The 57,671-nt window shown below is 56.4% G+C and carries 50 protein-coding genes and 2 pseudogenes (1 of these 52 running past the window's edge); 34 read left to right on the forward strand and 18 right to left on the reverse strand.

Annotated elements, in window-relative coordinates; genetic code table 11:
- From ACQZ51_RS22145 to ACQZ51_RS22155, 3 genes are all read right to left on the reverse strand, one after another.
- Nucleotides 1–251 (reverse strand): hypothetical protein (locus tag ACQZ51_RS22145; protein WP_448780631.1); only part of this gene is annotated, 251 nt, incomplete at its 3' end.
- Nucleotides 252–594: 343 nt separating this feature from the next.
- On the reverse strand, nt 595–2,082 hold the full coding sequence (locus tag ACQZ51_RS22150) for an alkaline phosphatase family protein (protein ID WP_045232275.1): 1,488 nt from the start codon (nt 2,080–2,082) through the stop codon (nt 595–597).
- Nucleotides 2,072–2,863: a DeoR/GlpR family DNA-binding transcription regulator gene (locus ACQZ51_RS22155; RefSeq protein WP_448780633.1), complete on the reverse strand. Its 792-nt coding sequence runs from the start codon at nt 2,861–2,863 to the stop codon at nt 2,072–2,074. Before ACQZ51_RS22155 ends, ACQZ51_RS22150 begins: the two co-directional genes overlap by 11 nt.
- A gap of 352 nt (nt 2,864–3,215) precedes the next feature.
- Between ACQZ51_RS22155 and ACQZ51_RS22160 the strand changes: the two genes are divergently transcribed.
- The 3 genes from ACQZ51_RS22160 (at nt 3,216) to ACQZ51_RS22170 (ending at nt 6,029) form a co-directional block, all read left to right on the forward strand.
- On the forward strand, nt 3,216–4,307 hold the full coding sequence (locus tag ACQZ51_RS22160) for an ABC transporter substrate-binding protein (protein ID WP_045232274.1): 1,092 nt from the start codon (nt 3,216–3,218) through the stop codon (nt 4,305–4,307).
- Between the two features lie 148 nt (nt 4,308–4,455).
- Nucleotides 4,456–5,244, forward strand: coding sequence for an ABC transporter permease (locus ACQZ51_RS22165; RefSeq protein WP_108722706.1), 789 nt, complete (start codon nt 4,456–4,458; stop codon nt 5,242–5,244).
- Entirely contained in the window at nt 5,241–6,029 is a 789-nt protein-coding gene (locus ACQZ51_RS22170; RefSeq protein ID WP_045232273.1) for an ABC transporter permease, read from the forward strand. Before ACQZ51_RS22165 ends, ACQZ51_RS22170 begins: the two co-directional genes overlap by 4 nt.
- 512 nt (nt 6,030–6,541) lie before the next feature.
- Here ACQZ51_RS22170 and ACQZ51_RS22175 read toward each other — a convergent pair.
- A pseudogene (locus ACQZ51_RS22175) lies at nt 6,542–6,902 on the reverse strand (IS3 family transposase); the annotation flags it as partial.
- Between the two features lie 158 nt (nt 6,903–7,060).
- Complete coding sequence (locus tag ACQZ51_RS22180) at nt 7,061–8,245, reverse strand: adenosylhomocysteinase (protein WP_045232271.1); 1,185 nt, start codon at nt 8,243–8,245, stop codon at nt 7,061–7,063.
- Nucleotides 8,246–8,377: 132 nt separating this feature from the next.
- On the opposite strand from ACQZ51_RS22180, the pseudogene ACQZ51_RS22185 reads away from it, so the two are divergent.
- The 15 genes and pseudogenes from ACQZ51_RS22185 to ACQZ51_RS22255 form a co-directional block, all read left to right on the forward strand.
- Nucleotides 8,378–8,520 (forward strand): annotated as a pseudogene (locus ACQZ51_RS22185) (IS6 family transposase); the annotation flags it as partial.
- A 1,032-nt stretch (nt 8,521–9,552) separates the two neighbouring features.
- Entirely contained in the window at nt 9,553–10,581 is a 1,029-nt protein-coding gene (locus ACQZ51_RS22190; protein WP_448780636.1) for a LacI family DNA-binding transcriptional regulator, read from the forward strand.
- A gap of 280 nt (nt 10,582–10,861) precedes the next feature.
- Nucleotides 10,862–11,788 (forward strand): sugar ABC transporter substrate-binding protein, encoded by a 927-nt coding sequence (locus ACQZ51_RS22195; protein ID WP_371480437.1) that lies wholly within the window; start codon nt 10,862–10,864, stop codon nt 11,786–11,788.
- A gap of 67 nt (nt 11,789–11,855) precedes the next feature.
- Nucleotides 11,856–13,394 (forward strand): sugar ABC transporter ATP-binding protein, encoded by a 1,539-nt coding sequence (locus tag ACQZ51_RS22200; protein WP_077106978.1) that lies wholly within the window; start codon nt 11,856–11,858, stop codon nt 13,392–13,394.
- Nucleotides 13,395–13,422: 28 nt separating this feature from the next.
- Complete coding sequence (locus ACQZ51_RS22205) at nt 13,423–14,439, forward strand: ABC transporter permease (protein WP_045232269.1); 1,017 nt, start codon at nt 13,423–13,425, stop codon at nt 14,437–14,439.
- Nucleotides 14,440–14,514: 75 nt separating this feature from the next.
- A complete protein-coding gene (locus ACQZ51_RS22210; protein ID WP_448780639.1) occupies nt 14,515–15,435 on the forward strand; it encodes a substrate-binding domain-containing protein in 921 nt (306 codons plus the stop codon).
- A 36-nt stretch (nt 15,436–15,471) separates the two neighbouring features.
- Nucleotides 15,472–16,374 (forward strand): sugar phosphate isomerase/epimerase family protein, encoded by a 903-nt coding sequence (locus ACQZ51_RS22215; protein ID WP_062451878.1) that lies wholly within the window; start codon nt 15,472–15,474, stop codon nt 16,372–16,374.
- A gap of 1 nt (nt 16,375) precedes the next feature.
- Nucleotides 16,376–17,386, forward strand: a complete 1,011-nt coding sequence (locus ACQZ51_RS22220) for a Gfo/Idh/MocA family protein (protein WP_045232266.1) — start codon at nt 16,376–16,378, stop codon at nt 17,384–17,386.
- An 8-nt stretch (nt 17,387–17,394) separates the two neighbouring features.
- Entirely contained in the window at nt 17,395–18,180 is a 786-nt protein-coding gene (locus ACQZ51_RS22225; RefSeq protein ID WP_448780642.1) for a TIM barrel protein, read from the forward strand.
- A gap of 74 nt (nt 18,181–18,254) precedes the next feature.
- On the forward strand, nt 18,255–20,192 hold the full coding sequence (locus ACQZ51_RS22230; protein WP_448780644.1) for a bifunctional 5-dehydro-2-deoxygluconokinase/5-dehydro-2-deoxyphosphogluconate aldolase: 1,938 nt from the start codon (nt 18,255–18,257) through the stop codon (nt 20,190–20,192).
- A 1-nt stretch (nt 20,193) separates the two neighbouring features.
- Complete coding sequence (iolD, locus tag ACQZ51_RS22235) at nt 20,194–22,029, forward strand: 3D-(3,5/4)-trihydroxycyclohexane-1,2-dione acylhydrolase (decyclizing) (protein ID WP_448780646.1); 1,836 nt, start codon at nt 20,194–20,196, stop codon at nt 22,027–22,029.
- 29 nt (nt 22,030–22,058) lie between these two features.
- Nucleotides 22,059–22,976, forward strand: a complete 918-nt coding sequence (gene iolE, locus ACQZ51_RS22240; RefSeq protein WP_448780647.1) for a myo-inosose-2 dehydratase — start codon at nt 22,059–22,061, stop codon at nt 22,974–22,976.
- 9 nt (nt 22,977–22,985) lie between these two features.
- On the forward strand, nt 22,986–23,795 hold the full coding sequence (gene iolB / locus ACQZ51_RS22245) for a 5-deoxy-glucuronate isomerase (RefSeq protein ID WP_448780648.1): 810 nt from the start codon (nt 22,986–22,988) through the stop codon (nt 23,793–23,795).
- 53 nt (nt 23,796–23,848) lie between these two features.
- Nucleotides 23,849–24,238: a tautomerase family protein gene (locus tag ACQZ51_RS22250; protein WP_448780649.1), complete on the forward strand. Its 390-nt coding sequence runs from the start codon at nt 23,849–23,851 to the stop codon at nt 24,236–24,238.
- 18 nt (nt 24,239–24,256) lie between these two features.
- Nucleotides 24,257–25,099, forward strand: coding sequence for a MurR/RpiR family transcriptional regulator (locus ACQZ51_RS22255; RefSeq protein WP_448780650.1), 843 nt, complete (start codon nt 24,257–24,259; stop codon nt 25,097–25,099).
- Nucleotides 25,100–25,128: 29 nt separating this feature from the next.
- Here ACQZ51_RS22255 and ACQZ51_RS22260 read toward each other — a convergent pair whose 3' ends face one another.
- From ACQZ51_RS22260 to iolG, 4 genes are read right to left on the reverse strand one after another with little or no spacing between them, the layout of a single operon-like run.
- On the reverse strand, nt 25,129–26,175 hold the full coding sequence (locus ACQZ51_RS22260) for a Gfo/Idh/MocA family protein (RefSeq protein WP_448780652.1): 1,047 nt from the start codon (nt 26,173–26,175) through the stop codon (nt 25,129–25,131).
- A 38-nt stretch (nt 26,176–26,213) separates the two neighbouring features.
- Entirely contained in the window at nt 26,214–27,386 is a 1,173-nt protein-coding gene (locus ACQZ51_RS22265; RefSeq protein ID WP_448780654.1) for a Gfo/Idh/MocA family protein, read from the reverse strand.
- A complete protein-coding gene (iolE, locus tag ACQZ51_RS22270) occupies nt 27,379–28,320 on the reverse strand; it encodes a myo-inosose-2 dehydratase (RefSeq protein WP_077106998.1) in 942 nt (313 codons plus the stop codon). The genes ACQZ51_RS22265 and iolE (ACQZ51_RS22270) overlap by 8 nt, the downstream gene beginning before the upstream one ends.
- Nucleotides 28,321–28,347: 27 nt before the next feature.
- Nucleotides 28,348–29,355, reverse strand: a complete 1,008-nt coding sequence (gene iolG, locus ACQZ51_RS22275; RefSeq protein WP_448780655.1) for an inositol 2-dehydrogenase — start codon at nt 29,353–29,355, stop codon at nt 28,348–28,350.
- 122 nt (nt 29,356–29,477) lie between these two features.
- On the opposite strand from iolG, the gene ACQZ51_RS22280 reads away from it, so the two are divergent.
- The 3 genes from ACQZ51_RS22280 to ACQZ51_RS22290 all read left to right on the forward strand — a co-directional run bounded on the left by ACQZ51_RS22280 (nt 29,478) and on the right by ACQZ51_RS22290 (nt 34,030).
- Nucleotides 29,478–30,491 carry a LacI family DNA-binding transcriptional regulator gene (locus ACQZ51_RS22280; protein WP_448780657.1) on the forward strand — a complete coding sequence of 338 codons (1,014 nt, stop codon included), beginning with the start codon at nt 29,478–29,480 and terminating at the stop codon, nt 30,489–30,491.
- 431 nt (nt 30,492–30,922) lie between these two features.
- On the forward strand, nt 30,923–31,855 hold the full coding sequence (locus ACQZ51_RS22285) for a substrate-binding domain-containing protein (protein WP_448780658.1): 933 nt from the start codon (nt 30,923–30,925) through the stop codon (nt 31,853–31,855).
- A gap of 33 nt (nt 31,856–31,888) precedes the next feature.
- The gene (locus tag ACQZ51_RS22290; RefSeq protein ID WP_448780659.1) at nt 31,889–34,030 is read left to right on the forward strand and encodes a methyl-accepting chemotaxis protein; all 2,142 of its coding nucleotides are present in this window, start codon (nt 31,889–31,891) and stop codon (nt 34,028–34,030) included.
- A 600-nt stretch (nt 34,031–34,630) separates the two neighbouring features.
- Here ACQZ51_RS22290 and ACQZ51_RS22295 read toward each other — a convergent pair.
- The 3 genes from ACQZ51_RS22295 to ACQZ51_RS22305 all read right to left on the reverse strand — a co-directional run bounded on the left by ACQZ51_RS22295 (nt 34,631) and on the right by ACQZ51_RS22305 (nt 37,453).
- Nucleotides 34,631–35,218, reverse strand: a complete 588-nt coding sequence (locus ACQZ51_RS22295) for an NAD(P)H-dependent oxidoreductase (protein WP_448780660.1) — start codon at nt 35,216–35,218, stop codon at nt 34,631–34,633.
- 40 nt (nt 35,219–35,258) lie between these two features.
- Nucleotides 35,259–36,251: a hypothetical protein gene (locus ACQZ51_RS22300; RefSeq protein ID WP_448780661.1), complete on the reverse strand. Its 993-nt coding sequence runs from the start codon at nt 36,249–36,251 to the stop codon at nt 35,259–35,261.
- Nucleotides 36,252–36,346: 95 nt separating this feature from the next.
- Nucleotides 36,347–37,453 (reverse strand): alpha/beta fold hydrolase, encoded by a 1,107-nt coding sequence (locus ACQZ51_RS22305; protein ID WP_448780662.1) that lies wholly within the window; start codon nt 37,451–37,453, stop codon nt 36,347–36,349.
- Between the two features lie 114 nt (nt 37,454–37,567).
- Here ACQZ51_RS22305 and ACQZ51_RS22310 point away from each other — a divergent pair, with 114 nt between their 5' ends.
- Complete coding sequence (locus ACQZ51_RS22310) at nt 37,568–38,146, forward strand: TetR/AcrR family transcriptional regulator (RefSeq protein ID WP_062451759.1); 579 nt, start codon at nt 37,568–37,570, stop codon at nt 38,144–38,146.
- A 391-nt stretch (nt 38,147–38,537) separates the two neighbouring features.
- On the opposite strand, the gene ACQZ51_RS22315 is transcribed toward ACQZ51_RS22310, so the two are convergent.
- On the reverse strand, nt 38,538–39,431 hold the full coding sequence (locus tag ACQZ51_RS22315) for a LysR family transcriptional regulator (RefSeq protein WP_448780663.1): 894 nt from the start codon (nt 39,429–39,431) through the stop codon (nt 38,538–38,540).
- Between the two features lie 112 nt (nt 39,432–39,543).
- On the opposite strand from ACQZ51_RS22315, the gene ACQZ51_RS22320 reads away from it, so the two are divergent.
- From ACQZ51_RS22320 to ACQZ51_RS22335, 4 genes are all read left to right on the forward strand, one after another.
- Nucleotides 39,544–40,428 carry an NAD-dependent epimerase/dehydratase family protein gene (locus ACQZ51_RS22320; protein WP_448780664.1) on the forward strand — a complete coding sequence of 295 codons (885 nt, stop codon included), beginning with the start codon at nt 39,544–39,546 and terminating at the stop codon, nt 40,426–40,428.
- Between the two features lie 20 nt (nt 40,429–40,448).
- On the forward strand, nt 40,449–41,855 hold the full coding sequence (locus ACQZ51_RS22325; RefSeq protein ID WP_448780665.1) for an amidohydrolase family protein: 1,407 nt from the start codon (nt 40,449–40,451) through the stop codon (nt 41,853–41,855).
- A 1-nt stretch (nt 41,856) separates the two neighbouring features.
- Nucleotides 41,857–43,089 (forward strand): MFS transporter, encoded by a 1,233-nt coding sequence (locus tag ACQZ51_RS22330; protein WP_448780666.1) that lies wholly within the window; start codon nt 41,857–41,859, stop codon nt 43,087–43,089.
- A 281-nt stretch (nt 43,090–43,370) separates the two neighbouring features.
- The gene (locus tag ACQZ51_RS22335; RefSeq protein ID WP_448780667.1) at nt 43,371–44,414 is read left to right on the forward strand and encodes an alpha/beta fold hydrolase; all 1,044 of its coding nucleotides are present in this window, start codon (nt 43,371–43,373) and stop codon (nt 44,412–44,414) included.
- Between the two features lie 390 nt (nt 44,415–44,804).
- Here ACQZ51_RS22335 and ACQZ51_RS22340 read toward each other — a convergent pair whose 3' ends face one another.
- Nucleotides 44,805–45,635 (reverse strand): SDR family oxidoreductase, encoded by an 831-nt coding sequence (locus ACQZ51_RS22340; protein WP_448780668.1) that lies wholly within the window; start codon nt 45,633–45,635, stop codon nt 44,805–44,807.
- 113 nt (nt 45,636–45,748) lie between these two features.
- Between ACQZ51_RS22340 and ACQZ51_RS22345 the strand changes: the two genes are divergently transcribed.
- From ACQZ51_RS22345 to ACQZ51_RS22355, 3 genes are all read left to right on the forward strand, one after another.
- Nucleotides 45,749–46,642 carry a LysR family transcriptional regulator gene (locus ACQZ51_RS22345; protein WP_448780670.1) on the forward strand — a complete coding sequence of 298 codons (894 nt, stop codon included), beginning with the start codon at nt 45,749–45,751 and terminating at the stop codon, nt 46,640–46,642.
- A 215-nt stretch (nt 46,643–46,857) separates the two neighbouring features.
- Nucleotides 46,858–47,436: a TetR/AcrR family transcriptional regulator gene (locus ACQZ51_RS22350; RefSeq protein WP_448780671.1), complete on the forward strand. Its 579-nt coding sequence runs from the start codon at nt 46,858–46,860 to the stop codon at nt 47,434–47,436.
- The gene (locus tag ACQZ51_RS22355) at nt 47,433–48,593 is read left to right on the forward strand and encodes an MFS transporter (protein ID WP_448780673.1); all 1,161 of its coding nucleotides are present in this window, start codon (nt 47,433–47,435) and stop codon (nt 48,591–48,593) included. Before ACQZ51_RS22350 ends, ACQZ51_RS22355 begins: the two co-directional genes overlap by 4 nt.
- Nucleotides 48,594–48,783: 190 nt before the next feature.
- Here ACQZ51_RS22355 and ACQZ51_RS22360 read toward each other — a convergent pair whose 3' ends face one another.
- On the reverse strand, nt 48,784–49,527 hold the full coding sequence (locus tag ACQZ51_RS22360; RefSeq protein ID WP_448780675.1) for an SDR family oxidoreductase: 744 nt from the start codon (nt 49,525–49,527) through the stop codon (nt 48,784–48,786).
- A 162-nt stretch (nt 49,528–49,689) separates the two neighbouring features.
- Between ACQZ51_RS22360 and ACQZ51_RS22365 the strand changes: the two genes are divergently transcribed.
- Nucleotides 49,690–50,544 carry an AraC family transcriptional regulator N-terminal domain-containing protein gene (locus tag ACQZ51_RS22365; protein ID WP_448780693.1) on the forward strand — a complete coding sequence of 285 codons (855 nt, stop codon included), beginning with the start codon at nt 49,690–49,692 and terminating at the stop codon, nt 50,542–50,544.
- A 111-nt stretch (nt 50,545–50,655) separates the two neighbouring features.
- Here the strand turns inward: ACQZ51_RS22365 and ACQZ51_RS22370 are convergent, their stop codons facing one another.
- Entirely contained in the window at nt 50,656–51,345 is a 690-nt protein-coding gene (locus ACQZ51_RS22370; RefSeq protein ID WP_448780677.1) for an aspartate/glutamate racemase family protein, read from the reverse strand.
- Between the two features lie 206 nt (nt 51,346–51,551).
- Here ACQZ51_RS22370 and ACQZ51_RS22375 point away from each other — a divergent pair, with 206 nt between their 5' ends.
- Nucleotides 51,552–52,304, forward strand: a complete 753-nt coding sequence (locus ACQZ51_RS22375; protein WP_448780695.1) for a class I SAM-dependent methyltransferase — start codon at nt 51,552–51,554, stop codon at nt 52,302–52,304.
- A 99-nt stretch (nt 52,305–52,403) separates the two neighbouring features.
- Here the strand turns inward: ACQZ51_RS22375 and ACQZ51_RS22380 are convergent, their stop codons facing one another.
- Nucleotides 52,404–53,078, reverse strand: a complete 675-nt coding sequence (locus ACQZ51_RS22380; protein WP_448780678.1) for a glutathione S-transferase family protein — start codon at nt 53,076–53,078, stop codon at nt 52,404–52,406.
- A gap of 187 nt (nt 53,079–53,265) precedes the next feature.
- Here ACQZ51_RS22380 and ACQZ51_RS22385 point away from each other — a divergent pair, with 187 nt between their 5' ends.
- Nucleotides 53,266–54,306, forward strand: a complete 1,041-nt coding sequence (locus tag ACQZ51_RS22385; RefSeq protein WP_448780680.1) for an AraC family transcriptional regulator ligand-binding domain-containing protein — start codon at nt 53,266–53,268, stop codon at nt 54,304–54,306.
- A 177-nt stretch (nt 54,307–54,483) separates the two neighbouring features.
- Here the strand turns inward: ACQZ51_RS22385 and ACQZ51_RS22390 are convergent, their stop codons facing one another.
- Nucleotides 54,484–55,389 (reverse strand): alpha/beta fold hydrolase, encoded by a 906-nt coding sequence (locus tag ACQZ51_RS22390; RefSeq protein ID WP_448780682.1) that lies wholly within the window; start codon nt 55,387–55,389, stop codon nt 54,484–54,486.
- A gap of 283 nt (nt 55,390–55,672) precedes the next feature.
- Between ACQZ51_RS22390 and ACQZ51_RS22395 the strand changes: the two genes are divergently transcribed.
- Together ACQZ51_RS22395 and ACQZ51_RS22400 are read left to right on the forward strand one after the other, a co-directional pair.
- Nucleotides 55,673–56,119, forward strand: coding sequence for an Rrf2 family transcriptional regulator (locus ACQZ51_RS22395; RefSeq protein ID WP_448780684.1), 447 nt, complete (start codon nt 55,673–55,675; stop codon nt 56,117–56,119).
- 248 nt (nt 56,120–56,367) lie between these two features.
- Nucleotides 56,368–57,671, forward strand: partial view of a TolC family outer membrane protein gene (locus ACQZ51_RS22400; protein ID WP_448780686.1) — the 5' portion only. Its footprint extends 91 nt past the window's final position; the window shows 1,304 of its 1,395 coding nt (coding positions 1–1,304); it begins with the start codon at nt 56,368–56,370; its stop codon lies off the right edge, out of view.

The raw sequence follows: 57,671 nt of genomic DNA on the forward strand, positions 1-57,671 counted from the left end.
ACGGCGTTAAAGACCAGAAGGTAGCCCAACATCATTAGGATGTTGATCGCCCCCATGCCGAGCGCGACCGGAAAGTGGCTGCGGTTCATAGCAAGTATGGCATAGACGTAGCCGATCGAATACTTCGTGGTCAATTCCTCTCCACCGCAAAGAGCAAGGACCGCGACTTGCTTCAACCGGTCGGATAGTCCGGACGGCAGGATCGACCGACCATTGAAGTCCTCGTTTCCGGAAAAAACTCTCGAACCCATGCATTTAAAGTCCAACGACCTGGATAAGCCAGCGCACTTATCGTCGTTGAGATTTAGCGGTGATAAGTGCGGCAGTGCTCAAGCGCCGCCTGATTCTGGGGCTCTTAAAACCTCGGTGCGCGAGCCATCAAACCAATACGCAGCCACCTGGTGGTCCAAGTTTTCATCCGAGTCCCTTCTTTGCTCGATCGGATTAGTCCTCGACGGCAATCGAGATGCAAGGCTCTTCTCTGACTTTTGACAGTGGTAAAAATGCAGATCAAGATTGTTACTTATCGCTTCTAGCTCGTGCAGCCCTTTGGCAAAGGCTGCGTTCCTACCACTACGAGCAGTAAAAACAGGATTAAGTGCCACGAGCAATCCGGCCTTCGCTCATGTAGAGGTGCCCCATTACCCTCATCCCAGATAAGGCTGTCACCTTCCGCGTCCCGATGGACCGGAACTCTTCAGACACCGGCTCGATCTTGACCGGCGCATCCATTGTCAATTCCCGCAACACACGGCCGGTCATTGTCCGCGGCTGTGGAATGCCGAGCAGCGACAGGATGGTTGGCGCGATGTCGGTGATGGCACTTGGCGTAGTGGAAACCCTTCCTCGCCCCAGTCCTGCCCCGTATCCGGCCAGAACCGCAGACAGTTCGCCCCGATGTAGACCGCCGTGGGTGCCGCCGCCCGGGCGCAGATCATAGTCTCCAGCATCGTAATATACCGAACCCATATCGCCGACCACGTCATCGTCTACCATATTCCCGAGATGGACGAACAGATCGGGCGCACGGGCACCGCCGGCACCGAGCAGCTCCAAAGCCAAGCTTCCCTCGACACGACCGTGGTTGCTCGCAGGCGCTCCCGAGCAGCTGAAGGCTCCACCGAACCATGCCTGCTCCGTCACAAAGCTCGCCACCTCTTGCAACAAGATGGGATCGTCTTTCCTCAGCCAGATGCCGGCGGCACGCCCTGGTCGCACCAGCATGTCGGTAGCCGGGTCTGCAAATGAAGCAGCCGCCTTGAACCCGGCTGCACATAAAGAATCAGCGACGGAAATCAGACCGCCGATCGTGACGTGACCATGGTCGGAGACCACCAAAAGCGCAATGCTGTCGCGTTCGGGCTGCGCCTCGCGCCAAGCCATAAGTGCGCCGACGACTTCATCGCAATGCTGCATCTTCTCGCGCAGCTGATCGGATCCCAGTCCGTAGAGATGCGCCGCGCTATCAACTTCAGTGCACCACAGAATGCTGACTGCCGGTTTGCTGTAAGGCCATACTTCCTGCTCGAAGACCTTCAGAGCGGCCTTCGGGCCATCTGCGGACACGCCCCCTGCTGGAATCCTCAGTGAGCGGTGGACGCGCGCTGCAAACGCATGCGGATGAGCAGTCTGAGGATGGCGGACATTAAACCCGACTTGATCGCGCTTGGCACCTCTCCAGTTCAGGGCGGGCAGCACGCCCGGCCCGCTCGACGCGATGACCGCGAATGGTCTGCCAACGCGGTGGAGCGTTTCCGACAGCGAGATCGCCTCAACCAGCTTTCCTTCAAGCCGCTCATCGGCCGCATACCAATCATGCGTCGTCTCGGTGAATATCTGCTCGGGGAACCCGTCACGTACATAGAACTGATTTCCGGCGATCCCGTTGATCTCAGCGGCAGAGCCTGTTGCTAGGGCGGTTAGCGCACCGCGGGTCTCGCTCGGAAACACCGTCTTATGATGGGTGCTCCACGTGCCGGCCCGCGCCAAGCCGACAAGGTTGGGCATAGTTATGTCATCGACCAGATCCGGTCGCAGTCCGTCGATCCCCATGACCACGACGTGGCGTACCTCATTGGGCATTTTTGTAATCCTTAAAGGTTGCGGGATAGATCACCCGAACGCCAGCCTCGTTGAAGGCTTCGTCGAAAACGGGCGGGGGTGGCTCATCGGTGACGATCGTCCCGATTTCGGAAAGTGGTGCCGAGATGTAGGAGCCGGGCGCTCCGAACTTGCTGTGGTCCGCGACGACAATACAGCGGTGGCTGCGCTGGAAGAGCAAGCGCTTCATGTACTGCAGGTATTTTCCAGACTCAACCAAACCATGCACTGGATGGATGCCATATGCGGCGATGATCACGGTATCGAAAACACATTCAGAAATCGCGTCCAGCACCTGTTGGCCAGTAAGCGCCCCGTCGGCGTAGTCGTATTCTCCACCCGTCAGCGTGACACGATGTTGCACACCGCCATGCAAGGCCTCCGCGATAGCAGGCATGTTGGTCATAACCGACATCGGACTGCCCTCGTTCAGGGCTTTGGCGACGGATAGGGTCGTACTGCCGTGCGTCATGAAGATCCACCCGTCTCGTCCGACCAGCTTTGCCGTCAATTCCCCGATTGAGGCCTTTTGGCTACTCAGGCTGTTGACGCGCATCGATATAGGCGCGGCCCGCGCCGTCGGTATTGCGCCACCATGGACACGGGTGAGAAGCCCGTTCTTTTCCAAGCTCGCGAGATCACGGCGAATGGTCTCCATGGAGACCGAGTACCGCTCGGCCATCGCAGCGATACTGACACCATCTTCTGCTTCCAGAAGGTGTGCAATGGCTTTAATGCGACTTGCTGCCGGTATTCTCGCCACGGGCCCTCCCATTCCCAAACAATCCGAGTGTAAGTATCGCTGGGTGTTCATAGTGTGATGTTTTGTGGATTAATCGAGACTAAGATGCCTGTCAATCCACTACGGCAGCATCGACTTTAAACATGTGTCGCACCGCTGAAATCAATAGGATTTTTGATGCGTTACGCTGTATCCAATGGGTTGGTCTAGCGATTGTTCCGACCGGGCAATGACTTGCACGATATCGGAATATCAATTAAAACCAAATTTAGCCTCGCAATGTCACATTTCCGTTAATAGCCGTGCCTATACCGATTTGCGATCGGCTCCTTGCTCGTGGAGTAACGCGCCGAGTTTCAAGAAAGGAATTTAAATGAACTGGAAGAGACTGGCATATTGTGGAGTAGCGTCCTTGATCGGGCTGCCTTCCATCGCACAAGCGGCAGGCATGGATGAACTCGTCGCGGCGGCAAAGGCCGAAGGTCAGCTTACCGTGATCGCCATGTCCCATGATTGGTGCGGCTACGGCGCGCTGATCCAAGGCTTCAAGGACAAGTACGGCCTCACCGTGAACGAACTCAATCCGAACGCTGGTTCAGGTGAAGAGTTGGCAACGATCAAGGCCAATATGGACAATAAAGGTCCGCAAGCCCCAGATGTTATCGACATTGGCCTCGTCTTTGGCCCCACCGCAAAACAGGATGACCTCCTGCAACCTTACAAAGTGCAGACCTGGGACGAAATTCCAGACGTTGTCAAAGACCCTGACGGCTATTGGTACGGCGACTACTATGGAGTGCTGGCCTTCATCATCAACAAGGACATAGTTACAAAGTCGCCTGGCGACTGGTCCGATCTTCTCGATCCAGCCTATCGGAAAAGCGTATCGATCCCCGCCGATCCCCGCACGGCCAACAATGCGATCCTGAGCATCTACGCTGCCGGTCTGGCAACAGGTGCCCAGCCCGGGGCGGAAGCCGCTAGAGCCGGTCTGGCATTCTATCGTAAGCTGAAGGACGCTGGCAATCTTGTTGCCGGCTTTGGGACGGCGGCGTCGATCGCCAAAGGCGAAACTCCGATCACGACGCGATGGGACTTCAACGGCATCACCTATGACCAGAACTTTAAGGGTAACCCGCCCCTCGACACAATCGTGCCGAAAGGCGTAACAGTCGCCGGCGTCTATGCGCAAGCCATCAGCAAATATGCGCCGCACCCGAACGCCGCCAAACTCTGGATGGAGTATCTGTATTCTGACGAGGGTCAAGGCGGCTTCCTCAAGGGTCTATGCCACCCGATCCGCTTCGACGCGATGCGCAAATCGAACAAAATCACCGATGAGATGATGGCGAAGCTGCCACAAACTGGATCAAACTTGGTCTTCCCGGAGCTGCGGCATCTTGTGGAGGCAAGCGACGTGATCGCTAAGGAATGGACCGCGACCGTTGGTGCAGGAAGCAAGTAACTTGGACCAGACGTCGACTAAGATCACCTCCGGTGCGGGACTTTCCCGCTCCGGAAAGCCGTCAGAGCAACGACGAATACCACGTATACCCCGTCCAGATTGGCCAGCGCTGGTCGGCACGCTGCCTTTCTTGGTGTTTGCGGTGGTTATGATTATCATGCCGACTGTAGCATTGCTCGCCAATGCATTTGTCGATCGGCAGGGCCGTATCACGCTGGCCAACTTCGCAGACCTCGCGACCTCCGAAATCGCAAACGCTTTCCTGACTTCGATCGAGATTTCGGCGGCGACAGCGGTGCTCGGCGCGCTCCTTGGCCTAGGCCTCGCCTTGATCGTGGGCCGCGGTATCGGCAACCGGAAGGCTAGAACGATCATCATGACTTTTTGCGGCGTTGCGTCGAATTTCTCGGGGGTTCCGCTGGCCTTCGCGTTTATCGCCACCTTTGGCAGACTGGGGTTGGTGACTGTAGTGCTGAGACACGTATTTGGCATCAACCTCTACGCGTCCGGCTTTGACCTTGCCAGCTTTTCTGGATTGGTGCTCACTTATCTGTTTTTTCAAGTGCCCATTGCCCTCACTATCATGATGCCCGCCGTCGACAAGCTCCCTCGGGAGTGCAGGGAAGCGGCCGAGATGCTTGGTGCCACAGCTTGGCAGTATTGGCGGCACATCGGCCTGCCGGTGCTGTGGCCAACGCTGCTCGGAACGCTTGCTCTGCTGTTCGCCAACGCCTTTGGTGCCATTGCGACCGCCTACGCATTGACGGGCTACGCGGTGAACATTGTTCCGATCCTGCTCTACGCGCAAATTCGCGGCGACGTGCTGCACAATGAACAGCTGGGGGCCGCCCTCGCGCTTTGCATGGTCTTGGTGGTTGCACTTGCTATCACGGCCTATCTTGTCCTGCGCGCACGTGCGGAAAGGTGGATGCGATGAAGACCGTCCTACGTCTTCTACTTTGGACGGCGATCGCTGTAGCCGGAATCTATTTCGTACTGCCGCTGATCAGCACCGCTGAATTCTCGTTAAGCATCCGGCGAGACGGCTACTCGCTAGACGCCTACCGCTCCGTCTTCTCCGATCCAGAATTCTTTGCGACCTTGGGGTACTCGGCAGTAATCGCCCTATGCACCATCATCTTCGGTGTCGTCCTCGTCGTTCCCATGGCCTACTTCGTCCGTCTACGATTGCCCTGGTTGAAGCCGGTGGTTGAGCTCGTCGTGATGCTCCCACTGGTCGTGCCGCCGATCGTACTTGTCTTCGGCTATCTCAGGCTCTTCTCGTCGTCGTCGGTCCTGCCGTTGACGAGTACGGAGATGGGTTCAAATGTACTTCTCGTTTGCGGTTACATGACTCTGTCGCTGCCCTACTTCTACCGCGCGGTCGATAGCGGGTTGCAAGCGATCGATGCGCGGACGCTGACGGATGCAGCCACGATCTTGGGGGCCAGTCCAATCACCGTGATCCGGCTGGTTATCCTGCCCAATATCCTTGTGTCGGTACTGTCGGGAGCGTTCCTGACCTTTGCCGTCGTCATCAGCGAATTCGTGATGGCCAGCCTCCTTACACGGCCGGCCTTCGGCACATACATCCAAAAAGTCGGTGTCGCACAAGCCTATGAGCCTGCCGCACTCGTCATTTTGTCGTTCGCCATCACATGGGGCGCGATGGGCATGATACAGCTACTGGCACGCTCTGCACCCCATCAGCACGAACGATAGAAAAAGCGTGGTACGATCACTATATAATCAGACCTTCTCGCGACGGATTTCTGGGAAAGGTAAAGCACGAGTGATCCTATCTTAGATAGCCATCTTCCTAGCGACTAAAGAAGGTGTTTCATTTGATACCGCTTGGACCGCGCCCTTCCATCAAGACATCAAGTCTGTTCAGGGCAATATTGCGGTTCAGATCAATCTCGCCGCAGCAGCATCGAGGAACCAATGAACGTTAGCATGGGTGGCAAGTGGACACGCATCCGTCGGCTTTTCCGAAAAGCTTCTGGTTTGGCTTCCCCGGTCGCGGGAAGGACAATCTCACGCGCGTCGACAATATCGGCAATACCCATCGAATTGGCGCGCGTCGGCAAATTCTCAAGCTCGATAAGTGTCCGCAACTTGGCGATGCGTGTTTCTTCGGAAAGTTGAACAACTCAACCCCACTCGTTTGGGCCGATCTCGGTTCATTGAGACCGATGCTTCCATTCGCGCGATCCGCGTCATTGTCTTGAGAAAAGCGCGTAGGACGAACGCACATGCGCCAGCATTACCATGTCCTTGCGCTGCCGACGACTTGCTGGCCGGTCTTTCTAGGTAGAATAGCCGCTCTGACTAAGGCCGAGAACTTTGCAGAGACAGGATGAGGGGAATCGTGTTTTCGCCTGGTCGATGAAGCGGAACTTCATTGACCTCCATCCTTGGCGAAAAAAGTCGCGGCACGCTTCAGTACCTCGCGTTCTTGCCGCAGGAATTCATTTTCCCGCGTAACCGTTTCAACTCGGCGGCCATGTCTTCGGTCGCAGCGGACACTGCCGGAGCATCGATCGCCCGATCAAGGCTACGACCGATCCAGCGCACCAGCGTCGATAGGCCAACCTCGCATTAGGGTTTCAGCGTGCCAGGATGAGTGCCAAAACAAATGCACATGTTTTGTCGTGACAGAACGCAGTCACGTGGCGGAAAGGATCCCTGCGGCTCTCTGTCAAGATTCCCCCCGCCGCTCTCAGAGCGACCATACTAGAAAACCCACCCGATCAAACCCATGCGTGAAGAGCCAGCGAGCATACTTCACGTTCGATTTTTAGGGATACAGGATGGACACCTTTTGCGACGCTGCGACCCAGTAACGCCATTTGCTCCAGGCTGAGTGACTGGAGCGCAAGTCCAAGATCCATGATTTCGATCGGATTTCCATCTCCCGCTGCGAGATTGACGAGGTTTCCGTCGGTCAGCAGAAAGACCCGTCTTCCGCCATCAAGCTGATATTCCTTCACGCCATCGCGGCAGTCCTTCACAGAGATGGCGGCGCTTTCCAGGCTGTCAACCTCGATCTCCGAGGAAAAATGCCCCGCATTGGCCAGAATGCAGCCGTCGCGAATCCTCATGATCGCGTCGAGTGTCAAAGCACCGTCGCGACCAGTCACAGTGACTAAGATCTGCGCCTGGTCGAGGCATTCATCAAGATCGGCAGTCCTGAAACCTTCGAGATGGGCTTCTAGGCGGTGCATGGGATCACGTTCGACGACGATGACATGGGCACCCATGCCGCGAAACCTCTGCGCTACGCCAGAGCCGCAGTAACCATATCCAACAACGACCACTGTTTTGCCATGCAGCATGACATTCGTTGCTCGCATCACGCCATCGACAACCGAACTGCCGACACCATACCGATTTTCGACGATCCTTTTCGCCTGAGTGTCATTGATGACCCAAGTGGCGAAATCGAGGTTCACATTATTTTCTCTGAGGCGGTACGCACCCGTTGTCGTTTCTTCGGTACTGCCTCTGATCGTGGTGCGCAGCGCTTCGAATTCCGGTTCAGTCGCGAGCAAAGTCAGAAGATCCGCGCCGTTGTCAGCGATAATATCCGGTTTCGAGCGGAGGACATCCCGGCAATGTTGGTCATGCGTATCACGACTGTCAGCTTTAGCGCCCAATACTGTAATCGACGGGTGCTTGTTCAATGCTTTGGCGACATCATCTTGCGTCGAGCCAGGGCTACCAGTTATGGTAATTTCTGCGCCACCTGCTGTAAGTGCGTCGAGCCAGACGCCTGTTTTTGCTTCAACATGCAGACATATGCCGATACGAAGACCTTTAAACGGCGTCTCGCGTGCGAAGCGGGCCTTGATGTCCGCAAGGATCGGCATGTGAGAACGCGCCCACTCGATCTTGCGATGTCCGCTCTCATGTTCTTTGGTTGAAGAGATGGTCATGTCGTTCAATATAAAACTCCAATTCATGTTTCATCTGGATCTGGTCAAAGAAACTGCTGCCCCGGGGCAGGTACGGTATGTCGGGCACTGTAACGTTAACCCTGGATCAAGCAAACTGTGAGATCTGGGTGCATGACCAGATCTGCCCGTGATCCTCTTTATCGTCGTCATCGATTCCAGCGGAAGTGATTGCTCATGCCGTTTGGCTGTATTCCCGGTTTCCGCTAAACCTGCGGATTGCCGTAGATCTGCTGGCAGTGCGACGGCTCAAAGTTTTGAAGCCGTGCGTGCGAACGGCGTTCGTAGATCCTGCTACAGGTGTTATGCCATTCCTATTTGGATGCCACTCTGAGGCCGTTTCGCCACCCGCTATGAACGCAGGACAACCCAATTCAAAGGGTTCCTACTTCTCGCCGCTATCGTGATTAGATTCGGTGGATGTCGATCCGTCCTAACCCGTGTGCCACTTGCTGACACATCTTCAACGTCTCGTTTAACGAAGAGAATGCTGGGAACTTGATGGTCAGGCGTTCGTGTCCGTACAGGGAGGCCTAGAGAATCCACGCGAGTCGGGATTGCCTTGCGACGATCCAAACCTTATCACGGCAGGGCTTTTCCAACGCCAATATTTGCTACCTGACCTCAAAAGGCAAAGCTCTTCTCCGGCCATCTCGCTAGTGCCTCCAAGCTTGACCCGCCGCCTAATCTCAGCGCATTTTTCCCATTACAGCCATCCTTCCGCATCTGCTCCGTGCCTGAACGCTGTTCCGCAGCCCAAGTGGCTTGTGCATCCGAGTATTGAGATTTAGCACTCGAACGTATTCCAAAATCATTTGATCGCCATTCGTAGAGTGATGAGTACCGAGGATCGTCGTGGCGGCAGGCGATCTAAAGTGATCGAGATTGAATGAACAAGATTTGCGCCCGTGTACCTAGCAAAAGGGTGAACCAGGCCGAACCAGAGCTAACAGCGGTTGTTCGTAAACAGAGGCTCGGGCTCAGGCGCGCACTAGCTGGGTCTGCCGGAGCGGCAGGGGCAATCAAAAGGGTCACCAGTTGAGCCGCTGGTGTGATGCTGCTGTATGGGAAAGCCTTTTGATCCACTGACGGCGACTGACGATGATACCTCGCAACGCCGTGAGTGCGCATCATCAGGGGAGCGACTGGAAAGTAAGCAAAGGGGCAACTGATGCTAGACATCATCGGCAGACAATACTGTTCGACAAACTCGCTTTGAAATGATTGTGTTCACTCATCGGCTTGCAGAAAACCTGCTTGAAATGAGATGACTCTGTCGCGAGGTGGGAATGAAACGACCAACTATCACGGATGTTGCCAAAGCTGCCGGTGTAAGCGTCGCGACAGTGGACCGCGTCTTGAATGGCAGCCTGCCCGTTCGCGAGGAGACGTCAAAGAAGGTGTTTGCTGCCGCGGAGCGGCTAAGCTTTCATGCAACCAATATAATTCGTCAAAGGATGCTGGCTGACCTGCCGGTATATTCCTTCGGCATTATCCTCAGGAAGGAACGGCAGGAATTCTATCAGTCGTTTGCTTCTGAACTCCAGATGGCGGCATCCACCGTAAAGGACAGCCATATCCAACTCACCATACAGTATTTGAAAACAGGCGAGCCAACGGAGTTGTCGGAGATGATGTTGGGCCTGTCAGGAAAAGTATCAGCCATTGCAGCGACGGGCCCAGACCACCACGACGTTACCGCTGCTGTTTCGGCCTTAAGATCCAAAGGTATTCCCACATTTTCTTTGTTGACGGATCTCGCCCAAGGAGTTCGAGAAGCCTATTTAGGAACAAACAATATGAAAGTCGGCCGCAGTGCCGCATGGATGATATCAAAACTCTCGCCGAACCCCGGCAAAGTTCTACTGTTTCTAGGAGGTCACCGTTTTCATGGGCATTCTCTTAGAGAAATGGGGTTTCGGGCTTACATGCGTGAATTTGCCCCGGATTTTCAAGTGTTGGACGCACTTATCAATCTAGAGACGCGACAACTCACCTACGAGATGATGATGGATACGCTTTCACGTCATCCGGATCTCGTGGGAGTCTATTGTATTGGTGGGGGTATGGAGGGCGTGATCGAAGCGCTAAATCAAAATCCACGCTCCGAACAGATCGCTTGCCTGGTCAATGAACTGACGCCGCAATCACGGCAAGCCTTGCTCGAGCGCAGGATTTCCGGTGTTTTCCAGACTCCGTTGCGCGAACTGTGCGCCGATCTGATTTCTACGATGACCCACACGATCGAAAACGGCATGGCGGAAAGCCCGGGGCAGAGATTTTTTCCCGCTCATTTGTGGGTTCCTGAAAGCCTATGATAGTTTGATAGATAATATCAGGCATTATTGGTCTATTTCTATCATGGCTGAAAGGTAAAGCCGTTACGGAACGGTTGACCATGTCCGCTCTCTCAGACAATTGTGCCTTGCGACGGTGGAGACAGGAGGCCGTCGCCCAGAACTCAATAAGTAATGCATCGCTCTCGTTCCCGATTTTCATCTGGTCCACCGGTTGAGAGGAGGATGAGTGCTGCCTTTCTGAAGAGCCATGGTGACCGTTGGTATTTTTGAGGAGGAACTTAAATTGAAAAAACATCTCATGCTCGTGGCATTTGCAACACTGCTGGCGACATCTGCTTCCGCGCAAACAATCGGCGTCTCCATGGCGCTTTTCGACGATAACTTTCTCACCGTGCTGCGAAATGGCATGACGGATTACGCAAAGACAAAGCAGGGTGTTACCCTTCAGGTCGAAGATGCGCAAAACGATGTTGGCAAACAGCTCAGCCAGGTCCAGAATTTTGTAGCCTCCGGTGTAGACGCAATCGTCGTCAACCCCGTCGACACGGATGGAACCGCTGCGATTTCGCAGGCCGCCGCCGCCGCTGGAATTCCACTGGTCTACGTCAACCGTCAGCCAGCCAACGTCGACCAGCTTCCCGAAAAGCAGGCATTCGTCGCTTCCGACGAAAAGGAATCTGGAACACTTCAAACCAAGGAAGTCTGCCGCATTCTCAAGGAAGCCGGCAAGAAAGAAGCCAAAGCCGTCGTGATGATGGGTGAACTGTCCAACCAGGCAGCGCGCATGAGAACCCAGGACATCAAGGACGTGATTGCGACGCCGGATTGCAACTTCATCAAGATCGTCGAAGAACAGACAGCTAACTGGTCGCGCACCCAAGGTGCCGATCTTATGACCAACTGGCTATCCGCTGGCGTTCAGTTCGATGCGGTCATCGCCAACAACGACGAGATGGCAATTGGCGCTATCCAGTCGCTGAAAGCAGCGGGCAAGGATATGAAGTCCGTCGTCGTGGCAGGCATTGACGCGACACAGGATGCCCTCGCTTCCGTGGCTGCAGGCGATCTTGATGTGACCGTCTTCCAGAACGCTGCCGGGCAGGGCAAGGGCGCAGTGGATGCTGCGCTTAAGCTTGCAGGCGGCGAGACGATCGAGAAGAAGGGCTATGTGCCTTTTGAACTCGTCACTCCGGCAAACCTTAAGACCTACCAGGCCAAGAACTAAAATAACTCTGCGTAACGGAGGGAAGGCTGTGCCTTCTCTTCCTTGCCAGAGCGACGGAGGATAAGCCATGGTCAGTCCCACAACAGCGGCGGCTATCAAGCAAGTGCTCGATGCCACCGAAGCCGACGGTCTGCTTTCGATCGAAGGAATTCGCAAAGAGTTTCCAGGCGTAGTTGCACTCGATAACGTCAAGCTGCGTGTTAGACCCGGAACGGTGCATGCACTCATGGGCGAAAACGGTGCGGGCAAATCGACGCTCATGAAAATCATTGCTGGAATATACCAGCCTGACGCAGGTGAAATCCGCATTCGAGGCGTCCCGACAGTGTTGCAATCGCCTCTCGATGCGCTCGAGCAGGGGATCGCGATGATCCACCAGGAACTTCAGTTGATGAACTGGATGACCGTGGCGGAAAACATCTGGATAAGGCGAGAGCCCAAAAACCGCTTCGGTCTCATTGACCATTCAAAAATGGTAAAGATGACGGAGGAGCTTTTCGCTCGCCTGAACATCTCGCTCGATCCGCGTTCGCAAGTGTCGGAGTTGACGGTGGCTCAAAAGCAGATGGTCGAGATTGCTCGCGCCGTCAGCTACGAGTCGTCTGTCCTCATCATGGATGAACCGACCTCGGCTTTGACCGATCGGGAAGTACAGCATCTCTTTTCCATCATCCGCAGCTTGCGCGAGCGCGGTATTGGTATCGTTTACATCACACACAAAATGAATGAACTCTTCGAGATTGCCGATGAGTTTACGGTTTTCCGCGATGGCAAATACGTCGGCACACATTTTTCGAAGGATGTTAACCGCGACGATATCATTCGCATGATGGTTGGCCGAGACATTACCGATATGTTCCCCAAGATCGATTGCCCTATTGGCGATGTGATCCTTGAAGTGAAGAACCTCACGATCCCTGGCGTTTTCCACGATATTTCCTTCACGCTGAGGCGAGGCGAAATACTGGGTCTGGCGGGCTTGGTGGGTTCCAAGCGATCGAACGTCGCCGAAGCCATTTTTGGTGTCACGCCTGCAAAAACGGGTGAAATCCTGATTGAAGGCAAGCCGGTCAGCATCGGCAGTCCTAGCGCTGCGATGGCACAGGGACTTGCTTTCCTGACAGAGGATCGCAAGGAAACGGGTTGTTTTCTTATCCTGAATTGCCTTGAAAACATCCAGTCCGCTTTGATAACGCGTTCCCATGTGAAGGCGGGATTCGTCGACCAGTCGACGGTCACCAAGTTAGCCGAGGATATGGCGGCAACGCTTCGAGTAAAAACCCCAAACCTCTATGAGGCGGTCGAGAACCTTTCAGGCGGCAACCAGCAGAAGTTGCTGATTGCACGATGGCTGCTGACCAAGCCGCGCATCCTCATTCTCGACGAGCCGACCCGCGGCATCGATGTGGGAGCGAAAGCGGAAATACATCGACTGATCACCGGTTTGGCGGCTGAGGGGGTCGCCGTGCTTATGATCTCGTCGGAACTTCCGGAGGTCTTGGGAATGAGTGACCGGATAGTCGTCATGCATGAAGGTCGGGTTGCTGGTGTTCTCGATCGCGCCGAAGCAACTCAAGTCAAGATAATGGACCTAGCTGCGCGCTAATCGTGCACCGTGGGAGGAATATTGCATTATGAATACGACGACACAGATCAGTACCCAAGACGCGCCAGCACGGCGTCGCTTACCGTCCGAGTTGACAATCCTTCTTGTCCTTGTCGGCATCTCGTTGACGTTCGAACTTCTTGGCTGGATCCTGCAGGGACAGAGTTTTCTAGGGAACACGCAGCGTCTGTCGATTATGATTTTGCAGGTCTCGGTTATCGGGATCATTGCAATCGGGGTAACGCAAGTCATCATTTCAGACGGCATTGATCTAAGCTCCGGTTCCATCGTCGGCGCAACAGCGATGATCTCCATGAGTTTGGCGCAGGTCGGTACTTATGAAAGAGCGCTTTATCCAGGCCTGACCGACCTCCCGGTCGTCGTGCCGGTTGCTGCCGGTTTGCTTGTCGGCCTCATTTGCGGTGCGATCAATGGCCTGCTGATCGCCTATACCAAAATTCCTGCGTTTATTGCGACACTGGGCATGATGGTTACGGCGCGGGGCTTTGCCAAGTGGTACACCAAGGGCCAGCCCATCAGCTTTCCGACCGATGGCTTTGCGGCGATCGGCAAGGGTCTCGCGCCCGTGCTGATTTTTCTGGCAGTGGCAGCGGTCATGCACGTTGTCTTGCGCTACACGCGGTATGGTAAATTTACCTATGCGATCGGAGCCAATTCGCACGCCGCGCGCGTGTCCGGTATTAACGTCGAGCGTCATACGGTGAAAGTCTATGCTGTCGCTGGTCTGTTATCCGGTCTGGCCGGGATCGTCGTGGCTTCACGCGGTCTTACTGCCCAGGCAGGCATGGGCATCAGCTACGAACTCGATGCAATCGCAATGGCCGTCATCGGGGGTGTGTCGCTGTCGGGCGGACGGGGATCGGTCGTGGGAACATTGATCGGGATGGTCATCTTCGGTGTCATCATCTCCGGTTTTACATTCCTGCGCCTCGATGCCTACTACCAGGAAATGCTCAAGGGCGTGATCATTGTCGCAGCCGTCGTGGCTGACATGTACAGGCAACGCAAGCGGGTGAAATCCTGAATCTGTAACTTGCACCAATCCCACGTTGCTGTGATGCCGCGTGGGAATCGAAGACCAGATATGTGAGTAAATTCAATGAAAAAGCTTTTCATGACGGCAACGCTTTGCCTGATCGGTCTGCCTGCCATGGCCGAGACCCGTATCGCGGTTAGCATGACGTCGTTCGACAACCCGTTCCTCACGATCCTGTTGAACGGCATCCGCTCTGGAGCGGAGCACGCCGGAAGCATCGATCTGGTTGCGGAAGATGCGCAGTTGGACCCTGCAAAACAGCTAAGCCAAGTGCAGAACTTCATAGCGAACGGCGTCGACGCGATCATTGTCAATGCCGTTGACGGTGACTCGACGGCGGCGATTACGCGGGCGGCGGCTGACGCCAAGATCCCACTCGTTTATGTGAACCACCCGCCGGCCGAACTTGATTCCGGTTTGCCCGCAGGATCTGCCTTTGTTGGCTCCAACGAGACGGATTCCGGCACCATGCAGGCACAGGCCGCCTGTAAGTTGATGGGCGGCAAGGGCCGGGCCGTTATCCTGATGGGACCACTCGAAAATCATGCGGCTCTGGTTCGTACCAAGGATGTAGAAAACGTTTTTGCCGCTCCCGACTGCAAGATTGAAGTCGCCGAAAAGCAGACCGCCAACTGGAACAGAACACAGGCGCAAGATCTGGTTTCTTCCTGGCTCACGGCTGGCGTGAAGTTCGACGCGGTGATTGCCAACAATGACGAGATGGCCATTGGCGCGGTTCAGGCCTTGAAGACTGCAGGCGTCGATATGAAGGACGTCGTCATAGCCGGTATCGATGCGACGCCAGATGGCCTGGCGGCGATGAAGGCAGGCGATATCGACATTACCGTCTACCAGAATGCCACGAAACAGGGCGAGGTTGCAGTACAGGCTGCCGCCAAAATGGCGTCCGGAGAAAATGTCGAGAAGACGCTCTGGGTGCCATTCGAACTCGTCACGCCCGACAACATGTCGACCTACAAGTAATGCGGCAGGGTTCAGACCTATCTAGGGGAGTTTGCAATGAAACATACACTTGACCCACACATGTTCCGGCACCTGTCGCTTGAAGACACCTGCCGGAAGGTCGCAGATCTTGGATATGATTACGTCGAGCTGTCACCGCGTCCCGACTTTCTGTCCTGGTGGACGAGACCAAAGGTCTATCCGTCGCGCATTGCCTCCTTCAAAAAGGCTTTAAAAGACCATGGCGTCGGTCTCGCAACGCTCCAGCCGATGTACCGTTGGGCCAGCCCCTATCAGGATGAATGGGACAACGCGATAGACAACTGGAAGCGTGTCATCGAAATCGCAGTCGAGATGGATTGCCCGATGCTTGTTTCGGAGTTCGGACGCGGTGGCTCGCCGGAACGAAGCTTGAACGACCGTTCTGGTCTGCATCGCCCCGAGACCTGCGAAGCACAGTTCTTCCGCGCCATGGACATCCTCGTTCCCCTTCTCGAAAAGGAGGGGCTGATCCTTTCGCTCGAGGCACATCCTGAGGACTGGATAGAACAGATCGCGCCTGCCATCGATATCATCAAGACGATCGATTCGCCGTCCGTGAAAGCGTCGTTCATCGCGCCACATACGTTCTTCTACGGGCCAGACATGGTCGCCAATCTGCGCGCCACCGAAGGTCATCTGGTGCATGTGAGGTTGGCTGACACTTACGACCATAACAAGTCGTCTGAGCTCCGCTACATCGTCAATCCGCCAGGCTCGAAGGTACGTGTCCATCAGCACACCGATTTTGGCCAGGGTGAGATCGACTTCGACACACTGTTCGCGACCCTCGCGGACATGAAATTCGACGGCGTTCTCTCAAACTGCGTTTTCGCATGGGAAGACCGCGTCGATGAAAGTGCGCGCTTTATGCTTGGTGAAACTCGGCGCTACGTCGCCAAATATTGGAATGAGGCTTGAAATGACTGTCAGAATCGGTGTCATCGGCACGGGTGCCATCGGGCGCGACCACGCTCGCCGCATCAATAACGTCCTTAGCGGCGCAAACATCGTTGCTCTCAGCGACGTCAACAAAGCCTCGGCCGAGGCGGTCAAGAACGACGTAGCCCCAGACGCAACGGTCTTCGAAACAGGGGAGGCTCTCATTGCTTCGCCTGATGTCGATGCGGTTCTCGTCACCTCGTGGGGCGCGACGCACGAACAATATGTTCTTGCCGCGATTGAAGCTGGCAAGCCATGCTTTTGCGAAAAGCCCTTAGCGACGACCGCCGAAGGTGCAAAACGTATCGTCGATGCGGAAGTGGCTCATGGAAAACGGCTTGTGCAGGTTGGCTTCATGCGCCGCTATGATGCGGGATATGTTGCCCTCAAGCACGCAGTCGACACCCAGATCGGTGCACCGATCATGGTTCACGCTGCGCACCGTAATCCCGCCGTGCCGGAGCAATACGTCACGCCGATGGCCATCCATGACACGATGATCCACGAAATCGACGTGCTGCGCTGGTTGCTTGATGATGACTACGTCTCGGCAAGAGTGCTTTTTCCGCGCTCTTCCGCGCGTAGCCACGCCAAACTGCGCGACCCGCAGATTGTGATCCTGGAAACCGCCAAGGGAACGATCATCGACGTCGAGATTTTCGTGAACTGCCATTATGGCTATGACATCCAATGCCAAGTCGTCGGCGAAGACGGTATCGCGAACCTTCCCGATCCTATGGCGATCCCGCTGCGTCTCGGTGCCAAAAAGCAGAGCGAAATCCTGACAGACTGGAAAGACCGTTTCATCGCCAGCTATGACGTGGAACTGCAGGATTTCATCAAGGCTGCTGCAAAGGGTACGGCGTCCGGACCAAACTCCTGGGACGGTTATGTCGCGGCCATCACATCCGATGCCTGCGTAACGGCACAGGAGTCCGAAGGCGCGGCGATTGCCATCAACCTTCCCACTCGTCCAGCTCTTTATAACTGAGGTCCGTCATGCGTTTCGCCATCAACCACATCACAGCGCCAAAGCTTTCGCTTGTGGACTTCTTCGCGGCAGCCCGTAATCTCGGGCTGACCGAGGTCGAGATCCGCAACGATCTTCCCGATATCGTCAACACAATACCGGCTGCCGAAGTCAAGGCTGCGGCGCAGAAGGCGGGGGTGGACATCATTTCCATCAATGCTCTCTACCCCTTCAACGTCTGGTCCGGCGAACTGCCGAACAAGGCGATCGCCCTTGCGGACTACGCAGCTGCGAGCGGTGCAAAAGCGTTGGTCATGTGCCCGTTGAACGATGGCACCAAGGTCTCGTTCGATGATCTCGTTGCCGCGCTAAAGGCCATGAAGCCCATACTTCAAGAGCGCGGTCTGATCGGTCTCGTGGAGCCTCTCGGCTTTCCGATCTCCTCGCTTCGGACCAAGAAGGAAGCGCTGCGTGCTATTGATGCAGCCGAAGGCGGCGATGTCTACAAGTTGATGCACGATACGTTTCACCATCATCTTTCGGGTGAAACCGAGTTTTTCCCCGACCGTACTGGTCTGGTCCATATTTCGGGTGTCGTGGACTCGGATGTCTACGTCAACGATATGCTCGATGCGCATCGCGTCCTTGTAGATTCGAAAGACCGATTGGAAAATATCGCTCAGATCAAGGCGATGAACGCCGGTGGTTACCAAGGCCCCTACAGCTTCGAGCCGTTTGCCGATGAGGTCCACGACCTTTCCGATCCTGAAGTGTCCGTTCGCGAAAGCATGGACTACGTGTCGTCCAAGCTTTGACATAACAACCCGTGCCTGCGCGAGACGTGCAGGCACGGAAAGGCTCATGAACTGCCGCGTTGCCGGAGAATAATATGAACAAGTCACTGGATGTCATCACGATCGGACGATCCTCCGTCGATCTTTACGGGGCTCAAATCGGCGGCCGTTTGGAGGACATGGGATCTTTCAACAAATATATTGGCGGATCTCCCACCAATATCGCCGCAGGCACCGCCCGCCTTGGTCTGCGTTCTGCTCTGATTACACGCGTCGGCGACGAGCATATGGGGCGCTTTATCCGCGAGGAACTCGCGCGCGAAGGCGTCGATGTGACGGGTGTAAAGACCGACCCTGAGCGCCTGACGGCGCTTGTCCTGCTTGGTATTCGTGACGAAGAGAAATTCCCTCTCATTTTCTACCGCGAAAATTGTGCCGATATGGCGCTTTGCGAAGACGATATTGACGAGACGCTGATAGCCCGTTCGCGGTCGGTTGTCGCGACCGGCACACATCTCAGCCACCCGAGCACCGAAAAGGCTGTGCGGAAGGCTCTGGAGTTGGCGGGCAAGCACGGCGCACGGACCGCGCTCGATATCGACTATCGACCGAACCTCTGGGGTCTGGCGGGCCACGGCGATGGCGAAAGCCGTTTTGTTGAAAGCGGCTCGGTCACGGCCAAGCTACAGGCGACGCTTCACCTGTTTGACCTCATTGTTGGCACCGAAGAAGAGTTTCACATCGCAGGCGGCTCGACAGACACGATCGAGGCGCTGCGCGCAGTGCGCAATGTTTCGAAGGCAACGCTCGTTTGCAAACGCGGTGCTGACGGAGCCGTCGCATTTCGTGGCGCTATTCCCGATACGCTCGACGACGGCGAAAGCGGTCCGGGTTATCCCATCGAAGTTTTCAACGTGCTGGGCGCGGGCGACGGTTTCATGTCCGGCCTTATCAAGGGCTGGCTGGAGAACGCGCCATGGCCACGGGCGCTGCAATACGCCAATGCTTGCGGCGCATTTGCGGTCAGCCGCCATGGCTGCACGCCAGCCTATCCCTCGCTGGAGGAACTCGACTTCTTCCTGAAGCGCGGCGTCAAAAACAAGGCGCTGCGTCACGATGCAGAACTAGAGCAGATCCACTGGGCAACGAACCGTCATAATGACTGGTCGACGATGCGGGTCTTCGCATTCGATCACCGTGTCCAACTGGAAGTCATGGAGGGTGCCACACCGCAGAAGATCGGCCGTTTCAAGGAACTGTGCCTTCAGGCTGCGCTCAAGGTTCAGGACGGACAGCCCGGCTACGGCATTTTGTGCGACAACCGGCTGGGACGCCGTGCTTTGCATGCAGCATCTGGCACCGGCCTGTGGATCGGTCGGCCCGTCGAATGGCCAGGCTCCCGTCCGCTGACGCTTGAGCCCGAAATTGGTCCTGACTTTGGGGGATTGGATGAATGGCCGCTGGAAAATGTCGTCAAGGTTCTGTGCTTCTGCCATCCTGACGATACGCCTGAAATGTTTGACGCCCATGAGGAAACAATCAAGAGGCTGTTTGCTGCTGCAAGGCGCAACCGTCTGGAGTTCCTGCTGGAAATCATCCCGTCGAAGGTTGGCGCTGTTGATGACGACACCAACGCCACGCTGATCCGTTGGTTCTATGACATCGGCATCTACCCGGATTGGTGGAAGCTGGAACCGATGGCAAGCAAAGCGGCATGGGAGAATGCATGCAACGCAATCACTGACAATGATCCCAACACACGAGGTATCGTCGTTCTGGGGCTAGAGGCACCAGAAGCCGATCTCGCTGCCAGTTTCAGGGTCGCTGCTGGTTTTCCCCTTGTGAAGGGTTTTGCCGTGGGGCGCACTATCTTCGCTCAGGCCGCCCGCGACTGGCTGGCCGGAACGATGTCCGACGAAGAGGCAATCAAAGACATGCAGGGCCGTTACCAGCGGCTGTGCACCGTATGGCAAGAAGCGCGCATAGCGAGCCAAGACAATGACGCGGCGTTGCTGTCGCAGGGAAGGGTATGATATGACGGAGACCACTCGCCTCACCGCCGCGCAAGCCATGTTCCGCTGGCTTTCCGTGCAGATGACCGAAGATGGAGAGCGTTTCATCGAGGGTGTATGGGCCATTTTCGGCCATGGCAACGTTGCCGGCATCGGAGAAGCGCTGCATGGCATTGGTGATGCCCTGCCGACCTGGCGCGGACAAAACGAACAGACGATGGCGCACGCGGCAATCGCCTATGCCAAGACAAAACGCCGCCAGAAAACGATGGCGGTAACGTCGTCCATCGGACCCGGCTCGACCAACCTATTGACCGCCGCAGCTTTGGCCCATGTCAATCGCTTGCCGGTTCTCTTCATTCCCGGAGACGTCTTCGCCAATCGCAGGCCGGATCCGGTTCTTCAGCAGATCGAGGATTTCGACGATGGCACCATAAGCGTGACAGACTGCTTCAAACCAGTCAGCCGCTATTTTGATCGGATTACGCGCGCCGAACATCTTCTGACTGCGCTGCCTCGGGCCATGCAGGTGATGACGGACCCGGCTAATTGCGGCCCGGTGACGCTCGCTTTTTGCCAAGACGTACAGGCTGAAGCCTATGATTATCCGCAATCTTTCTTCGAACCGAAAGTATGGCGCATTCGCCGACCGGAGCCTGACCCGCGTGAAGTGGATGATGTCGTCGCGGCACTCAAGGCGTCCACCAATCCTGTGATTATTGCAGGCGGCGGCGTTCATTATTCCAGCGCTGAGGACGATCTACTCGCATTTGCGAAAAAGCATAATATTCCCGTCGTGGAAACGCAGGCAGGCAAAGGTGCTATAGACTGGCAGGAAACGCTGAACTTCGGCTCGCCTGGCGTCACCGGTACGGATTGCGGCAACCAGATTGCGGCAAAGGCCGATCTCGTGCTCGGCGTCGGCACGCGTTTTCAGGACTTTACCACCGGCAGTTGGGCGATCTTCGGCAATCCGGCGCGCAAGCTCGTCTCGGTCAACCTTACCGGCTATGACGCCACCAAGCATGGCGCTATTCCGCTGGTTTGCGACGCCAAGGTTGCGTTGTCGCGGATTTCCGCCGGACTTGGTTTGCACCGCTTTGCGGACCCGGACTTCGCGGCACGGGAAGCCTGGTTCAAGGCGACCGATGCTGTCACTGCCGCACCGGGTTCGCTGGCATCCAACTTCCTCCCATCCGATGCTCAGGTAATCGGGGCAGTACAAAGGGTTGCTGGGCCTAACACTGTTGCCATGTGTGCGGCAGGAACCATGCCGGGTGCTTTGCAGATACTCTGGCGGGCTGCCGCTGGCGGATATCATATGGAATATGGCTATTCCTGCATGGGCTACGAAGTCGCAGGTGCCTTTGGCATCAAGCTCGCGGCACCAGAGAAGGAGGTCGTGTGCTTCGTTGGCGACGGATCCTACATGCTGGCGAACTCGGAAATCGCGACAGCCGTGATGATGCGCGTTCCCTTCACCATCGTGCTCACGGACAACCGTGGTTATGGCTGCATCAACCGCCTTCAGCAGGAATGCGGCGGTGCCGAGTTCAACAACATGTACATAGATAGCAACATTGAAACCCAGCCGGACATCGATTTCGTGGCACATGCGGCTTCGATGGGTGCCTATGCGGTCAAGGCGAGCGATATCGGCCAGCTTGAAGCAGAGATCGTGCTGGCACGGGACCGCTCCATCCCATCGGTGATCGTCGTCGATACGGAAGCGGAAACAGGAGCCGGGATCGGTGGCGCCTGGTGGGACGTTGCCGTGCCGGAAGTCGGTGATACCGAAAAACTTAAACTGGCCCGCAAGCACTACGAGGCGAATGCCGCTCGACAGCGCATCAACTGATACCCTTCGACTGCCCGAAAGGATTGACCATGATACTCTACGGAACAAACCCCATTGCCTGGTCCAATGACGACGATCAGACGATCGGCGCGCATCTATCACTCGAGGATTGCCTTTCGGATTGCCGCAAGATCGGCTTCGACGGCATCGAGAAGGGCCACAAGATGCCAAGCGAAGGCACGGCGTTGAAGGCCAAGCTTGGCGAATTTGGCCTGCGTTTTGTCGGAGGTTGGCATTCCACCAACCTTCTCGTGAATGATATCGAGATTGAGAAGGCCGCGTTGCAGACGTTCATCGACATGACGAAGGCTGCTGGCGGCGATCATATCAATGCCTGCGAATGCTCCAACACCGTTCACGGAAGCGAGGGCACGCCCGTCAACGACCGGCCAATCATGACCGAGGAACAGTGGAAGCGCTTTTCGGAAGGCTACGAGGTGCTCTCGAAGTTCGCTTTCGATCAGGGCGTCAAGATGGGCTACCACCATCACATGGGAACGATTATCGAAAGTGCTGCCGACATCGACCGTTTCATGCGTATGGCCGGGCCTTACACCCGCCTTCTGCTGGACACGGGCCACTGCACGTTCGGCGGCGCAGATCCTGAAAGTGTCGCTGCGAAATACATGGACCGCGTGACGCATATCCATGCCAAGAACATCCGGCCAGAAATCATGAAACGTGTTCGCGCGGAGAATTTGTCGTTCCTCGACGGCGTGCGTCTGGGCGTATTCACCGTCCCTGGAGACCCTGAAGGCTGCGTGGATTTTGCGCCGGTACTCAAGATTGCGGCCGAGCATCGCTATTCCGGTTGGCTTGTGATCGAGGCCGAGCAGGACAGTGCAGTGCGCGAACCGTTCTTCTATCAAAATATGGGCCTGAAAGCGCTGAAGTCTGGGGCGCGCGATGCCGGGCTTGACACAGCAACCGCCAAAACAACCGCATAGGAACTCGTCATGAGCATTCTCAAACGCAGTCCCTTCGGCACGCACGGCAAGGTTCACGAGATTACGCCGCAATCCGCTGGCTGGCGTTATGTCGGCTTCAGCCTTTATCGGTTGCGTGAAGGCGAGACTATTGCCGAGGCGACGGGGAACTCGGAGGTCATCATCGTCATGGTGGAGGGCAAAGCCCGCTTCAATGCCGCTGGCAAGGACTGGGGCGAACTCGGCGAGCGGATGAATGTCTTCGAGAAAACCCCTCCGCATTGCCTCTATGTTCCCAATGGTGAGCAGTGGGAAGCTTCTGCGACGACCGATTGCACCATCGGTGTCTGCCTCGCTCCAGGTATCAGCGGGCATGAGGCAAGACGTATCGGCCCGGATGGTATTACGCTGACTCCGCGAGGTATCGGTGCCAATCAGCGGTTCATCAATAATATCGCTATGGAGAACGAGGATTATTGCGACAGCCTGTTGGTCACGGAGGTGTTCACACCCGCAGGCAATTGGTCGTCATATCCAAGCCACCGTCACGACGAGGACGATTTCCCCAGGATCACCTATCTGGAGGAAACCTATTATCACCGGATCAACCCCGAGCAGGGTTTTGGCTTGCAACGGGTCTATACGGATGACGGCTCACTCGACGAGACGATTGCAGTGAAAAACCACGATGTTGTGCTGGTTCCGCGTGGTCATCATCCCTGCGGTGCACCGCACGGGTTCGATCTTTATTACCTCAACGTCATGGCAGGTCCCTTGCGCAAATGGCGTTTCGTGGCGGATCCAGCCGTCCAGTGGATCATGGACCGCGATGCTCGCTAAATGAAAGACCAGGGTAACAATATGGCCGTCCTGGCTCAAATGGGAGACTATCTATGCCGCTGATCAAAGTAAATCTGAGAAAAGGTCGTTCGAAGGCCGAGCTGAGAGCTTTGCTCGACAAGATACACGATGTCATGGTGGCTGCTTTCAATGTTCCAGAGCGTGATCGATATCAGATCGTCTATGAACATAAGTCTTCACACATGCATGCGCTGGACACGGGTCTCGGTTTCGAGCGAACGGATAAATTTGTGCTCATCGAGGTCGTCTCGCGCCCCAGGAAGCAAAGCGAGAAGTTGGCTTTTTATCGAAACCTTGCGGCGGGTTTGGAGTCGGAGTGTTCAATCGCAGCGTCTGATATCATGGTGTCGTTCGTGGAAAACACGGACGCTGATTGGTCTTTTGGGGGAGGGGTCGCCCAGTTCGTTACGGGTGAGCTTTGAACCGGAGGCTCAACGCGAATGAACGTGCCTGCCGATAAAATGGACCACCAACAGCCAGATCCTCCAGTCGATTTCGACAGCCTGCGCGTGCTGATAAAGGCGAAAAACAGGACGTTTCCCAAACGCCTGTCCCAGGTGGCACGCTATCTGATCGATAATCCGGACGAAACTGCCCTCGGCTCAGTCGGTTCTATAGCCGAAGCTGCGCAAGTGACCCCGTCGACCGTGATGCGGTTTGCGCAGCTTCTAGGCTATGACGGCTTCACTGCGCTGCAGGAAATATTCCGACGAAACATTCGGGCAAAACTCTCTTTAAACCAAGACGCGACAGGCTGGAAATCTCTTGAGAAGGAAAGGTCATCGCCAAGTCACCCGCTAAGTCAGACAATTGACGCCTGCTGCACCGCTCTGTCTGGGCTCACCAACATGGTTACAACGATAGAGATCGACGGCGCTGTCGAAATCCTTTCACGGTCCCGCTGCGTGTTTATCCAGGGATCACGTTCGACCTTTCCGATGACGGTTGCGCTTCAGCAAGCACTGACGCGAAAAGGTATTCGATGCACGTTATCGATGGACCTCACTGGCGGAGATGACGTTCTCGCGCTAGCAACGAATGACGATGCCGTAATCTTCATCTCACGATCCGCTGATGCCGAACATGTGTTTCATGCCTTACCTCTGGCGGCAAAGGGCGTTCCGATCATCGCCATCGTGGATTCCAGTCTCAGCCCATATACGGATGTCGCATCGATCAGCTTCAAGCTTGGTAGGCCGGATGATACGAATTTCCTAATGCCGACACTGGCGATCGCACTCACCGAGGTATTGGTAAAACGGTTGAAGCAGAGGCACGCATGAATGCCGCCTAATTGACAGCATGCCCACGTTCATTCGACTAGCCCTGCTTGTGCAAACGAAATATCGATCGCAGTGCGGATGGAGTCAAGCGTCTCCATCGTGGCAAGCGTCTCCTGTAGCGGCCGACATGTGCTTTCCAATCGTCCTTCGAAAATCGCCCAGGCTACGTCCGCCGCCTCATAGAACAGTCCCTCGAAATGCGCGCCTCTCGGTTCTTCGTAGCGAAGCCGGACTAACCCATTCAGTGACCAGACCTCAAACGCACCGGGCAGGTGGAATTCCGTCTCGAAACGGATCGACCCCTTCGTTCCTACGATGGCGGCATTTGTGGAGGTGAAACCGTAGAGCGTTGTCGACATGGTGCCAAGCGCTCCGCTGGCGTTGGCGAGAACGACAGATAGCTGGCCATTCACGCCAGCAGGATCGGCCTCACCAAGGCCGACAACCTTGTCCGGCACGCCGAGAAGTTTGACCAGCAGCGAAACCGGATAAGTGCCCAGGTCAAGCAACGGTCCACCGGCAAGACTGGCGTCGAAAATTCGGTGATCGCGCGGCAGATATTCGCCATATTCGGTATAGACGGACCGTACTTCACCTATAGTGCCCGCATCCAGAACCTGCCGGAGCACATCGAATTTCGGCAAAAAATAGGTCCACAGCGCTTCCGCGAGAAAGACGCCCTTGCGGCGGGCAGCCGTCACCATGGACTGCGCTTGCGCGAGGTTGAGTGCCATCGGCTTTTCGACAAGCACATGTTTGCCCGCCTCGATGGCGAGCAATGCGTGATCGCAATGCATGTTGTGCGGCGATGCGACATAGATGATGTCGATGTCGTCTGCTGTTACAAGCGCTTCATAGCTATCGTAGACGCCCGAAATATTCCAACGTGCAGCAAAGGCGTGTGCCGATGCGCGGGATCTAGACCCCACGGCAGCGATGTCCTGCCGTGTGTGAGCCTTGACGGATTCCACGAACTTGTCAGCAATCCAGCCTGAACCCAGTATGCCCCACCGCAGGGGCGGAGCTTCCATTACGGGGCGGATTCGCGCGGCGGGCAGGGTTTGGGGAAACGACATCAGTTTTTATCCTTCCATGATGGGCGAATGCCCGTCGCTTAACGGGCGATCGTCTGCCATGTCTTTGTTTCCAGAGACAGTTCCATGGCATCGATGATGCGCTCGTTGGCAAGGCCGAATTCGAAATTTGGAAAGCAGTCTTCGTCGTTGACGATGCCTTCGATCAGATCTCGCACCTCAATCACCTTGACGTCGAAGTAACCAAGGCCACCACCCGCGAAATCGAAGCCGAAGAAAGCGGAGAACTGCGAGACCTGGCTTCCGGCATAGATCGTCTTGAAGCCACGGTCCGGCTTGGGATCGTTGAAGCGCGAGATTTTCAGTTCGTTGAAACGCTCTCCGTCCATCAGGATGGTGCCTTCCGTGCCAGACACCTCCCAGTAAATGCCGAAGACCTTTCCGGCGGCAACGCGTGATGCTTCGATTGTTCCGCCAGCGCCGTTTGCGAAGCGAACAAGCGTCTGTATTTGGTCCTCGTTTTCGACCACCGCACGCGGAGCTTCGCTGCCAGCCTTTGCACCATAACCCGATCCGCCCTGTGGAACGGGCCGTGTTGGGAAAAACGTCTGCGTTTGAGCGATGACGCTTTCAAAATCGCCCATCAAATATTGTGCGACGGAGATCACATGGCTGCCGAGATCGCCAAGAGCGCCGGAGCCTGCGTCCTTGCGTGTGCAACGCCAGGAAAACGGCAGCTCAGGATCGGAGAAGAAGCCCTGGTCGAACCAACCACGGAAGCGCATCGGCGTGCCGATGTCACCCTTGTTGATCAACTGCTTGGCCAGCATAGCGGCAGGCGTCTTGATGTTGTTGAAGGCCACCATGGTCTTAACGCCCTTGCTTCTGGCGGCGGCGGCCATTTCTTCAGCCTCCTCCAGCGTTACCGAAAGGGGCTTTTCGCAATAGACGTGTTTGCCGGCGGCGATTGCTGCCATTGCCATTTCATGGTGCATGGAATTTGGCGAGGTGATGTCGACAACGTCGATTTCCGGGTCTTCGACCAGCTTGCGCCAGTCTCCCGTGCTTCTCTCGAAGCCGAATCGAGCGGCGGCATCAGCGGCCAGCTCTTCCGTCGCATCCGCCAGAAGGCGGAGGCGAGGAACGGCAGGCAGATCGCGATACAGCATACCTGCACGGCGATAGGCATCCGAGTGCGCCTGACCCATGAAGCCGGATCCGATCAGGCCAATATTGAGGGTTTTCTTATTCATGATTTTCATCCTGATGAACGGGGGTATTGGCAAAAGTGTCAAGGACGTGGTTGAAGGCAGCGGTGACGGCGGGGAGTGGCGGGGTAAGTGCCGGATCCTGTTCCGCTTCGACGACCAGCCATCCACGATAGCCGCTTTGCCGAACGAAGGTGGCCAGCGGGGCAAAATCGATGATTCCGTCGCCCGGCACAGTGAACATGCCTTTCCGCACGCCGGCATTGAAACTCAGATCTCCGCTGCGGACTTCGGCCATCACTGGCCCACGCACATCTTTCAGGTGAATATGAGCGATGCGGTCGTCAAACCGTTCAATCAGACGGGTGTAGTCGAACCCTGCGGCAGTGGCGTGGCCAGTGTCGAGAAGAAGTCCGACGGACGCGCCCGATTTGTCAAACAGGGAGGAAATCTCGTCAAATGTTTCGGCCACCATCATCAGGTGATGGTGATAGGCCAGCGCCAGACCATATTCCCCCCTCAGTCGCATACCGAAATCTGTCAGCCGCGCTCCATAGGCAGCAACTTCTTCCTTCGGCATCAAACGTCGCGCGGACATCTGTGCATCCAGAGGAGCACCGGGCGTCATCATGGCCACTTCGCCATAGACCATGACTGTCGAGCCCATGTCGCGCAGCAACTTGGCGTGATCTGCCACGGCTGCCATCTCTGCATCGACACCGTGTTCCGCTAGGCTTCCAGAGTGCCAGCCGGAGGCCAAAGCCAGTCCGCGGTCACTCAGAAGCGGTGCCAATATCTTGGAGTCGCGGGGCAGCTTGCGCCCGAGTTCGACGCCCTGATAACCGACACTTGTTGCATCATCCAGGCAGGTTTCAAGTGATATGTCGGCACCCAAATCTTCCAGCACGTCGTTGGCCCAAGAAAGCGGGCTTACCGCAAGACGAACGCCTTTCGGCAGGTGTGATAGTTTTTCGTTCATGATAATCTCCTGCGGAAAACGCTGCAACTAAGGTCGCCAGTCTGGTCCGATGTGAATGGGCATTTCGGTCTGCATGGAAACAATCGCCGCCTCTGCAATCCTCTGCGCTTCAAGTCCGTCTCGAATGCCGGCAAGAGGTTCGCGCCCCGTCTCGATCATATCAACGAAGGCCACCATCTCATCGCGGTAGGCAGCCGCAAAACGTTCGATGAAATAATTCATCGGTGGCGAGGCGCGAAAGCCGCTGACGTCTGCAATCGTGACGCCACGCTGCGGGCGGTTCTCCACATACAGCACCTCTTTCGAGCAAAGCACCTCTAGCCGCTGATCGTAGCCGAAGGGTGCGCGGCGGCAGTTTATCATCTGCACAAACCGGCCAGATGCAGATGTCAGCGTCACCATGGCCGTATCGATATCTCCGGCATCGCCGATCTCCTTGTCGATCAGGCAATTGCCGACCGCATAAACGGTGACGATCTCCTCGCCGAGAAGATAACGTGCCATGTCGAAATCGTGGATCGCCTGATCACGGAACATGCCGCCGGAATGGCTGATATACGCTACAGCTGGTGGCGATGGATCGCGGGTGTGCATGACGAGATGTTCGAGAGTACCTGCGTCGCCACTCACGACGCGATCACGCACAAAGCGAAAGTCGGGGTCATAGCGGCGCTGGAAAGCAAGAAAGCAGGCCACGCCGGATACCTCTACAGCATTGGTGACCGCCTCCACTGTCGCAAAATTCAGGCTGACAGGCTTTTCGCAAAAGATGGCCTTGCCGGATTTAGCCGCTTTCAGTAGCAGTTCGGCATGTGTATCGGTCGAACTGGCGATGATGACACCGTCGATTGAAGAGTCTGAGAACACCGTGTCTGCCGAAACGCTTTCTGCACCGAGCCGAGCCGCAAGAAGTGCCTGATGCTCACCAGCAATCGGGTCGACAAGATATTTGATCTGCACCGAGCCCAGGCCGCTCGCATTTATCGCGTGCACATGCCCGATACGACCCGCGCCGAAGACAGCGAGATTGATCATTGATAGCCTCCCATTCATTCCCGGTGTTGTTATGGCTTCATCCGGGTTGTGGGCAGACTAGCCTGGTGTTACTGATGGAAAACGTCAATTTTTGAAGAGATATCTTCAAATGGAGATGAACGATGAGCAAGCCTACTGCTCAGGATCTAGCATCTGCAGCAGGCGTGTCGCTGTCGACCGTCGACCGTGTTCTTAACAATCGTGGCGGCGTGAGCGAGGACAGAGAACGCCGTGTGCTCGAGCATGCGCGCAAGCTCAAGATCGACAGGGCGCTGAACCAGCGGGCAGCACGCACCCTTCGCATCGCGGTTCTGCTCCAGCCGAGATCAAACCCTTTTCATGCCTTGGTTCAAGATCATTTTGAGGCAGCAAACCGGAATTTCGCTTTCTATAATCTCCAGTTCCAAGTGCATCACATCAACCCCCTGCGTCCTGCTGTGACGGCACAGTTGATAAACTCCCTATCTTCACGCTGCGATGCTCTTGCCATAATCAGTCCGCAAAATGCGGCAGTCGCGGCGGCGTTGAGGGCATTTGGTCAAGGTGGAAAGCCCGTCGTCACCATGGTAACCGATCTTCGCGATGCTGAAAGATATGCGTATGTCGGACCAGACAACAGGAAAGCGGGCCGTGTCGCGGGCGATTTAATGGGACGTTTGCTCGGCCGGGACGGCGGAGAAATTGTCGTCATCGCGGGTCTGATCAGCATGATAGGCCATGAGGAGCGCGAGATGGGGTTCCGGACCGTTCTGCGTGAGCGCTATCCCCAGTGCAAGGTGACCGAAGTGCTCGAAAGCATGGAGCGCGGAGATGTGGCAGGTGACCTCGTTTTCAACGCGTTGAGAAAAAATCCAGCTATACGAGGCATCTATAATGCGTCTGCGGGCGCTCAAACGGTGGTTAACGCAATGACGAAACTTGGCAAGAACAAAGACGTGATTTTTATCACCCATGAGCTCACGAAAGACCGTCGTCATTTAATGCGAGATGGATTGATTGATGCAATCATCGATCAGGATCCAGAGGCAGAGGTGCGGACTGCGGTAGAAGCGCTTGCCGCCTATTTTGGGAGAGCGGAAAAACGCCATCTTTCCCTTATCACTCCCATTCAGCTACATATGGTTGAGAACTGCTAGACGCATTCCTTCATAGTGGGAACCTAGACTTAGGTTCAGATCAACGCCGCTAAGACTCTCTTCCACATCGCCAAAATGATAATCCGCTCAGCCGATTTTTTTGAAAGCAAGAAAACAGGTAATCGCCAAAGTGCGGTTTTTCGTCGTTGATCAACGTGCGAGAATTCTCCGAATCCCCGTAGACGTTGCTGGAAAGTGGGGCCGTGATGGCTATTTGAACAGCTCTGGATCTATTTAATTGTGACTATAATATATTAATGGGCACTTCGTAGGAATAAAAAGTTTTAAACATAACTTATCGGAATTTTTATTCCGAAATATTATAAAATATCGATTTATTTATTTCTCGAAGTGACTACCGTTCTAAAATTATAAGACGAAATTAACTAAGCATAGCCTAAATTACCTTCGAAAAAAGGGGGCTTACATAAATGCGTTTATCTGTATTTGTTACATCAATCCTATTGTTGGGGACGAGCACTGTTGAGGCAAAGACACTCGGAGTGTCGATCGCCAACGCGAATGACGCTTTTCTTCACAGCCTGCTAGGTGGCATCAAGAATGCCGCCGATAAGATGCCAGACATGAAATTGCATGTCGAAGACGCTGGTGGCGATCCTTCGCGACAAATGGAGCAGATCGGTAAGCTGGCGGCCGACCGCGTCGATGCAATGATCGTAATTCTTTCGGACGGCGACCTTGGAGCAAAGATTTCGCAGATTGGCACCACCGCCAGCATACCCGTTGTCTACGTCAACAACGTTCCGGTCAATTCCGCCGAGCTTCCCGCTCATCAAACCGTGGTCGCCTCAGATGAAGTTGAAAGCGGAACGATGGAAACCCAAGAGGTTTGTCGCCTTCTGGGAGGCAAAGGCAAGGCTGTCGTTTTGATCGGAGAGTATTTCCATCCTGCGGCACGCACACGCACGAAGGACATCGATAGCGTTTTGTCCACCGATGCATGCAAGGGAATTTCTATACTGGAGAGGCAATCGGCGAACTGGTCACGTGACCAGGCTGACAATCTCATGCAGGAATGGCTGACCGCTGGCGTCAAGTTCGATGCTGTCATCGCAAATAACGATGAAATGGCCCTTGGTGCGATCCGGGCCATGAAGCGAAATAACATGCAAATGGATAAGGTTGTGGTTGGTGGCATCGATGCGACGTCGGATGCGCTTGACGCCATGGCTGCGGGCGATCTCGATGTCAGTGTCCTTCAAAATGCCCCTCAACAGGGTTCCAAGGGCGTCGAGGCGGCCATCAAGCTGATGAATGGCGAAACCGTACCTGCTTTTATTAAGGTGCCTTTCGAACTGGTTACTCCGGTCAATCTGAAATCCTACCTGGTTAAAAGCCAGTGATCCGCGCAAACAAAGATATTGGAAGGGACTAAGATGTCTTTCTGGAAAAAATCGGGTATCAGGACGCAAATCACCCTTGGCTTTCTGCCGCTCATCTTGCTCATGAGCGCACTCACCTTCGTGGGCAATGATGGACTGGGACGCTTGTCGAACGTGTTCTCCAGCTTCCGTTACACAGCTGCCCAGAGCCTCGCCATTTTTGACTATAGCGTACAGTTGCAACGCATTCGTCTCGCGGCGGAGGCTTACCGCTCCAATCCGTCCGACTCAATCGCATCACAGCTTCAGGACGCCGTGAAAGCGTTCGCGGTGGACGATCCGCGCATGGCGTCTGATGCTGACCTTCAGTCTGGTTTGAATGTCGTGCGTCGCGATGTCGCAGATTACAACACTGCCTTCGGAAAGCTGGTCGATCTCCAGAAGAAGAAAGACGTTCTTCTTGGCAAGGTCACCGAATTCGGCCCATGGACCATCATCGCGCTGAAAGATATCCAGCGTTCGGCTTGGCGCAAGAACGACACGAACGCGCTTTATAAAACCGGCGAGGTCATCAACCTGATGAACCAAAGTCTGTATTATTCCGAACGATTTGTTCACTCCGGTGATCTCTCGGCATATGACTCGGCTCAGACTACCCTGAATGACGCGCTCAAGGGCGCGGATGCCGTGGTGGCGTCCAGCTCCGACAAGTCTCAGGCGGGGCGTGCCGACGCCGCGCGACGTTTGATGCGCAACTACACCAATCGCCTCGACGAAGTTCGCGATGCCTGGCTTCAGAGCAACGAGATTCGATCAACCCAGCTAGACGTTCTGGGGCCGAAAATTGCGTCAGCGTTTGATGCCCTGCTTGCAAAGGTTACGGGTAATCAGAACAGTCTCGGTGAAACGGCGAAAGCGACGGCAAGCGACACTGCGTCGAAGACATTCATGATATCGGCAGTGCTCATCGTTATCGGTCTGGTGCTGGCGTATATTATCGGCCGCCTCATATCCGCCGCCGTAAGCCGCATGGCCGCAACGATGGAACAACTGGCCCATGGCAACGACAATGTGACGATCGAGGGAACCGAATACCGGCATGAGCTTGGTGCCATGGCGCGTTCATTGCTGGTGTTCCAGGATACTGGACGGGGCAAGGTAGCAGCCGAGCTGGCGGCTGAAAGAACGCGGCTTGCTGCTGAAAACGAGCGATTGGCGCAGGAGCGTGAGAAGGCAGAAGAGGCTGTGCGAATGGCACATGCGTTCGAACAGCTCTCGTTCGGTCTCGATGCCCTCTCGCACGGTGACCTCACAGCGCGCATCGGAACCGTTGACAAACGGTACGAGAAAATACGCGACCATTTCAATACGTCAGTTGGCTCATTGGAAGAAACAATCGGTACGGTCACGACGGCCGTAAGCACGATCCGTTCCGGTCTTGAAGAAATCTCGTCAGCATCCAACGATCTGGCTCGTCGTACGGAGCAACAGGCAGCTTCTCTGGAAGAAACCGTCGCGGCGCTGGGTGACGTATCTCACCGCGTCGACGGAACAGCGGAGGGGGCTGGACTGGCGCAACAAACCGTCGCAGCTGCCCGGAACAACGCGACTAGAGGAGGTGAAATCGTGGCAAGTGCCGTGCAGGCGATGACTGCTATTCAGGACTCCTCCACGAAGATCGGGAACATCATCGGTGTCATCGATGAAATCGCCTTCCAGACCAACCTTCTGGCCTTGAACGCAGGTGTCGAGGCGGCGCGTGCAGGTGAGGCGGGCAAGGGGTTCGCCGTTGTCGCGCAGGAAGTGCGCGAACTCGCGCAACGCTCTGCAAACGCAGCCAAGGAGATCAAAACACTAATCTCCACGTCAAGTGCCCAAGTGCAGACAGGTGTTGATCTCGTCAGCGCCACAGGCTCCTCATTGAGTGACATCGTTGACCAAGTCGTGAAGATGAGCTCAACCATTACCGAAATCGCCGACTCCGCCCGCGAGCAGGCCATGAGCCTTAAAGAGGTGACAGGTGCGGCTGACCAGATGGACAAAGTAACTCAGCAAAACGCTGCGATGGTGGAAGAGACAACAGCCGCCGCGCAAAACTTAACTCAGGAAACGGAGAGCCTCGCTGAGTTGATGCGGCGGTTTCGCACTAGCGCAAAGACTCACACAGGTAAACAGGGCCTAAGATACGCAGCTTAGCTATGGTATTGTGGTGGGTCGGCAGCGCTGCAGGTGCCGACCCATTACAAGTTCCATAGTAAGGGCGAATGTTCGATCCTGCCGGACGGAAAGCAAGCGCTTGGTGACAGGTAAGGCGAGAGTGTATTTGCATTTCGGATGTTCAAATCCTATCAAGGCGTATGTGGAAAACAATGGGCGAAATATCCCCGCATACGGCCTGCGTTGGCTCGCATCCCATCCCGACCAATCAGGTATTGTCGCGTCAAATGTGCGTGCTCCGCTGCACAGTAAATCCGCGGTCGAGTTCCACGACCGCGGACCAAGCGCTTATACTGTAATCTGCCCTTCGTCGTTCCCGTCCCAATAACGGATCGCTTTGGCATGGACCTTGATCATCATGATGCCGTATAGCACGTGAATCGGCGCTTCCCCAGCTGTTCTGTCTCGCTCTGTGGGTCGGATCCGGCTGGGGATGATGACACTCCAAGCGCTATCGGCTAATCGTAACTGAATGGGCTTAACGCGACAACTTCTGTCAGATGTTACGCTCACATCGAAGGCGGCGGTTGCGGAAGCGTCGCTGTTTCTTCCTAGAGCACTGAGATAGCAGGCAGCTGTTCATGCGCCCGCTACGCGTCGGCCGATGTCAAAGGCACGTTGAAGGCCCTCTTCCACACCTGTCCGGTCAACGGGCAGCAGCAGGTCCAGACCGATGACTGGCATGCCACAGTAGCCGAAGATGCCTTGGACAATCTGCGCGGTCAGAGCATCGAAGTAGCCGCTACGCTGATAAGTGTCGTAATCAGCACCGCCGATCGCGACGACCTGTCCTTTCAGGTGCACGAGCAGCCGCTTCATTTCGTTTTCGCCATCATCAATGAAGGCCCAACCCTGGATAAACACGCGGTCGATCCAGCCCTTCATGACGGCCGGCATGGACCACCAGTAGACCGGAAACACGAGCACCAGGACGTCGGCCCGATCGATGCGTCGCTGCTCTTCCTGGATGTCGACCGGCATTTGCCCGCGAACATGGAAGAGATTATTGTCGGGGGCCGTGAACCGCGGGTCAAACCCGCTCGACGCCAGGTTCAGGACCTCGTGCGTGGTGCCGGAAAGACTCTCGAGCCCATCGACCAGCCGAGCGACTGCGGCATGCGTATAGGACGCAGGGTCTGGATGGGCCGTGACGATCAGGATGTGCATATTTGCCCTTATATGGTTGGGGTGGTCAAGGTCGATGCTCTCAAAGCTCTATGAAGGCGCCCTCGGCCCGCAACTCGGTGAGGTACCAGTCGGCGTCCATGAGTAGCTCCGGGAAGTAGAGGCCTGACGGGAACGCTGGCTTTCCCTCTAGGCCCAGAACCATTGAGAGAGCCAGCGCACCGCTCAGTCCCGTGAGCGCTGCCTGACCTTTGCCGAACTCCAGCGTGAGGCGTCTATGGCATGGGCTGCCGCGCAATTCGCCCTCGATTTCGACTATCAGTTCGGTTGCAATGCCCTCTCCCCTGCGCCGGCTGGACGACTCAGCCATCGCCAGGTCGAACCTAACCGACCGGGCCTGCGTCATCGCCTGCAAGCTGACGATGTCGTACGGCGTGAGGGCACTTCCGTTCAGACGTCGGCCGTCTAGGGCCCAGATCTCGCGGGATGCTGCTGTCCCGTTCAGCCAGACGCGGCGCCCGTCGTCAAAGGCCCAGACGCCGGATCCGCCTTCGGAACCGCGCTCCATATCGGCCATCGCGGCGGGACCTGTAGGGTCCTGCTCGTCAACGATCGCTCCAACAGATACAGAGTGCACGGCGTCCATGCTTCTCGTCGCAGCCTGCGTCATGAACACAGCCGGTCCACCGTGCCAATGGCTGGCGAGCACAACGGGGCTGGCATCCGGGCGACGGATGACGTGCGCCATCTCGGCGCCGACCTCGACCAGCCAGTTGCCCATGCTGAGATAGGGGACGCGAAGGTCCTGGGCATGCGAGAGGCCGTTCAGCCCATCGTCCGGAGCCATCATCACGACCCCGCCCAGCTGATCGTCTTTCTCCAATCCAAGACGGGGCCTGTTGATATCAATCTGGACGGCAGCAGCGTTACCGACCTCTTCGGCTAGAGAGTGCGCGCGTGTCGTGTCGCGCGCACCGATAAGGATCGGCACCCTGGGATGGCGCTTGCGAAAAGCCTTGACCGCTTCGCGGCCGATGACGCCGGTCCCCCCGGCAAACAGGATGGGAGCTTCCATAGCAATTTCCTTTTTTTGTTCTATGCGTTTCGCAGGAAGCCGCGCACGTGGCGGGGCGACTGCATCGACGGTAAAGAGAAATTCAAATTCGAATTTCAGCGCGCCGGATAGTGACGTTGCAGCCAGTCTACCGCTAACCGATTGACTTCGTCGGGCTTCTCTTCAGGCGTCCAGTGCCACGCATCGGGAATGATGTGTGTCTCAAGGTCGGGAACATGGTCGCGCATACCCTCGGTCATGCTGGGACGTAACACGACGTCATGCTCCGCAGTAATCATCAAGGCAGGGACGCGGACGTTCTGATCGACCCCAAGGCCCGCTTTCCAAGCCCTGGAAATGTTTCGGTACCAATTAATCGCGGGAGTGAACCCTGTCCGGCTAAAGTTATGCTCGTAGACGTCGAGCTCGTCGGCATTGAGTACGTCCTTGCCCGGCAGCTCAGCGGGGATCGGCTTGCCGTAGTACTCCATGTTGACGACGAATTCAGGCAGTTTACCCCACTCAGAGGACCGCATCAGGTCTTTGCGGTACGCAGATCTTATTGTCGCGCGGGGGGCTGCATTCATGGCCTCATCGGCCTTGTCTCCATCCTGGAACATCAGGACGTACATGTCCCGACTGTAAACCTTGCGCATCTGGTCGATCGGATCGACCTTCGGGTCGGCAACAAAAGTTTCGCCCTTGGCCAGGGCGGGGCGCACGATGTCGGGATGGAGCCAAAGCCCCCAATGAGGAACATGCGGCGTGTTCAGCGAGACAACGCCCGCCACCCGCTCGCGATGGAGGAGCGCCATTTGCCAGGCGAGCAAACCACCCCAGTCATGTCCCATAAACACGGCCTCACGCACTTTGAGATGGTCAAGCAAACCGACGAGGTCACCCGTCAGGCTTGTTATATCGTAGGCCTCGACATCGGCCGGAGCGTCGCTTGCCCCGTAGCCGCGGAGGTCGGGGACGATGACTCGGTAGCCTGCTGCCACCAGCGCAGGGATTTGGTGCCGCCACGTGTAGGCTAGGCCCGGAAAGCCGTGCAGGAGGACCACGGTCGGCCCCGATCCCGCCTCGTATACGTTCAGCTTTATTCCGTTGGTGGACACAATGGACGAGGGCGGCATCGGCGGTGCCTCCGCCCATGCTGGGGTGGTAAATCCAAGGGCCAAAGCCGTGAGGCCAGCCAGCAGGGTTCGACGAGAGAAAGACATGCGGGATTTCCCTGAAATTCGTGCTGCAAGAGCTTTCGCAACGCTTCGCATTTTGTTACTATATGTAAGTTACTAATGGTAGCTTATGTTTATGTCAAGCTAGGATTGTGGTGAATGTCCAAGAAACTGCCTAGAGCCGATCGCCGTGCCCAGCTTTTGGAGATCGCGTCCGACATTGTACGTGAGCAGGGAACCGATGCCTTAACGCTCGGATGGCTTGCCGAGCGGGCGGGCGTGAGCAAGCCCATTGCTTATGACCATTTCGAAACCCGGTCTGGTCTGATGATGGCGCTCTATAGAGAGGCGATGAACCGGCAGGTCGAGGCTTTGGCGGTAGCACTTCAAGGCACACCTCGCGAACCCGAAAGGATCGCGCGGGTACTGGCGATGGCCTATTTGGAGTGCGCGACGACGATCGGACCTGAATGGCATGCGATCGGAGCTGCCCTGCGCGGTGACGCAATGATGGATGCCTACCATCGCGAGATGAGAGAAGAACATGCGACCTTCTACGCCGAAGCCATCCAACCGCTGTCCGAACTCGATCCGGCAACCGTGCGGCGGCGATGCGTTGGCCTGATCGGGGCCATGGAGGCAGTATCGAACGAAATAGCGGCCGGACATATTCAGCTGGAACATGCGGTGGAGGATCTCGCGTCACTGAACGTGACTTGGCTCATGAATGGGCGCTGAAGTGAGTTAGGCCGTCAGTTGTATAAAAGAACTGTGAAAATGGGTGTAGACAGCAAGTCGGCATCCCGCCCGGTTAGTGTTCGGTGGCAATCAACGGGGCGATTGCCAAACTAGTCATGCCGGTTCAGGCCTGCATGGAAAGGATCGAAGAGTGATGCACCGAGAAGGTGCTGTGGAGACGTGGCCGAACTGCCTGCCGTTGTACACGCGCGAAGGAGTTCAGTTTTTTGCATGGGAAAGCTCAAGCAATTGACCCGGGTCGTTGAAGCACCCATTCCGACTGCCGTGTTAACGGTGTCAACCGACCTTCGCTTGGCAAAATCAAAAGCGGTAATATCCGACATGGCGTTCAATGCTCTACTCTATTCGCCCATGTGTTCTATCACCGCGATCAAAATGGATGCTCACTCAATGTATGCCGCGGGATGAGGTCAAGAAATGCACTGACCGTCTGGCTGGTCACCTCGACAGCTTTGACGACAACGCTGAGTGTCCATGAAACCTGGGCGTCGCGGATTGGCACGATCACAACGTCTGACCGATTGCCGACAAGTTCTGGCGGCAGCAGGGCGATGCCAAGACCTTGCGCAACGAAATCCGGTATTGTCGTCAACTCGGCCACTTCAATTAGCACCGAGCGCGACAACGCCCGCTGAGCAAAGGCTTCGTCAATAACAGCGCGTTGCCCGAAGCCTGGCGGCATATCAACGAAAGGCTCTCTTTCGATTTGAGCAAGCGTAATGTCGCTGTGCTTGGACAAAGGGTGATGAACGGAGGTAGCGAGTTGCAACCGATAGGATCGAATTGGTATTGTCCGGAGTGTTTGATCGTTGAGGTTTGTGCCGACAAACGCAACGTTGATGCTACCTTCCTTCAATCGTTCTATAAGCTCGTCCGTTCCCCGCCGCGACGTCTGGAGCCGCATCTGAACGTCAGGATATCGGCGGTGAAAGTCTCCAAAAAGGGCGGGCACATCTATCAGCTTGAGGCCGCTTAGCATTCCTATGGTGAGGGTCCCCTTCAAACCACCTGATGGATGCACGGCAGTTTTTGCAGCGTCCATGGCGCTGATTGCATTTCTGGCATGGGGGAGGAAAATCCTTCCACTCTCTGTCAGCGCTACCGATCTGGTCGAGCGATCAAAGAGCGTGGCATCGAGCTCCAATTCCAGCGATCGTATTGTCGCGGAGAGCGTCGACTGCGTCGTGTGAAGAAGATGTGCAGCGCGTGTGAAATTTAATTCCTGCGCCAGTTGTACGAACGCTTCGAGTCTTCGTTGATCCATTTGGGAACCCAGTTAGTGAATTCTTCGATCACTATATCGTATTTTATCGTTAGACGCGATCATTTCCAAGCATCATTATAACCTCATCATCAACAACCAGATGAGGCATACCATGAAGGTCTTACTGACAGGGGCTCGCGGCTATGTTGGCGCTGCGACGCTAGAAGCACTAGTCGCAGCTGGCCACGATGTGGTCGGCATTACACGCTCTGAAGCGAAAGCGGAAAGTATCCGGCAGCGAGGGGCAGTCGCAAGGGTCGGCGACGTAAGGGACAATGCGTTTTTGACGGCGATTGCCGCGACCGTCGACGGAGCGATCCATCTCGCGTCGCCCGGCGACGAAACTAGCGCTCAAACTGAAGAAATTGTCGTAGCCGCTATCCTCGAGGGTCTTGGCAAAGCCAATAAGCCCTTCGTGTCGACAGCTGGTCTATGGGATCACGGTAGTGGTGATGCCATCAGCGAAACCACGGCATTTCGCGCGCCGCAGATCACCGCGTGGCGACCGGCACTGACCCGGCGCGTCCTGGGGGCCGATGGTGTTCGCAGCAGTGTGATCTCGCCTGCTCTCGTTTATGGACGGGGAGACAGCTTGTTGCAACTCGTCGCCAATGCTCCCCGAGCTGGCGAAGAAGAACAATCTCTGGCGGTTGTTGGCGGTGGACAACACCACTGGGGCAATGTGCACGTCGATGACCTCGCCAAACTATACGTACTCGCTCTCGAGAAGGCCCCTGCCGGGACCTACCTGATCGGAGCAAACCCACATGCTCCGACAGCGCTAGAAATCGCGAGTGCTGCCAGCACGGCGATTGGGTTGCACGGACGCGTCGAGCCAGAGGGCGTGGCCGCAACTGTCAAGCGTCTGGGTGCGCTTGGGGAGGCTCTGCTTCTGGACCAGAAGATTGTCAGCACGGGTGCTGAACAACTCGGATGGAGGCCAGCACAGCTCTCGATCATCGAGCATCTCGCAGAGACGACGAACTTCACACGATAACTTTATGAGTGGAAATTAAAATGAATGGTTCTTCCAACACACGTGTTTTGATCAAAGGCGCGTATATTCTTTCACAGGACGATGAACACGGCGAATTCGTTGGTGACGTCCTGGTCGTCGACGGCAAAATCGCTGATGTCGGTCCCGATCTTGCGGATGCTACAGCCGAAATCGTTGATGGCGCAGGTCATGCGCTTTTACCGGGCTTCATCGATACCCACAGGCACGCATGGCAGGGTGCTTTGCGCGGTCTGGATCCATCATGGACCTATGCCCAGTACCGCAACCACGTACAAATTGGCCTCGGCCCGCACCTCGAACCTGAAGACGTCAGGATTGGGAACCTTGCGGCTGGCATTATGTCTCTCGACGCTGGCGTGACCACCGTTCGCGACGAGGCGCATATTATGAACAGTCCAGCTCATGCGGACGCTGCAATTGCGGCGCATTGGGAATCTGGAATCAGGGCGGTCTTCGCCTATGGCTGGCCGTCCACGGAAGCGGAATCCTGGCAGTTCGGTAGCGAAAGGGCTCACCCTGCAGACATCCGTCGCGTACGGGAAAATGTTTTGTCAGACGACACGGCACGCGTCACCCTCGCCGCAATGATCCGTGGACCCGAGCTATCGACAATAGACATCGCCGCAAAGGATATCAGTCTTGCCCGCGATCTTGGCCTGCAGATGAGCATGCATGTCGGGCTGGGTGAATGGGGCGTCCAACAGGCCGCAATCCGTAACCTGAACGACAGCAAATTGCTGGGTTCGGATATGCTCTTCATTCACGCCTGCACGTCCACGGACGATGAATTGCGGATGTTGGCGGATCACGATGCCCAGGTTTCTGTGGCCTCATCGATCGAAGCCTTCATGCCGGGGCTCGGCCAGCCTGCCACCAACCGCATGATTGCCGCAGGCTTGCGACCGAGCCTCAGCCTTGACGTCGAAACGTCTGCCGCTGGCGATCTGTTCGGCGCAATGCGCGCAGCGCTCGTCTATCAGCAGCTGACACGTGCGGGAGCAGGAGGAATGATGGAGCGAGATCTTCAGACCCTGCCGACATTCGACTCCCGCGACCTGCTCGCATTCGCCACCATCAACGGCGCGCGTGCATGCGGGATCGATGATCGAACCGGCAGTATCACAGTTGGCAAGGAGGCGGATCTTATCATGATCCGACTGACCGACTCCAACCTTCTGCCCGCTACTGACGTACCCGCAACGATTGTGACCGCAGCCCATTCCGGCAATGTGACCTACGTCATGGTCGCTGGGAAGGTGATGAAATCCAACGGTGTCCTCCATCAGACACATTCCATTGCTGAATTGGCTGAGGCCTCGCGCGACCGGATCTATCAGCGTGCAGGGCTTGCAAAGCCGGGACGAAAAGACGCGACTGTGCCCTTCTTCCTGAAAGCTGGTCACTGAAATGTCGACGCATGACAATTCACCCCTAAACCAGGGCCGGTGGCCGCGCAAACTGCGCGGCCGTCAGGCTGCCGTAGTGATCGCGACGGCCTTCTTCGCGACGATGCTTGGTCCGACCCTGCCGACGCCGCTCTATCCAATATATCAGGATAAATTTGGTTTCGGGGGTCTTATGGTCACCTCAATTTTTACGACCTACGTCGTGGGGATCGCCGCCGCCTTGCTATTGTTTGGACGCCTTTCCGACCAGATAGGTCGTCGAGCACTGCTGTTGCCCGGCCTGGTGTTGGCGGCGTTGAGCAGTTGTGTTTTCTACTTCTCCGACACCGTCGCGGCACTGTTTTTCGGACGCCTTCTCTCAGGTCTTTCAGTGGGGATAATCACCGGGACTGCCACAGCAGCGTTAACCGATCTGGCTCCTTCAGGACGGAAGCGCTTCTACAGCCTGACGGCGGCGTTAGTGAACATGCTGGGCTTGGGCCTTGGGCCTGTCCTCGCGGGTGCGCTTGCTGACTTCACCGCATTTCCTCTTACGCTTCCATACCTCGTTCACATTGTGCTGGTCATCGCGACGTTCGCAGGCGTCAGTATGATCGCCGAGCCGCTCGACCGTCAAGGCGGATCCATCAAATGGGAGTTCCAGCGGCTGACACTCCCACCCGAGGTTCGCGGAACATTTATCCGTGCCGCCACGGCCGGCTTTGCAGGGTTCTCCGTATTGGGTCTGTTTGCTTCTGTGGCTCCAGCCTTGTTGCTGCACGTCCTTGGCATAGGCAATCACCTGGTATGCGGGCTTGTTGTCTTTGCACAACTCGGGTTTTCGGCGCTGGGGCAGGTTGGCAGCACCAGAATGGCGGACCGAAAGGCAATGCTGATTGGGACCGCGGCTCTCACGGTCGGCATTTTGCTCATTGGCATGAGTATTGCTGTATCGTCCTTGCCGATACTGTTGACGGGCGCAGCGGTCGCCGGAGCGGGCCAGGGCATGAGCTTTCGTGCTTCCCTCAGTACCCTGGCCGAACAGAGCCCTTCGCACCTTCATGGCGAGATCACCTCTACCTTCTTCCTCGTCCTGTATATAGCGCAGTCCGTACCTGTTATGGGCGTAGGCGTCGCCGCAAGTGCTTACGGTCTGGCTCTCGCCGGCGTAGGGTTTGCGATGTTTGTGGCAATGATTGCTGCAACGGGGTTCGTTAGCTTGCTGGTATCCAAGCAATCGGGCGGTGTGGCGTGATCAAGCGAGATCCAGCCGCATTCTTTTCGTGTTGAGTGGACACCTTTCCGCGCCCGCTTAGATAACGCTTCGGCGGTTTCAAGGCGGGCATGAACATCGACGGATGTTGAGATGGTTTGGCGCTTATTGAGGGTCAGGGTTGGAAGCCAAATCAACGTAGGAGCGGAGACCCTGACATAACACATTCTCACATCGCTGTTATGTACCCTTCCCGAAAACGACAGAAGGACCCATTTCCCGGATGCGTACGCAAAGTCCAGACGCAAGAGTAGGGAACTTCTATGACGTTAAGAAAACTAATTCTATCTTCTGCAGCTGTTTCAGTCCTCGTGATTGGCTCTACGGATGTTGTTCTTGCTCAAGCGGAAGATAGCCAACCACGCTCCCACACTACGACTTATGGGCCGCGGCTGGAAGGTTTTGACTATCCGTTCAAGACAGAGATGCTGGCTGTTTCGAGCCAGGGACAGGCCCTCGAGATGTCTTTCATGGACATCGCGGCGGAGAATCCGAATGGGCGCACCGTGGTGCTGCTGCACGGCAAGAATTTCTGCGCCGCGACTTGGGAAGTCACAATCAACAGCTTAACGCAGGCTGGCTACCGGGTGATCGCGCCGGACCAGATCGGGTTCTGCAAGTCGAGCAAGCCGCAAGCATACCAGTTCAGCTTCCACCAGCTGGCGGAAAACACGAAGGCGATGCTCGACAGCCGTGGCCTCGAGAAAGCAACCATACTCGGTCACTCGATGGGCGGTATGCTCGCGACGCGGTTTGCGTTGATGTATCCAGAAGCGACCGAGCAAATGGTGCTGGTCAACCCCATCGGACTTGAGGACTGGAAGGCGAAGGGCGTTCCCTACCAGACGATCGATGCGGCATTCGAAGGGGAGAAGAAGACAAACTTCGAAGGGATCAAGCAGTATCAACAGAAGTTCTATTACTCCGGTCAGTGGAAGCCAGAATACGACAAGTGGGTGGCAATGAGCGCCGGCATGTATCGCGGTGAGGGTGGCGAACAGGTGGCTTGGAATCAGGCGCTCACCTCCGACATGCTGTTTACCCAGCCGGTGGTGCACGAGTTCAATCAAATCAAGGTGCCAACGCTTCTGATGATCGGCATGACCGACAAAACGGCGCCCGGCGCGAACCGCGCGCCAGCTGAGCTTGCATCGTCGCTGGGCGATTACACAAATCTTGGCAAGCGGGCGGTCGAGGCCATTCCTGGAGCCCAGCTGGTGGAGTTCGAGGACCTCGGCCATTCCCCGCAGATTCAGGATCCAGATCGCTTCCATCAAGCGCTTCTGAACGGATTGAATGGTAGCTGAGTTTGTAGGTAACCTGCACAAGTTCAATCACTCAGCAGAGGGTCTCCCATTTTGGTGACCTCTGACGTCGTCTGGGCTGCTTGAAAGGGGCCGGATATCACACCTGCGGGGAGGCACGCCAAACGAAGCGCGTGCAGCTCTTCACGGAGCTCATATCCCGCAGGCTCGCCCCATACACTCCGCGTCTTGAGGGGCTGTCCATACCGTGCGGCTGATGCACGCCGGTTTCCCACCAACAGTCAAGTCGGTCACAAATGTTGAAGCAGCCTGGACCCCAAGCCGGGCGCAATCCAGTCCTCGCCTGAACCGTTGAGCAGGTAATGCCGTCCCAGCAAGTTGCGCCAGGCAGGTTTTACCTACCCGGCGTTGGTGTCGTATCGAGCGAAAAGGTTATGCGTCGCTGTCGGCGGAGATGGCGATATCTTTCTGCATTTCGAGTTCAGCCAAACGTTCGGTCAGGGCCTTGCGGATCGACGCATAGGCACCAGCGCCAAGCGTCAGGCGTTTGGGGGCGGTTGCCCGGTCGGCCGAAGCAATGATCGCATCGACCATCTTGATTGGATCTCCCTTGATCTCAAAGGTGCCGCTGGCAACGGCCCGGCGCACGTCGCCGGCCGGTGTCTTGTCGTAGACGGACATCGGCACAGGCGTCACTAGGCCGCCGCCGAATTCTGTCCGGGCGGGACCAGGCTCGACCAGCGTGAACGCGATACCAAACGGGGCGACTTCTTGCGATACGGATTCCACAAAACCCTCGATGCCCCATTTGGTGGCATGATAGAGGCTGAAATTCGGATAGGCGATCTGTCCGCCTTCGGATGAGACCTGGAGGATGCGGCCGCCGCTTTGGGCACGCAGATGCGGTAGGGCGGCGCGGATCAGCTCGATCGAGCCAATCAGGTTGGTGTCGATCTGAGTGCGGATCTGGTCGCTGCTCGCCTCTTCGGCCGCGCCGAAAAGCCCATAGCCAGCATTGCTGACGACGGTGTCGATCCGTCCAAATAAATTGAAAGCTTCGGTCACCACCCGGTAAATGGCAGGTGTGTCGGTGAGGTCGAGGGTGGCGATTGACAGGGCGTCGCCATATTCTGCCTTAAGGTCGTTGAGTGCGGCGTGCTTGCGCAGCGTAGCTACAACCCGATCGCCGCGGGCCAGCAGTTTTTCGGTCATGATGCGGCCAAGGCCGGAGGAGGTGCCAGTAATCAACCAAGTCTTTGTCACGGTTAAAATCCTTTCTTAGGCGGCCGCGGAGATGCGGCGGATGACAGGGAAGATATTCTGTTTGATTGATGTTACTATCCAAACAATCTTGGATAAGCTGGTGAAGAGAACCCATGAATAGCACTCCGACGCTCACCGAACTTTCGGCCTTTGCCGCCATTCTGCGCCACCGCAGTTTTCGCAAAGCAGCTGATGAACTCGGCCTGTCGCCTTCGACGCTCAGTCATATGATGCGGGTGCTGGAGGAAAATTTTGGTGTGCGGTTGCTTAACCGGACGACGCGCAGCGTCGCGCCGACTGAGATCGGCGATCGACTGCTAGCGCGGCTGCTGCCGCTGCTGCGCGATCTCGATGGGGCACTCGCGGAAGTGTCACTGTTTCGCGACAGGCCGAGTGGCACTCTGCGCATCAACAGCAGCGAGATTGCTGCCAGCCTGCTGCTGTCGGCCGCGGTTCCGACATTTCTGGCGCGCTATCCGGAAATGGGGCTGGATCTGGTCACAGACGGTAAGTTGATCGATATCGTCGCCGACGGGTTTGATGCTGGCATCCGGCTGGGTGAGGCGGTGCCGCAGGACATGATCGCCGTCCACTTCGGCGGCGACACCCGGTTTCTTACCGTGGCTTCACCCGATTACCTGGCACAGCGGCTGGCTCCCAAAGTCCCAGACGATTTGAAGGCGCATGCCTGCATCCGCTTCCGCTTTCCGAGCGGAAAGCTGTTTCGCTGGGAATTCGAGCGGTTTGGACAGCAGATGGTGGTCGATGTGCCGGGCGCGCTGACGCTCGACCATGTCGGGCTGATGGCTGAGGCAGCTGTGGGCGGCATGGGCATCGCCTATGTCGCCGACCGGGTGGCGCAGCCTTTCATCGCCGCGGGTAAGCTGGTGGTTGTGCTGGAAGACTGGTGTCCGTGGATGCCGGGGCTCTGCCTCTATTATCCCGGCCACCGTCAGGTGCCCCCGGGTTTGCGGGCGTTCATAGACGTGCTGAAACAGGCTGGCTGAATTTTACACATCGTCCGTCTTTGATGCGGCGGCGGAGCAGAACAGGTGCTCAGTTACAACTATGAGCGGGCGTTGGGCGCGGCCTAGGATGAGTCATGCCGCCCGCCGGAGTCTGGTGCAGTGAGTATCAGGCGCTTTCGCATGAGCTTCGGTAGACGTGACGACAAGTTTCAAGTTCAGGAGATAAAGGTAAGAAGTGATACCAGCTCCTTGTGATGTACAACGATCGTTGTATATTTGCTGGCATGGAAAAACGAACTGATATTATTACCGCTGCTGAGCGGGTCTTCGAGGATCACGGTTTTCACAGTGTCGGCGTAGATACCATCCTTGCTCCCTCAGGGGCTTCTACCCGAACACTGTACAAGCATTTTGGATCGCGTGACGGGCTTGTCACCGCCGTTCTCGAAAAGCGCCATCTCACTTTCATGACGAAGCTTAAAGAGTGGCAAATTCCGGACGACCCGATTGGACACCTCTTCGACGTCCAGGAGGAGTGGATGGTGGAGCATGGTGCGAGAGGGTGCATGCTGCTGCGCGCCTACAGTGAGTATGCTGGTGCGAACGAGGCGATAGCCGCGCTTGTCCAACAACAGAAACGAGAATTTCGCGAAGAGATCGGTAGGCGCGTCGAAGTCTGCTTAGGCGGCGGGGATGCAGAGCTAAGCACTCAGGTATGGCTTCTATTCGAGGGAGCCACAGCAGCCGCCACTGTTTTCGATGGCGCTCCAATCAAGTCTGCCAAGCGAGCGGCGCTTGCTCTCGTTGCATCGGCAAAGGAGCGCCTGCGATGAGAAGGAACGCTAACCTCGTCGCCGCTGCCTTTTCCCTGACGGCGCTGAGTTATGGGCTAGCCCGCTTCGCCTATGGTCTGCAACTCCCGTATATCCGTGACGACCTCGTCCTTGATGCCTCAGCCGCCGGGTGGATCGGCGGTGGAGCCTTTGCCGCGTACTGCGTCGGGATCTCAGTTGCTCTTGTCTTCGAGGTGCCTATGGGCGAGCGGCGGGTCGCAGGATTGGCAGGCTTGACGGCCACACTGGGAATGGGCTTGGTGTCGGTGTCTGAAACGCCTTGGCAGCTTGGTCTGGCAATTGCTCTGGCTGGGCTGAGTACGGGCCTGACGTCACCTCCACTTGCTGTGGCGGTTGCAAAAGGTGTTGACGAAGGCAATCGGCCGCGTGCGAACGGTGTGATCAACTCGGGCACTGCGGTAGGCATAGTGGCATCCGGTGTCGCGGTCCTGGCATTTCCGGGATGGTGGAGGGAGCTTTACGCGGTTTTCGCCCTGATAGGCGCAGTTGTGACAGTGTGGCTCTGGTTTGCAATGCCCACAACCACTGCAACCAAGGCCAGTGCTTACGGCACGTGGTCGATTAAGCACTTGTTTCGCGAAGGGGCAGGGCGGCTTTGCATCAGCGCTTTTCTTGCTGGCAGCGCCAGCACTGCGATCTGGACCTTTGGCGCAAACCTGATGCGCGATGAGCTGGGATTCTCTGACAGATCCATTGCGTGGGCATGGATAGCGCTTGGCATCGGCGGATCGGTCGGTGCAGCGACAGGCCTTCTAACGGACTACTTCGGGTTACGTTTCGCTCACCGCTTGTCGGTTTCTTGCATGGCGCTCAGCCTGGTCGGTCTGGTGGGCGCGACGGTTTTACCACTAGCAGGCTTTGCAGTTATGGGATTATTCGGCGTGGCCTACATTGTCGCTACGGGCACGTTCATGATGTGGGGAATCGTTTTGTACGAAGATCGTCCAGCGCTTGGCCTCGGCATTCCCTTTCTCGCTCTGGCGCTTGGCCAAACCGCTGGCGCGCCGCTGTTCGGAGCAGTTTTAGACCACGCCGGAAGCGCTACAGCGCTCATATCATTTGCGGCAATCATGGGGAGCGCCGCGTTGTGGAGTGCTGCACCCGGGAGGGAAGGCACCGAGACGAGGTCGGATTGAACTTTCGATCCGAGAGCACTTCGGTGGCATCGCGTGACACGACCCGTGTTAGCGCAGGAGACGACACGGCCTCACTTGGAGGAAGCGGAATTCTCTTCGCTTCCTTCACCAACGTCAGTTCGACTGCCACCGATGCCGGCGGTGTCCCACGCTTAGTCCGAGACAAAGCTCTGTTTGCATAGATCGTTTATCACCAGCTGTACGGGGCGATATTTAGTCCTTCATTGTCATGGTAGAAGCCCCCGGTTGGACCCATCCAGTCGAGCGTCGCCAGTCGGACTGCAATAGCCGCTCCTTCTTCGACCGTCCGGGGCGCACCGGAGCCGCCCATATCCGTCGCCACCGAGCCAGGACAAGCGGCGTTCACCTTGATACCATCAGCCAAAAGCTCTTTTGCCAGCTTTACCGTAAACATGTTGAGTGCCGCCTTTGAAGCGGAGTAGCCCATGGCTGCAACGCTCCAGGTGGGAGATTTCATGTCCGCGGTGAGTGCCATGGACCCCAACCCGCTACTCATCATCACAATACGGCCCGATGCAGATTGCCGAACCAGCGGGAGAAATGCCTGCGTTACCCTGATTGTGCCAAACACGTTGGTTTCAAACATGGCACGGATCTCGTCGACTTCCTCATCACTCGCCTGGTTACCAAAACCCGAGCCTACGCCAACGTTGTTTACGAGAACGTCTAGACGTTGCGATTTCTGCTCTACGTAGGCCACCGCTGCCCGGACGCTCGCGACGTCAGTGATATCCAAATGTACCAAGTGCGCATCGATACCTTCCGCGCGCAATTCCTCTTCCGCTTTACGTCCTCGTCCCACGTCTCGACACCCGAGCCAGACGGCGTATCCCAGTTTGCCAAGCTGGCGGGCGATCTCGCGCCCAATCCCTTTATTCGCGCCTGTAATCAGAGCAGTTAGCTGAGCGGTCATCAAATTCTCCTTTGCTTCGCACTGAAGATAGCGATTGCAGAGCTGGCGGGCATTCCCGATCATGCCAGAGCCTTGCCTGATTGTGCCAACTCCGTTACTTACGACCGTATGAACGAACACAATCACATCGTCGACCGCCTCCTCGACCAGGTGAGGCCGTTGGTGGTTTATGAGCCAGGCCCAATAGCCGTCGCGACGGCTCTACCGCGGCTCAGAATCTGGTCGAGTACGCGATCCACATCGCCAACTCCGGCGCTTTTTCAGCCGATGTTCTACGCCGTTCTTCAGGGAACGAAGGTGTTGAGATTGGGGGAAAATCGCTTTGAGCTTAAACCAGGAGAGTGCGCGTCGACATCCTTCGGGCTTCCATTCGTCGGGCATTTCTCAAACGCCACGGTCGGGGCGCCTTACGTGGCAGTTAGTCTTGATCTCGATGTAGACCTTCTGGTCGACGTGATTATGAATATGGAAAGAGCTGAAGACCGATGGGTTTGCTCAGCGGCTGGCGGTAATATTTCTGGATCTGTCGGGGAGGCCCTGCTGCGCCTTGTTGCGCTCACGAACGCTCCTGACGACGTCGCAATGCTCGGTCGGCAGCACGAACGCGAACTTTACTATCGCCTCCTTCAGAGCCCGATGGGTGATACTCTTCGCCAGCTGGGCCAGCGCGATAACCGCTCGCGTCGAATCAAGATAGCAGCCGACTGGCTTTGTGCGAATGCGGACAAACCCTTTGTCGTCGCCGAGCTGGCGGAAGCCGCGGGAATGAGTTTGACCTCGTTTCATCGGCATTTCAAAGCAGTCACAGGCCATAGCCCTTTGGTTTTCCAGCGTCAGATGCGTCTTCTGGAAGCACGACAACTGCTGTCCACGGGTGGCATCAGCGTTTCAAGCGTGGCCTTTTCTGTAGGATATGTCAGCCCTTCACAGTTCAGCCGTGAATATAAAAGCATGTTCGGCACACCGCCCGTATCTGATTTGACAAGCTCGGAAATCAGAGCAGCCGTTCGGCGATAATAGTCATGACCAATGGTGCTATTGTGCTGCGACCATGAAGGCAGGGGTGCTGAGATCAGACCAAACCCATTCCATTCGAGAGCACATCGCGCGCTCAGCCAGAGACGCGGTCTAACTGAGCGCAGCAGACAGGGCGGCCTCGCAATGGATCAAGGTCGTATCGAAGACAGGCACTGACACGTTTTGCTGGCTCAAAAGCATCCCGATCTCGGTGCATCCGAGGATGAGGCAGTCACAGCCTCTCGCCGTCAGTCGCTGGGCGATGCTTTCGAAGATGGTTCGGCTATCGTCTTTGATCATGTCACGGCAGAGTTCTTCATAGATGATACGGTGAGTTTCGGCACGGTCTTCCGCGTCCGGGACGATCGGGATCAAGTCCTTGGCTTTGAGCCGATCGATGTAAAACGACTGCTCCATCGTGAAGGCGGTTGCCATTAAGCCGGGACGTTTCAGCCCATGGCTTGCGATAATGTCGGCTGTGGCGTCGGCGATATGCAGTAGCGGTATCTCGACGCCATCAACGATCTGATCAGCCACCTTGTGCATGGTGTTTGTCGCAAGCAGCAGCAACTGTGCACCGCCACGCTCCAGCGCCCGGGCCTCAGCGTTCAGGACAAGTCCTGCAGTGTGCCAGTCGGACGCCGCCTGAAGCTTTGCTATTCCGTCGAAGTCCACAGAGCGGATGAGCAATTCCGGCGAATGTAGACCGCCGAGCCTATCTCTCGCGAGCCTGGCCAGTTCCCGGTAGTAAGTCTGTGTAGATGCCACCGACATGCCGCCGAGAATTCCGATTGTCTTCATGTGTTTTCTCCACGTGGTAGGTATCCGATTATGAGGTAGATGTCACCTCCTGTAACGGTTGTCATAGCACGAAGCGATCGTCCGGCAACGTCGACGAGTGGGAAGCCGTGTCATAGATCGCCTTCACATTGAGCAACGCTCCGCTTGCCGAAGAAGCGCGCTCCGAGTAGAACGTAATGATGTTACACACAGATTCCGTAGCGGCAATGAACCCCGCAAATTCCGAAAGCCCCCGTTTCTTTGGCAGCTTAGTCATCGTACCTGGATCACGGGTCCTTGATGTCGGCTGTGGAAACGGCGATCTGAGTAGACTGGTGGCCAGGTTGGCCGGTCCGTCAGGAGAGGTCGTTGCAATAGACAGCAACCAGTCCACGTTGGAGGCCGCCTGCGCCAAAAGCAAAGACCCGGATGCGGCGCCCATCCACTATCGCGCTGTCGATCTCTCCCGCGACCTGCCCGAGCTTGGCAGATTTGACGTCATCGTCGGACGTCGTATCCTCATGTATTTGCCGGACACGTCGGCAACGCTTTCCCGTCTGGTCGGATTGGCAAAACCCGGTGCGGTGCTGGCATTTCAAGAGCATGCACGCCGGGACGTGCCCTTTGATCATGCAGCTCTTCCCTTACATCAGCAGCTTTACGACTGGACATGGGATACGGTCGCAGCCGAGGGTGGCGATGTCACTCTTGGTTTGAACCTCGTCGAAAAGATGCGCGTACTGGGTCTTTCTATTATTCAGGCCTACAGCGAATTCGTCCTCATTGAGCCTGACCAGCCTTCCTTCCTGCCTACACTTATGCGTGTGATGCTGCCCAGATTGGTCGAGCGTGGCGTTAGCACGGAAGGGGAGGTGCAGGTCGACACACTTGCGCAACGGCTCGCAAGTGAACACCAAGCCTTCGGTGGTGCGACCGCCTGGGACCAGGCATTTTTTGTGGCCGGACGGGTCGTCGGCTAGATCGCAGTCAGCAAAAAGGCCGAGCCAGTGCTCGGCCTAAAATTTTGTCAGATCGTGGCAAACGTCGTTCTTCCGACCGGCACCAGAAAGATGATGGCCTCAACCCGCTTGAAGCAACGCGTTGTCGAGTTCAACTGCGCGCTTATAGGCATCTCGGGTTACAAGATTTCCGGCATATTTCACGAAGGCCTCTCGTGGCGGTATCGTGCCAAGGCCCAAACCCCATCCTATATGTGAACCAACATATACGTCCGCAGCGGTGAACCTGTCACCAGCAATATAGGGGTGTCTCGTCACGGCGTACTCAAGCTGATCCAGCGTACGTTCATAGCTGCCATGACCGAAAAAGAACTCCTGCTCCGGAAGAGGGACGAAGCCTGCGCGTTTGTTGGTCACGGCCTGCTCGACTGGGCCAGCGGTGAAGAACATCCACCGATAGTAGTCAGCAATCTCATGGTCTCTTGGGCCAAGGTTCGCGAGCGGAAAGACGTCGGCAAGATAAGCGATGATGGCTCCACTCTCGCTGATAACGTGACCATCATGCTCGATCGCAGGTATCTTGCCAATTGGATTGATTTCCCTGAAAAAACGCGCCTGTTCGCTATCCGCATTAGTCACGGCAGGTTTCTCGAGGGCTGCGCCACCCCAGGCGTCGTCCGCGCTCGCCTTTTGGTAATCGAGCACGACGGTTTCGTAATCCGCTGCTGTTTCTTCAAGCATCCAGCGAACCATGCGTCCTCTTGAGTTCGGATTCGTGTAAAGTTTGATGGTCAATGTACCGCTCCTTGTAATGGTGCCTACATCATAGGGATACCTCGACCTCACACTAAGGCATAAGACGCCATAAAAACTTGCAAACGACGCCATTGTCCTCTATGCCCCGCTGCGACCTTGGGCATGGCCTCAGCAAGGCGCGACTGCAGATGCTGCGTCGAGGATATCCCGTTGAGGAGTACCCCTTATGACGATGAAATTTTCGCCGGCCTCCGATCGATGCAGACTACCGCGCCCATTTTGGAACGGAATTGAAAGCCTCGGGCTGCGACCATCCGCTGTGCTGCGTCAGGCGAAACTGCCGTCTATGCTTTATCTTGATGAGACCGCGGTGATCAGTACACCGCAGCTTTTTGCAGTATGGGAAGCTATTGAAACGCTGTCCGCCGACCCCGGCTTCAGTCTGCGGATGGTGGAAAACACGAGCACGGCAAACCATAAGCTTGCATTTCTGGCAGCGTCCTTCGCTGCGAGCTATCGAGACGGCCTGGAGCGAATTGCACGCTTCAAGCGGATATGCAGCCCGGACAAAATGCGGTTTGAAGAACGCGATGGCACTGTTGCACTTGTAACGGATTGGCCAACTGGCACGGGAGCTGAGCCAGCCCTCTCTGTCGATGCCAGCTTGGCTATGATCGTTGAGCTAGGTCGACGTGGCACTGGAAAGCATATTGTTCCAGTGGTTGTGGAATACGCCAGGAGTGGCCAAGCCACGGCGACACATGAGCATTACTTCGGTTGTCCTATCCACTTCGGGGCGGATCGTGACAAACTTGTGCTGAAAGCAGGGGATCTGGACCTTCCCTTCGTTGGGCATAACCCTGAAATGCTGTCGATAATGACGCCAGCACTCACTGCAGCCCTTGCAGACGTCGAGATGCGAGGCAGCCTTTCAGACCACGTCACACTTGTCCTAAAGCGCCGTCTGGCGAGCGGTCGGCCGGATATCGCCGACGTTGCTCAGGAGCTGGGACTGAGTGAAAGGACGTTGCAACGGCGCATAGGCGACGCAGGAACAACGTTTCGTGCACTGCTCGACGAAGCAAGGCAAGAGCTGAGCAAGTCTCTTCTTTTGGATGACTCTATCACGATAGAGGAAGTGGCTTTTCTCCTTGGCTACGACGATTCGAGCTCATTCTACCGCTCATTCAAAAGCTGGGAGAAAATGACCCCGCGCAGATGGCGGGCAAAGCACGCAGCCTCACAAACGGCAGACCCGTCTCCTTGACACGGGTCTGTTGGCGACGATGGTCGAGGCTGCGATGAAATGCTCCGCGTTGACGAACACCGACTACCTCAAGAGACCTCTGAGAAGGCGGCGACAGCGCCTAGCCTGATCACGACTTCGCGTGGGACCGAGACGACGAGGGCAGCAGGCGTCCCGCGACTGCCGCCCCACACCAGACTATCGGTTGAACACCTCTACGGCAAACGTTTCGATGGCGTTCAGCGTCGGTTCTGCCTGTTCCTCGGCCAGCCAATGCCCCGATTGATTCACGGTCAGGGTTCGGAGGTTGGTGACGCCCTGTGCCGCGTAGGATTGCGCCATCAAAGGCAATGCCGCAGCGGTCGAGAATTCCGCGCCCACCACCAGCATCGGCACCTTGAACTCTTCGTTCTTTCTCTGGAAGAAGACGATGTCTTCTTTAAAGCTTCGGTAGAGTTCGAAACCGGCCCGCAGGCGATCAGGCGTCCCATATGCTTCTGCGTAGGTCTTGATTGCTTCATCGGTTATGACACCCGGCTGCGCGGAGACCTTGTCCATGAAATATCGCAGATAGTCGCGCTCCTTGCCCGTCACCAGTGTTTCGGCAAGGCCTCGTTGCGCGTGGAAGTCGAAGTGCCAGGCCTGGGGGCTGCCCGCCACTAAATCCCACGGCGCAAGACCGGGGATCGGAACGTCTAGAACCGCGACGCCGCTCACCTCTTCAGGGTAGAGGCGGCCATAGGCATAGGCGACCATGCCGCCGATGTCGTGTCCGACGATGAGAGGGTCCTCGACGCCAAGAGCATCGACGAAGCTCTTCATGTCCTCCGCAAGCGAGGCCTTGTCCCAGCGTTGATCCGGCGCATTGGTGCCGCCGATTCCACTGAGATCCGGCGCGTAAACCACGTAGGTTTCGGCCAGCTCACTCATCAAGCCGCTAAATTCGTCGGCGCTTTGCGGCCAGCCATGCAGCAGCACGATAACATTGCCTTGTTTACCAGCGGAAAGGTATCGGAAGGTTTGACCGGCCACTTCGATAGTCTGGTCCGTGACAGCGACGGGCTGAGCGGTAGAGGTAAAGGAAAAAAGAGCGACGGTCGCCATTGCCGCGAGCCCGAAGGCAGCAGCCCAATTCATTCTGTACATATGTTTTCCTTAGAGTTGAGGACTACCGCTGCGTGATGGCCACGGCCGTACCGATCTGTGCGCCTCCGCCCGCGATTGGGGTAGGAAGGCCGTATTGTGCTGTGATGTAATCACCATGTCCGCCTTGTTGGTTATGCATGGGCCTGTTATGTATCTTTCAAAAGCACATGATGCTTGGTGTTGTCAATGTCATGTTGCGTTTAAAGTTACATAACGTAGTAAGTGCGACCGGAGACAAAACATGCGACAGGACAGCAGGCTATCTCGGATGCTCCACGTGCTTCTGCACATGGCGCACCACAACGGCTCTTTTACCTCAGAGCAGATCGCGGAGATGTTGGGAACAAACGGCGCCGTGGTTCGTCGCACCCTTGCCGGATTGCGCGAAGCAGGGCTCGTGCGGGCAGAAAAGGGGCATTATGGCGGGTGGACAATAGGTCGAGCCCTGAGTGACATCACATTATTCGATATCTACCAGGCTGTAGGGACGCAGAGGTTGTTCACGATTGGATCGGACAACGATAATCCAACTTGCGCAGTGGAAGCATCGGTAAACTATTCCGTTGCTGACATTCTTGGGGATGCGGAGAGACAGCTTATGGACCGTTTTTCAAAAGTCACGCTTGCCGATCTTTCAGAGAGGTTCAACGCGCACGCAGCAGGCACGCGTGCGGCGTTCAACCACTAAATCTCCCTAACCTTTCCTCGCATCACCCACTCTGCGGCCAAGGCGCGGGGATATACATGGTTAACAGTCACCCCCACATGGTTAACTCATCGTTAACCATGTGCCTCTAGTCCTAGCGTTTGACCGGTTTCATATCGGTAAACCAACGGCCACGGTTTCGTTCCTCGTACTGGCAGATTAATTATTCTTCTGGTCAGAAGGTGGAATGTTCAATGCGAGTTCGTCGGCTTCGAGCGTTTGTATGCATCATGGCTGCGGGCTTTGTGACAACCAGTTGCGCGAGCCGGCCCAGCGACAGCAACCGACAGACGGGTGCCAATGTATCAGACAACGGCGCGCGGACGGGTGGTAGCGATCTCCCTGGGGTGACCCGCGCACCACTTGGCGTTGTCCGGCCGGCGAAGTCCATGAGCACATACCATAAGGGGCCTCTGTCACTCGAAACTGCGGTCAGGAAGGCCGTTGATTGGCATCCCGCCGTCACAGAGAGTGTTGGGCGGCTTCGTCAGCAGACCGAGTCCGTTAACGAGGCTCGTGCCGGCTATCTTCCGAATTTCAGCTGGGGACTGGATTCATCCTACAACACCAACAGCTCCGATCGTTATAGCCCGGATTTGAACTTCAACGTCTCGCAGATGCTTTACGATTTTGGCAAAGTCGACAACCGCGTTAAGATTGCCACAGCAGGGATCGCTGGTCGGAAATCGCAGGTTTTGATGGCGGTGGACAACCTTGCGCGCGAAGCGGCAAATTCGGTGATTGAAATTCAGCGCAACCGCTCCCTGCGGGGCGTCGCCCGTGACCAGATCAAGGATGTGAAATCTATTCTCGAACTAGTGAAGTCGCGTACGGACAAGGGCGCGAGCACACGTTCCGATCTGCTGCAGGCCGAGGCGCGTGTTCAGGCCGCCGAGGCCACGCTGTTTGAAATCGAAGGACAACTATCGCGCTGGGAAGCAGTTCTTGCAAACCTGAGCGGTATCCCCGGAGGGGTCGAGGTATCGGACACTGTACCATCATGGCTGTCGAAGACCTGCAATTCAACGACAAATCTGGACTGGTCACGTGTGCCGGCAGTCATGCAGGCGGCGGCAGATCGCGAAGCTGCGGCCGCGCAGATTGGCCTGGCCAAGGCTGAAGGGCTGCCGACGCTGTCTCTCGACGCAGGCATTGGCGTCGATGTTACCGAGCTCAGCTCGCTCGACCCAGACTACACTGTCGGATTGAAGGTTACAGGAAGCCTCTACAATGGTGGCGCCACGAGCGCCCGGCGAAATATGTCCATGCAGGCGCTTGGGGCATCCCAGGCTGCCGAGGCGCGGGCGCGGGTCGACATTTTGCGCGACCTCACCGAGGCAGGCAGTCAACTTGCAAGCAAGGAAAATCTTCGCCGCTCGCTCTCGACCCGGCAATCGACGATGCGGCAAACGCGTGATCTCTATCGAACACAATATGTTGAACTGGGCACACGAACCCTGCTCGACCTCCTCAACGCCGATCAGGAGCTTCATGCCGCGAGGTTCGATATCAGCAATATCCAATACGACCTCCA

It is taken from the genome of Agrobacterium sp. CG674 (assembly GCF_053521645.1).

Bases quoted from the DNA above. Each gene is read 5' to 3' on its own strand.
- ACQZ51_RS22390 (WP_448780682.1), bottom strand. From the start codon at position 55,389: ATGGCGACCGTCGCTCTTTTTTCCTTTACCTCTACCGCTCAGCCCGTC.
- ACQZ51_RS22280 (WP_448780657.1), top strand. From the start codon at position 29,478: ATGAGCAAGCCTACTGCTCAGGATCTAGCATCTGCAGCAGGCGTGTCG.
- ACQZ51_RS22345 (WP_448780670.1), top strand. From the start codon at position 45,749: ATGAATAGCACTCCGACGCTCACCGAACTTTCGGCCTTTGCCGCCATT.
- ACQZ51_RS22355 (WP_448780673.1), top strand. From the start codon at position 47,433: ATGAGAAGGAACGCTAACCTCGTCGCCGCTGCCTTTTCCCTGACGGCG.
- ACQZ51_RS22230 (WP_448780644.1), top strand. From the start codon at position 18,255: ATGAACAAGTCACTGGATGTCATCACGATCGGACGATCCTCCGTCGAT.
- ACQZ51_RS22290 (WP_448780659.1), top strand. From the start codon at position 31,889: ATGTCTTTCTGGAAAAAATCGGGTATCAGGACGCAAATCACCCTTGGC.
- ACQZ51_RS22265 (WP_448780654.1), bottom strand. From the start codon at position 27,386: ATGAATAAGAAAACCCTCAATATTGGCCTGATCGGATCCGGCTTCATG.
- ACQZ51_RS22165 (WP_108722706.1), top strand. From the start codon at position 4,456: ATGATTATCATGCCGACTGTAGCATTGCTCGCCAATGCATTTGTCGAT.
- ACQZ51_RS22395 (WP_448780684.1), top strand. From the start codon at position 55,673: ATGCGACAGGACAGCAGGCTATCTCGGATGCTCCACGTGCTTCTGCAC.
- ACQZ51_RS22170 (WP_045232273.1), top strand. From the start codon at position 5,241: ATGAAGACCGTCCTACGTCTTCTACTTTGGACGGCGATCGCTGTAGCC.
- ACQZ51_RS22150 (WP_045232275.1), bottom strand. From the start codon at position 2,082: ATGCCCAATGAGGTACGCCACGTCGTGGTCATGGGGATCGACGGACTG.
- ACQZ51_RS22220 (WP_045232266.1), top strand. From the start codon at position 16,376: ATGACTGTCAGAATCGGTGTCATCGGCACGGGTGCCATCGGGCGCGAC.
- ACQZ51_RS22385 (WP_448780680.1), top strand. From the start codon at position 53,266: ATGACGATGAAATTTTCGCCGGCCTCCGATCGATGCAGACTACCGCGC.
- ACQZ51_RS22330 (WP_448780666.1), top strand. From the start codon at position 41,857: ATGTCGACGCATGACAATTCACCCCTAAACCAGGGCCGGTGGCCGCGC.
- ACQZ51_RS22310 (WP_062451759.1), top strand. From the start codon at position 37,568: ATGTCCAAGAAACTGCCTAGAGCCGATCGCCGTGCCCAGCTTTTGGAG.
- ACQZ51_RS22190 (WP_448780636.1), top strand. From the start codon at position 9,553: ATGAAACGACCAACTATCACGGATGTTGCCAAAGCTGCCGGTGTAAGC.
- ACQZ51_RS22315 (WP_448780663.1), bottom strand. From the start codon at position 39,431: ATGGATCAACGAAGACTCGAAGCGTTCGTACAACTGGCGCAGGAATTA.
- ACQZ51_RS22215 (WP_062451878.1), top strand. From the start codon at position 15,472: ATGAAACATACACTTGACCCACACATGTTCCGGCACCTGTCGCTTGAA.
- ACQZ51_RS22195 (WP_371480437.1), top strand. From the start codon at position 10,862: ATGCTCGTGGCATTTGCAACACTGCTGGCGACATCTGCTTCCGCGCAA.
- ACQZ51_RS22210 (WP_448780639.1), top strand. From the start codon at position 14,515: ATGAAAAAGCTTTTCATGACGGCAACGCTTTGCCTGATCGGTCTGCCT.
- ACQZ51_RS22180 (WP_045232271.1), bottom strand. From the start codon at position 8,245: ATGACCATCTCTTCAACCAAAGAACATGAGAGCGGACATCGCAAGATC.
- ACQZ51_RS22305 (WP_448780662.1), bottom strand. From the start codon at position 37,453: ATGTCTTTCTCTCGTCGAACCCTGCTGGCTGGCCTCACGGCTTTGGCC.
- ACQZ51_RS22375 (WP_448780695.1), top strand. From the start codon at position 51,552: ATGAACCCCGCAAATTCCGAAAGCCCCCGTTTCTTTGGCAGCTTAGTC.
- ACQZ51_RS22160 (WP_045232274.1), top strand. From the start codon at position 3,216: ATGAACTGGAAGAGACTGGCATATTGTGGAGTAGCGTCCTTGATCGGG.
- ACQZ51_RS22370 (WP_448780677.1), bottom strand. From the start codon at position 51,345: ATGAAGACAATCGGAATTCTCGGCGGCATGTCGGTGGCATCTACACAG.
- ACQZ51_RS22250 (WP_448780649.1), top strand. From the start codon at position 23,849: ATGCCGCTGATCAAAGTAAATCTGAGAAAAGGTCGTTCGAAGGCCGAG.
- ACQZ51_RS22255 (WP_448780650.1), top strand. From the start codon at position 24,257: ATGAACGTGCCTGCCGATAAAATGGACCACCAACAGCCAGATCCTCCA.
- ACQZ51_RS22260 (WP_448780652.1), bottom strand. From the start codon at position 26,175: ATGTCGTTTCCCCAAACCCTGCCCGCCGCGCGAATCCGCCCCGTAATG.
- iolE (WP_077106998.1), bottom strand. From the start codon at position 28,320: ATGAACGAAAAACTATCACACCTGCCGAAAGGCGTTCGTCTTGCGGTA.
- iolB (WP_448780648.1), top strand. From the start codon at position 22,986: ATGAGCATTCTCAAACGCAGTCCCTTCGGCACGCACGGCAAGGTTCAC.
- ACQZ51_RS22325 (WP_448780665.1), top strand. From the start codon at position 40,449: ATGAATGGTTCTTCCAACACACGTGTTTTGATCAAAGGCGCGTATATT.
- iolD (WP_448780646.1), top strand. From the start codon at position 20,194: ATGACGGAGACCACTCGCCTCACCGCCGCGCAAGCCATGTTCCGCTGG.
- iolE (WP_448780647.1), top strand. From the start codon at position 22,059: ATGATACTCTACGGAACAAACCCCATTGCCTGGTCCAATGACGACGAT.
- ACQZ51_RS22360 (WP_448780675.1), bottom strand. From the start codon at position 49,527: ATGACCGCTCAGCTAACTGCTCTGATTACAGGCGCGAATAAAGGGATT.
- ACQZ51_RS22350 (WP_448780671.1), top strand. From the start codon at position 46,858: ATGTACAACGATCGTTGTATATTTGCTGGCATGGAAAAACGAACTGAT.
- ACQZ51_RS22205 (WP_045232269.1), top strand. From the start codon at position 13,423: ATGAATACGACGACACAGATCAGTACCCAAGACGCGCCAGCACGGCGT.
- iolG (WP_448780655.1), bottom strand. From the start codon at position 29,355: ATGATCAATCTCGCTGTCTTCGGCGCGGGTCGTATCGGGCATGTGCAC.
- ACQZ51_RS22300 (WP_448780661.1), bottom strand. From the start codon at position 36,251: ATGGAAGCTCCCATCCTGTTTGCCGGGGGGACCGGCGTCATCGGCCGC.
- ACQZ51_RS22320 (WP_448780664.1), top strand. From the start codon at position 39,544: ATGAAGGTCTTACTGACAGGGGCTCGCGGCTATGTTGGCGCTGCGACG.
- ACQZ51_RS22335 (WP_448780667.1), top strand. From the start codon at position 43,371: ATGACGTTAAGAAAACTAATTCTATCTTCTGCAGCTGTTTCAGTCCTC.
- ACQZ51_RS22225 (WP_448780642.1), top strand. From the start codon at position 17,395: ATGCGTTTCGCCATCAACCACATCACAGCGCCAAAGCTTTCGCTTGTG.
- ACQZ51_RS22295 (WP_448780660.1), bottom strand. From the start codon at position 35,218: ATGCACATCCTGATCGTCACGGCCCATCCAGACCCTGCGTCCTATACG.
- ACQZ51_RS22200 (WP_077106978.1), top strand. From the start codon at position 11,856: ATGGTCAGTCCCACAACAGCGGCGGCTATCAAGCAAGTGCTCGATGCC.
- ACQZ51_RS22285 (WP_448780658.1), top strand. From the start codon at position 30,923: ATGCGTTTATCTGTATTTGTTACATCAATCCTATTGTTGGGGACGAGC.